The 55413-nt window shown below is 38.8% G+C and carries 74 protein-coding genes and 1 pseudogene (2 of these 75 cut by a window edge); 8 read left to right on the forward strand and 67 right to left on the reverse strand.

The window, feature by feature from the left end:
- From xseA to J2S78_RS09935, 16 genes are all read right to left on the reverse strand, one after another.
- Positions 1–270: the start of an exodeoxyribonuclease VII large subunit gene (xseA, locus tag J2S78_RS09860; protein WP_306898213.1), read on the reverse strand. 1122 nt of this gene lie to the left of the window's left edge; only the first 270 of its 1392 coding nucleotides appear in the window; its start codon is at positions 268–270; the stop codon falls past the left edge of the window.
- Positions 270–1130: a bifunctional methylenetetrahydrofolate dehydrogenase/methenyltetrahydrofolate cyclohydrolase FolD gene (gene folD, locus J2S78_RS09865; RefSeq protein WP_306898215.1), complete on the reverse strand. Its 861-nt coding sequence runs from the start codon at positions 1128–1130 to the stop codon at positions 270–272. Before folD ends, xseA begins: the two co-directional genes overlap by 1 nt.
- Positions 1131–1145: 15 nt before the next feature.
- A complete protein-coding gene (gene nusB, locus J2S78_RS09870; protein WP_306898217.1) occupies positions 1146–1541 on the reverse strand; it encodes a transcription antitermination factor NusB in 396 nt (131 codons plus the stop codon).
- 157 nt (positions 1542–1698) lie between these two features.
- Positions 1699–2100 (reverse strand): Asp23/Gls24 family envelope stress response protein, encoded by a 402-nt coding sequence (locus J2S78_RS09875; protein ID WP_306898219.1) that lies wholly within the window; start codon positions 2098–2100, stop codon positions 1699–1701.
- A 51-nt stretch (positions 2101–2151) separates the two neighbouring features.
- Complete coding sequence (locus J2S78_RS09880; RefSeq protein ID WP_306898221.1) at positions 2152–2526, reverse strand: hypothetical protein; 375 nt, start codon at positions 2524–2526, stop codon at positions 2152–2154.
- Between the two features lie 380 nt (positions 2527–2906).
- On the reverse strand, positions 2907–3554 hold the full coding sequence (locus tag J2S78_RS09885; protein WP_306898223.1) for a SpoIIIAH-like family protein: 648 nt from the start codon (positions 3552–3554) through the stop codon (positions 2907–2909).
- 2 nt (positions 3555–3556) lie between these two features.
- Positions 3557–4225: a stage III sporulation protein AG gene (gene spoIIIAG, locus J2S78_RS09890; protein ID WP_306898225.1), complete on the reverse strand. Its 669-nt coding sequence runs from the start codon at positions 4223–4225 to the stop codon at positions 3557–3559.
- Complete coding sequence (spoIIIAF, locus tag J2S78_RS09895; protein ID WP_306898227.1) at positions 4225–4869, reverse strand: stage III sporulation protein AF; 645 nt, start codon at positions 4867–4869, stop codon at positions 4225–4227. Before spoIIIAF ends, spoIIIAG begins: the two co-directional genes overlap by 1 nt.
- 6 nt (positions 4870–4875) lie before the next feature.
- Positions 4876–6072: a stage III sporulation protein AE gene (spoIIIAE, locus tag J2S78_RS09900; protein ID WP_306898229.1), complete on the reverse strand. Its 1197-nt coding sequence runs from the start codon at positions 6070–6072 to the stop codon at positions 4876–4878.
- A gap of 4 nt (positions 6073–6076) precedes the next feature.
- Positions 6077–6472: a stage III sporulation protein AD gene (gene spoIIIAD / locus J2S78_RS09905; RefSeq protein ID WP_125554910.1), complete on the reverse strand. Its 396-nt coding sequence runs from the start codon at positions 6470–6472 to the stop codon at positions 6077–6079.
- A gap of 12 nt (positions 6473–6484) precedes the next feature.
- Positions 6485–6691: a stage III sporulation protein AC gene (spoIIIAC, locus tag J2S78_RS09910; protein ID WP_026700262.1), complete on the reverse strand. Its 207-nt coding sequence runs from the start codon at positions 6689–6691 to the stop codon at positions 6485–6487.
- 51 nt (positions 6692–6742) lie between these two features.
- Positions 6743–7255, reverse strand: a complete 513-nt coding sequence (gene spoIIIAB, locus J2S78_RS09915; protein ID WP_306898236.1) for a stage III sporulation protein SpoIIIAB — start codon at positions 7253–7255, stop codon at positions 6743–6745.
- 11 nt (positions 7256–7266) lie between these two features.
- Positions 7267–8175 (reverse strand): stage III sporulation protein AA, encoded by a 909-nt coding sequence (gene spoIIIAA, locus J2S78_RS09920; protein WP_306898238.1) that lies wholly within the window; start codon positions 8173–8175, stop codon positions 7267–7269.
- 203 nt (positions 8176–8378) lie between these two features.
- Positions 8379–8936, reverse strand: coding sequence for an elongation factor P (efp, locus tag J2S78_RS09925; RefSeq protein ID WP_306898241.1), 558 nt, complete (start codon positions 8934–8936; stop codon positions 8379–8381).
- 59 nt (positions 8937–8995) lie between these two features.
- Complete coding sequence (locus tag J2S78_RS09930; RefSeq protein ID WP_306898242.1) at positions 8996–10063, reverse strand: M24 family metallopeptidase; 1068 nt, start codon at positions 10061–10063, stop codon at positions 8996–8998.
- Positions 10064–10131: 68 nt separating this feature from the next.
- The gene (locus J2S78_RS09935) at positions 10132–10590 is read right to left on the reverse strand and encodes a YqhR family membrane protein (RefSeq protein WP_306898243.1); all 459 of its coding nucleotides are present in this window, start codon (positions 10588–10590) and stop codon (positions 10132–10134) included.
- Positions 10591–10899: 309 nt separating this feature from the next.
- Here J2S78_RS09935 and J2S78_RS09940 point away from each other — a divergent pair, with 309 nt between their 5' ends.
- Together J2S78_RS09940 and J2S78_RS09945 are read left to right on the forward strand one after the other, a co-directional pair.
- On the forward strand, positions 10900–11292 hold the full coding sequence (locus tag J2S78_RS09940; RefSeq protein WP_306898245.1) for a hypothetical protein: 393 nt from the start codon (positions 10900–10902) through the stop codon (positions 11290–11292).
- A 66-nt stretch (positions 11293–11358) separates the two neighbouring features.
- The gene (locus J2S78_RS09945) at positions 11359–12123 is read left to right on the forward strand and encodes a phosphatase PAP2 family protein (protein ID WP_306898246.1); all 765 of its coding nucleotides are present in this window, start codon (positions 11359–11361) and stop codon (positions 12121–12123) included.
- Positions 12124–12127: 4 nt separating this feature from the next.
- Here the strand turns inward: J2S78_RS09945 and J2S78_RS09950 are convergent, their stop codons facing one another.
- The 3 genes from J2S78_RS09950 to J2S78_RS09960 form a co-directional block, all read right to left on the reverse strand.
- Positions 12128–13036 carry a patatin-like phospholipase family protein gene (locus J2S78_RS09950; RefSeq protein ID WP_306898248.1) on the reverse strand — a complete coding sequence of 303 codons (909 nt, stop codon included), beginning with the start codon at positions 13034–13036 and terminating at the stop codon, positions 12128–12130.
- 138 nt (positions 13037–13174) lie between these two features.
- Positions 13175–13591 carry a transcriptional regulator MntR gene (gene mntR / locus J2S78_RS09955; RefSeq protein WP_306898250.1) on the reverse strand — a complete coding sequence of 139 codons (417 nt, stop codon included), beginning with the start codon at positions 13589–13591 and terminating at the stop codon, positions 13175–13177.
- A 260-nt stretch (positions 13592–13851) separates the two neighbouring features.
- Entirely contained in the window at positions 13852–16413 is a 2562-nt protein-coding gene (locus tag J2S78_RS09960; RefSeq protein ID WP_306898251.1) for a vitamin B12-dependent ribonucleotide reductase, read from the reverse strand.
- 342 nt (positions 16414–16755) lie between these two features.
- Between J2S78_RS09960 and dat the strand changes: the two genes are divergently transcribed.
- Positions 16756–17592: a D-amino-acid transaminase gene (gene dat / locus J2S78_RS09965; RefSeq protein WP_306898252.1), complete on the forward strand. Its 837-nt coding sequence runs from the start codon at positions 16756–16758 to the stop codon at positions 17590–17592.
- Between the two features lie 199 nt (positions 17593–17791).
- On the opposite strand, the gene lipM is transcribed toward dat, so the two are convergent.
- The gene (lipM, locus tag J2S78_RS09970) at positions 17792–18628 is read right to left on the reverse strand and encodes an octanoyltransferase LipM (RefSeq protein WP_306898253.1); all 837 of its coding nucleotides are present in this window, start codon (positions 18626–18628) and stop codon (positions 17792–17794) included.
- Positions 18629–18922: 294 nt separating this feature from the next.
- On the opposite strand from lipM, the gene J2S78_RS09975 reads away from it, so the two are divergent.
- The gene (locus J2S78_RS09975) at positions 18923–19303 is read left to right on the forward strand and encodes a rhodanese-like domain-containing protein (RefSeq protein WP_306898255.1); all 381 of its coding nucleotides are present in this window, start codon (positions 18923–18925) and stop codon (positions 19301–19303) included.
- 101 nt (positions 19304–19404) lie between these two features.
- Here J2S78_RS09975 and gcvPB read toward each other — a convergent pair whose 3' ends face one another.
- Genes gcvPB through gcvT form a run of 3 tightly spaced genes read right to left on the reverse strand, consistent with a single transcriptional unit; the run spans position 19405 to position 23326 of the window.
- Positions 19405–20883 carry an aminomethyl-transferring glycine dehydrogenase subunit GcvPB gene (gcvPB, locus tag J2S78_RS09980; protein ID WP_306898767.1) on the reverse strand — a complete coding sequence of 493 codons (1479 nt, stop codon included), beginning with the start codon at positions 20881–20883 and terminating at the stop codon, positions 19405–19407.
- Positions 20859–22226 (reverse strand): aminomethyl-transferring glycine dehydrogenase subunit GcvPA, encoded by a 1368-nt coding sequence (gcvPA, locus tag J2S78_RS09985; RefSeq protein ID WP_306898256.1) that lies wholly within the window; start codon positions 22224–22226, stop codon positions 20859–20861. The genes gcvPB and gcvPA overlap by 25 nt, the downstream gene beginning before the upstream one ends.
- Positions 22223–23326, reverse strand: a complete 1104-nt coding sequence (gene gcvT / locus J2S78_RS09990; protein ID WP_306898257.1) for a glycine cleavage system aminomethyltransferase GcvT — start codon at positions 23324–23326, stop codon at positions 22223–22225. Before gcvT ends, gcvPA begins: the two co-directional genes overlap by 4 nt.
- Before the next feature lie 392 nt (positions 23327–23718).
- Between gcvT and J2S78_RS09995 the strand changes: the two genes are divergently transcribed.
- Both J2S78_RS09995 and J2S78_RS10000 read left to right on the forward strand, forming a co-directional pair.
- Positions 23719–25341 carry a DEAD/DEAH box helicase gene (locus J2S78_RS09995; RefSeq protein WP_306898259.1) on the forward strand — a complete coding sequence of 541 codons (1623 nt, stop codon included), beginning with the start codon at positions 23719–23721 and terminating at the stop codon, positions 25339–25341.
- Complete coding sequence (locus J2S78_RS10000; protein ID WP_306898261.1) at positions 25342–26130, forward strand: YqhG family protein; 789 nt, start codon at positions 25342–25344, stop codon at positions 26128–26130. It begins immediately after the preceding gene.
- 73 nt (positions 26131–26203) lie between these two features.
- Here the strand turns inward: J2S78_RS10000 and J2S78_RS10005 are convergent, their stop codons facing one another.
- On the reverse strand, positions 26204–26374 hold the full coding sequence (locus J2S78_RS10005; protein WP_125554771.1) for a DUF2759 domain-containing protein: 171 nt from the start codon (positions 26372–26374) through the stop codon (positions 26204–26206).
- A 174-nt stretch (positions 26375–26548) separates the two neighbouring features.
- On the opposite strand from J2S78_RS10005, the gene J2S78_RS10010 reads away from it, so the two are divergent.
- A complete protein-coding gene (locus J2S78_RS10010) occupies positions 26549–27187 on the forward strand; it encodes an MBL fold metallo-hydrolase (protein WP_306898263.1) in 639 nt (212 codons plus the stop codon).
- A gap of 118 nt (positions 27188–27305) precedes the next feature.
- On the opposite strand, the gene J2S78_RS10015 is transcribed toward J2S78_RS10010, so the two are convergent.
- The 11 genes from J2S78_RS10015 to J2S78_RS10065 form a co-directional block, all read right to left on the reverse strand.
- Positions 27306–27545: a DUF2626 domain-containing protein gene (locus J2S78_RS10015; RefSeq protein ID WP_125554770.1), complete on the reverse strand. Its 240-nt coding sequence runs from the start codon at positions 27543–27545 to the stop codon at positions 27306–27308.
- A 114-nt stretch (positions 27546–27659) separates the two neighbouring features.
- Positions 27660–27857 carry a YqzE family protein gene (locus J2S78_RS10020; RefSeq protein ID WP_306898266.1) on the reverse strand — a complete coding sequence of 66 codons (198 nt, stop codon included), beginning with the start codon at positions 27855–27857 and terminating at the stop codon, positions 27660–27662.
- A 53-nt stretch (positions 27858–27910) separates the two neighbouring features.
- Positions 27911–28264 (reverse strand): competence type IV pilus minor pilin ComGG, encoded by a 354-nt coding sequence (gene comGG / locus J2S78_RS10025; RefSeq protein WP_306898267.1) that lies wholly within the window; start codon positions 28262–28264, stop codon positions 27911–27913.
- Positions 28243–28710 (reverse strand): competence type IV pilus minor pilin ComGF, encoded by a 468-nt coding sequence (locus tag J2S78_RS10030; RefSeq protein WP_306898269.1) that lies wholly within the window; start codon positions 28708–28710, stop codon positions 28243–28245. Before J2S78_RS10030 ends, comGG begins: the two co-directional genes overlap by 22 nt.
- On the reverse strand, positions 28679–29005 hold the full coding sequence (locus tag J2S78_RS10035) for a prepilin-type N-terminal cleavage/methylation domain-containing protein (protein WP_306898270.1): 327 nt from the start codon (positions 29003–29005) through the stop codon (positions 28679–28681). The genes J2S78_RS10030 and J2S78_RS10035 overlap by 32 nt, the downstream gene beginning before the upstream one ends.
- Positions 28992–29438: a competence type IV pilus minor pilin ComGD gene (gene comGD / locus J2S78_RS10040; protein WP_306898274.1), complete on the reverse strand. Its 447-nt coding sequence runs from the start codon at positions 29436–29438 to the stop codon at positions 28992–28994. Before comGD ends, J2S78_RS10035 begins: the two co-directional genes overlap by 14 nt.
- A complete protein-coding gene (gene comGC, locus J2S78_RS10045; RefSeq protein ID WP_306898276.1) occupies positions 29438–29755 on the reverse strand; it encodes a competence type IV pilus major pilin ComGC in 318 nt (105 codons plus the stop codon). The genes comGD and comGC overlap by 1 nt, the downstream gene beginning before the upstream one ends.
- 67 nt (positions 29756–29822) lie before the next feature.
- Complete coding sequence (locus J2S78_RS10050) at positions 29823–30680, reverse strand: hypothetical protein (RefSeq protein ID WP_306898277.1); 858 nt, start codon at positions 30678–30680, stop codon at positions 29823–29825.
- 259 nt (positions 30681–30939) lie between these two features.
- Positions 30940–31953 carry a hypothetical protein gene (locus J2S78_RS10055; RefSeq protein WP_306898279.1) on the reverse strand — a complete coding sequence of 338 codons (1014 nt, stop codon included), beginning with the start codon at positions 31951–31953 and terminating at the stop codon, positions 30940–30942.
- Positions 31954–32253: 300 nt separating this feature from the next.
- Positions 32254–32499 carry a DUF3006 domain-containing protein gene (locus J2S78_RS10060; protein WP_306898281.1) on the reverse strand — a complete coding sequence of 82 codons (246 nt, stop codon included), beginning with the start codon at positions 32497–32499 and terminating at the stop codon, positions 32254–32256.
- Positions 32500–32510: 11 nt separating this feature from the next.
- Positions 32511–34211 (reverse strand): S-layer homology domain-containing protein, encoded by a 1701-nt coding sequence (locus tag J2S78_RS10065; protein ID WP_306898283.1) that lies wholly within the window; start codon positions 34209–34211, stop codon positions 32511–32513.
- Between the two features lie 138 nt (positions 34212–34349).
- On the opposite strand from J2S78_RS10065, the gene J2S78_RS10070 reads away from it, so the two are divergent.
- Positions 34350–34715 carry a YolD-like family protein gene (locus tag J2S78_RS10070; RefSeq protein ID WP_306898284.1) on the forward strand — a complete coding sequence of 122 codons (366 nt, stop codon included), beginning with the start codon at positions 34350–34352 and terminating at the stop codon, positions 34713–34715.
- A 117-nt stretch (positions 34716–34832) separates the two neighbouring features.
- Here the strand turns inward: J2S78_RS10070 and J2S78_RS10075 are convergent, their stop codons facing one another.
- The 32 genes and pseudogenes from J2S78_RS10075 to J2S78_RS10230 all read right to left on the reverse strand — a co-directional run.
- A complete protein-coding gene (locus J2S78_RS10075; RefSeq protein WP_306898768.1) occupies positions 34833–35168 on the reverse strand; it encodes a peptidoglycan-binding domain-containing protein in 336 nt (111 codons plus the stop codon).
- A gap of 72 nt (positions 35169–35240) precedes the next feature.
- Positions 35241–35747: pseudogene (locus J2S78_RS10080) on the reverse strand (peptidoglycan recognition protein family protein); the annotation flags it as partial.
- 15 nt (positions 35748–35762) lie between these two features.
- On the reverse strand, positions 35763–36071 hold the full coding sequence (locus tag J2S78_RS10085) for a hypothetical protein (protein WP_306898285.1): 309 nt from the start codon (positions 36069–36071) through the stop codon (positions 35763–35765).
- 34 nt (positions 36072–36105) lie between these two features.
- The gene (locus J2S78_RS10090; protein WP_306898288.1) at positions 36106–36360 is read right to left on the reverse strand and encodes a phage holin; all 255 of its coding nucleotides are present in this window, start codon (positions 36358–36360) and stop codon (positions 36106–36108) included.
- A 269-nt stretch (positions 36361–36629) separates the two neighbouring features.
- Positions 36630–37682, reverse strand: a complete 1053-nt coding sequence (locus J2S78_RS10095) for an acyltransferase family protein (protein WP_306898290.1) — start codon at positions 37680–37682, stop codon at positions 36630–36632.
- 122 nt (positions 37683–37804) lie between these two features.
- The gene (locus J2S78_RS10100; RefSeq protein ID WP_306898292.1) at positions 37805–37987 is read right to left on the reverse strand and encodes a hypothetical protein; all 183 of its coding nucleotides are present in this window, start codon (positions 37985–37987) and stop codon (positions 37805–37807) included.
- Complete coding sequence (locus J2S78_RS10105) at positions 37980–38315, reverse strand: hypothetical protein (RefSeq protein WP_306898294.1); 336 nt, start codon at positions 38313–38315, stop codon at positions 37980–37982. The genes J2S78_RS10100 and J2S78_RS10105 overlap by 8 nt, the downstream gene beginning before the upstream one ends.
- Position 38316: 1 nt before the next feature.
- Positions 38317–39255, reverse strand: a complete 939-nt coding sequence (locus J2S78_RS10110) for a hypothetical protein (protein ID WP_306898296.1) — start codon at positions 39253–39255, stop codon at positions 38317–38319.
- Between the two features lie 11 nt (positions 39256–39266).
- Entirely contained in the window at positions 39267–39650 is a 384-nt protein-coding gene (locus tag J2S78_RS10115; protein WP_306898297.1) for a hypothetical protein, read from the reverse strand.
- A gap of 57 nt (positions 39651–39707) precedes the next feature.
- Complete coding sequence (locus J2S78_RS10120) at positions 39708–40526, reverse strand: hypothetical protein (protein WP_306898299.1); 819 nt, start codon at positions 40524–40526, stop codon at positions 39708–39710.
- Entirely contained in the window at positions 40523–41659 is a 1137-nt protein-coding gene (locus tag J2S78_RS10125; RefSeq protein ID WP_306898300.1) for a baseplate J/gp47 family protein, read from the reverse strand. The genes J2S78_RS10120 and J2S78_RS10125 overlap by 4 nt, the downstream gene beginning before the upstream one ends.
- A complete protein-coding gene (locus tag J2S78_RS10130) occupies positions 41652–42014 on the reverse strand; it encodes a contractile injection system sheath initiator (protein WP_306898301.1) in 363 nt (120 codons plus the stop codon). Before J2S78_RS10130 ends, J2S78_RS10125 begins: the two co-directional genes overlap by 8 nt.
- Positions 42011–42448: a hypothetical protein gene (locus J2S78_RS10135; protein WP_306898304.1), complete on the reverse strand. Its 438-nt coding sequence runs from the start codon at positions 42446–42448 to the stop codon at positions 42011–42013. Before J2S78_RS10135 ends, J2S78_RS10130 begins: the two co-directional genes overlap by 4 nt.
- A complete protein-coding gene (locus tag J2S78_RS10140) occupies positions 42445–43245 on the reverse strand; it encodes a phage protein (RefSeq protein ID WP_306898306.1) in 801 nt (266 codons plus the stop codon). Before J2S78_RS10140 ends, J2S78_RS10135 begins: the two co-directional genes overlap by 4 nt.
- Positions 43238–43564, reverse strand: coding sequence for a phage baseplate plug family protein (locus J2S78_RS10145; protein WP_306898308.1), 327 nt, complete (start codon positions 43562–43564; stop codon positions 43238–43240). The genes J2S78_RS10140 and J2S78_RS10145 overlap by 8 nt, the downstream gene beginning before the upstream one ends.
- Positions 43561–43983 (reverse strand): phage baseplate protein, encoded by a 423-nt coding sequence (locus tag J2S78_RS10150; RefSeq protein ID WP_306898310.1) that lies wholly within the window; start codon positions 43981–43983, stop codon positions 43561–43563. The genes J2S78_RS10145 and J2S78_RS10150 overlap by 4 nt, the downstream gene beginning before the upstream one ends.
- A gap of 3 nt (positions 43984–43986) precedes the next feature.
- Positions 43987–46629, reverse strand: coding sequence for a phage tail tape measure protein (locus J2S78_RS10155; RefSeq protein WP_306898311.1), 2643 nt, complete (start codon positions 46627–46629; stop codon positions 43987–43989).
- 51 nt (positions 46630–46680) lie between these two features.
- Entirely contained in the window at positions 46681–47751 is a 1071-nt protein-coding gene (locus J2S78_RS10160; RefSeq protein WP_306898313.1) for a hypothetical protein, read from the reverse strand.
- A gap of 234 nt (positions 47752–47985) precedes the next feature.
- Positions 47986–48240 (reverse strand): hypothetical protein, encoded by a 255-nt coding sequence (locus J2S78_RS10165; RefSeq protein WP_306898315.1) that lies wholly within the window; start codon positions 48238–48240, stop codon positions 47986–47988.
- A 45-nt stretch (positions 48241–48285) separates the two neighbouring features.
- The gene (locus tag J2S78_RS10170) at positions 48286–48684 is read right to left on the reverse strand and encodes a phage structural protein (RefSeq protein WP_306898316.1); all 399 of its coding nucleotides are present in this window, start codon (positions 48682–48684) and stop codon (positions 48286–48288) included.
- A gap of 18 nt (positions 48685–48702) precedes the next feature.
- Positions 48703–49728, reverse strand: a complete 1026-nt coding sequence (locus J2S78_RS10175; RefSeq protein WP_306898317.1) for a DUF3383 family protein — start codon at positions 49726–49728, stop codon at positions 48703–48705.
- Positions 49729–50223, reverse strand: a complete 495-nt coding sequence (locus J2S78_RS10180; RefSeq protein WP_306898319.1) for a phage neck terminator protein — start codon at positions 50221–50223, stop codon at positions 49729–49731.
- Complete coding sequence (locus tag J2S78_RS10185; protein WP_306898321.1) at positions 50216–50551, reverse strand: hypothetical protein; 336 nt, start codon at positions 50549–50551, stop codon at positions 50216–50218. Before J2S78_RS10185 ends, J2S78_RS10180 begins: the two co-directional genes overlap by 8 nt.
- Positions 50551–51063 (reverse strand): hypothetical protein, encoded by a 513-nt coding sequence (locus J2S78_RS10190; protein ID WP_306898323.1) that lies wholly within the window; start codon positions 51061–51063, stop codon positions 50551–50553. Before J2S78_RS10190 ends, J2S78_RS10185 begins: the two co-directional genes overlap by 1 nt.
- Positions 51064–51402, reverse strand: a complete 339-nt coding sequence (locus J2S78_RS10195; RefSeq protein ID WP_306898324.1) for a DUF4054 domain-containing protein — start codon at positions 51400–51402, stop codon at positions 51064–51066.
- The gene (locus tag J2S78_RS10200; protein ID WP_306898326.1) at positions 51402–51770 is read right to left on the reverse strand and encodes a hypothetical protein; all 369 of its coding nucleotides are present in this window, start codon (positions 51768–51770) and stop codon (positions 51402–51404) included. The genes J2S78_RS10195 and J2S78_RS10200 overlap by 1 nt, the downstream gene beginning before the upstream one ends.
- Positions 51770–52666 (reverse strand): DUF2184 domain-containing protein, encoded by an 897-nt coding sequence (locus J2S78_RS10205; protein ID WP_306898329.1) that lies wholly within the window; start codon positions 52664–52666, stop codon positions 51770–51772. The genes J2S78_RS10200 and J2S78_RS10205 overlap by 1 nt, the downstream gene beginning before the upstream one ends.
- A 23-nt stretch (positions 52667–52689) precedes the next feature.
- Complete coding sequence (locus J2S78_RS10210; protein ID WP_306898330.1) at positions 52690–53163, reverse strand: structural cement protein Gp24; 474 nt, start codon at positions 53161–53163, stop codon at positions 52690–52692.
- 20 nt (positions 53164–53183) lie between these two features.
- The gene (locus tag J2S78_RS10215; protein ID WP_306898331.1) at positions 53184–54281 is read right to left on the reverse strand and encodes a DUF2213 domain-containing protein; all 1098 of its coding nucleotides are present in this window, start codon (positions 54279–54281) and stop codon (positions 53184–53186) included.
- A complete protein-coding gene (locus tag J2S78_RS10220) occupies positions 54281–54430 on the reverse strand; it encodes a hypothetical protein (RefSeq protein WP_306898332.1) in 150 nt (49 codons plus the stop codon). Before J2S78_RS10220 ends, J2S78_RS10215 begins: the two co-directional genes overlap by 1 nt.
- Positions 54431–54446: 16 nt before the next feature.
- Positions 54447–55232, reverse strand: a complete 786-nt coding sequence (locus tag J2S78_RS10225; protein ID WP_306898333.1) for a phage head morphogenesis protein — start codon at positions 55230–55232, stop codon at positions 54447–54449.
- Positions 55219–55413 carry the 3' portion of a DUF1073 domain-containing protein gene (locus J2S78_RS10230; RefSeq protein WP_306898334.1) on the reverse strand. The gene runs 1140 nt beyond the window's last position, so 195 of the gene's 1335 nt are visible here — the last part of the coding sequence; its start codon lies off the right edge, out of view — the gene reads right to left on this strand; it ends in the stop codon at positions 55219–55221. Before J2S78_RS10230 ends, J2S78_RS10225 begins: the two co-directional genes overlap by 14 nt.

A 55413-nucleotide genomic window follows, 5' to 3' on the forward strand; every position in this document is an offset into this window, starting at 1 on the left:
GTAAACGGAAATATGTCCCTTTATTAGCACTTTCATACCATTCTCTGGTTCAAATGTTAAACGGCGATTGTTCCCGGCAAACATTACGGCCGATATTTTTGATTTATCATCTTTTAAAGTAAAGTACATATGTCCGCGGCTATGCTTTTTAAAATTAGATATCTCGGCTCTCAGCCAAACTTGCTGTAACTCATCATCAAGTTCAATTGTCTTCTTAATTTGTGTAGTTAACTGAGAGACACTAAGCCAACTGCCTTGATACTGTTTCATTATCGCTTGTCCTTATTCACAAATTTCTTCGCCGATTGTAACGTGTTATATAGTAACATTGTAATTGTCATTGGACCGACTCCTCCTGGAACTGGAGTGAGATAAGATGCTTTTTCTTTTACTTCTTCAAAGGCGACATCTCCACATAGTTTTCCGTCTTCCTTACGATTCATTCCCACATCTATGACAACAGCTCCATCTTTCACATGTTCCTTTGTAATAAACTCTGCTATTCCAGTGGCAGCAATGACAATGTCAGCTTGTCCCGTGTAAGATGGAAGATCCGCAGTTCTTGAGTGACAATATGTAACTGTAGCATTTTCATTTAACAACAGTTGCCCAACAGGTTTACCTACAATATTACTTCTTCCAATAACTACAGCATGTTTCCCTTCTATCTCAATATCTTTGTATTTAAGCATTTTTAAAATTCCAAACGGAGTACAAGGCAAAAACGTATCTTGACCAGTCATCATCCTTCCTATAGTTATAGGATGAAAGCCATCAACATCTTTTTCTGGCGAAATGCTTTCAATAACTTTTTTCTCCGAAATATGATCAGGTAACGGCAACTGTACTAAAATTCCATGTATAGCTGGGTTTTGATTATATTCTTCCACTTTATCTAACAAATTCTTTTCCGAAATATCTTCCGGCATTTCCGTTAATTCAGAATAAATGCCAACTTCACTAGATGCCTTTTCTTTTCCTTTTACATAAGATCTTGAAGCAGGATTATCGCCAACCAAAATAACCGCTAAACCAGGAGTAACATTATCTTTCCATTCCTGGACTTCTAGTTTTATTTCATTTCTTAAGCTAGCAGCTACTTCTTTACCACTAATAATGGACGCTGTCATTTTCATTTCTCTCCTTTATCTTTCATGTTCTTTTAAAATACTTGATAAAACACCATTAACAAATTTACCAGACTCTTCACCACCAAAAGCCTTAGCAATTTCAATCGCTTCATTTACACTCACATGCAAAGGTATGTCATCCATATATAACATTTCATGGACAGCTTCACGAAGTATAGCTCGGTCCACGTTTCCTACCCTTTCCAGTGTCCAATGCTGTAAATGTTTTTTTATGATGGGGTTAATTATTTCTGCATAATCTAAAGTTCCTCGAACTGCTTCTTCTAAAAACTCATCTGCTGTTTCATCATCTTCTAATGTGTTCGTAAGAGCTTCGTTCCAAGTCGCCTCTGTTAAGTCGATTTGATATAATGCTTGTACCGCTCTTAGTCTTGCTATACGTCGATTCATACCTTTTTCTCCTTCTTTTTTAACCATCATAATGCATACTGACTACCATACAAAAAAAAGCTGCCTTAAAAATACGGAAGACACTAAAAACCATTTCCTATCATATTAGAAAAACTCGGCTTTTTGCCGAGTTATTTGGCTAAAGCCGACGCCCGATTCATTTGTATGCTTCATTTGCTTCTTCCTGCACATCCAAGTGAATACTAAGAACATGTACATTGATGGAATCTAACGTGATGGAAGTCATTGTTTGAAGTGCTTGTTGAATATTGGTCTGAACTTCCCTCGCCACTTCTGGTACAGATACGCCGTAGTTTAAAACAAGAGAAATATCAATTTTGACCCCGTCCTCGCGTAATTCTACTTTGACACCTTTTCCGTGATTTTTTTTTCCTAAACGTTCAACGACACCGGCAGCAAAATTTCCCCGCATAGAAAAAACACCTTCGACCTCAGAAGCAGCGAGTCCCGTTATCACTTCTATCACTTCAGGAGAAATCTCAATTTTCCCTAATTCATTTTTTTCTTCTTCTAGATCAATCATTCGATATTCACTCAAGCTTTTCACCTCCAAGGTTATTATCCTTTACGTTTGTTCTTAGTGAAAAAGTCAGTCTTCTTGCTCTGCTGTCTCTTCAGCTGACTCCGTTTCTCTATTCTTTTTTAAATAATCGAATTTATATTGTCGAAATACAGGAAACTCCGAGAGATTATCAGGAATTTTCCCGTTTTCTAATAAGATAATTTTTACTATGTTTTTGTTACGAGCCATATGGTACTTATCCCCATATTCATTTTCTTTCGTGAAACGTTTTAAATTTTCATAATCATTCTCTTGAATAGAAACAATATAGGAGTTGTCTCCTTCTCCATATTCTTGTTCAAATCCTATTTCAAATTCAACGATTTGTATTTGATCATTTTTCATATTTCTTGTTTGTTCTAAAACAGCTTTTGAGCCTTCTGTTAAATCGGTCCACTCCATCAAAAATCTCTCCTCATTTTATATCTTGCCGCAAAATAATTTCCATGTGTTAAATTATATCATGCTCCGTTGTATTTTTCATTATGTCCCTTGACTTTGAAGACTATGTGACGTTGCTTTTTAGATAGAATAAGTATATTTATACCTAAATAAACCACCCACAAATGTAAGGTTAAAACCTTTCTCCAAAAAAATAAAAACAGCCGTGATGATGGGAGCTACACCAACATCACAGCTGTTTGATAACAAATATTGTTAAAAAAGGAAAAACATCTGGCTTAAATTTTTACGGTTAGTCTCTATTTGCTACGAATACCGTTACCATAAAGATTTCTTTCTACTCTTAGTAAGTTTAGGACACTCTTCGTCTCATAATAAGATTATTTTGATGCTGTTGGCTGATGACCAATAACGATTTCTTCCTCTCCTAACTGGTCAGCAGCTATTCTGTTTAACGCTACTGCATCTTCTGTTGTTAAATCCTCAGCCTGCACAATTATCCGGGTATTATCCTCATTGGAAAGTACAACAGCTTCTTCATAACCTTCCGATTGGATAAGACTTTCTAATGTACTTTCTAGTTGTTGTCGTTCTTGTAAAGTTTCCCGCTTTTCGTATGCCTCACTTTTTTCTGCTGCTGAGAAGTCTTCTGAAGCAAGTGTCTCCGTGTACTCTTCTCTTAAACGGCTTCGGGATTCTTCTCGTTCTAGACGAAGTTCACTAAATAAGTTGCTATCCGTTTCTGTTTCTCCCTCCATTACTGCTTCTTCGTCAGTGCCTTCATCTTCTTCAATGGCACCTTCTTCAGAGGACGGCTCTGTTTCGTCAATAGTGGTCTCCATTTCCTCGTCCGATAACCATTCCACTAACTCTTCATCTTCTGTCATGGCTGTCACTTCATCAGAATCCTCCAGGGCTTCAGGATCTTCTTCAGCTACGTCATCTGGAGACGTAATATAATAAACTGCAAGTACAATTGTCAAACTCAGCATTGTCATTAACCAAACCGTTTGTTTTTTTAACACCATTTTCATTCTCCTTCCTGTTGATTCCTTGGTAATACTGATACTTTATGCGGGGCAATATCCAGCACTCTTGTGACCGCTTCTACAACCCATTCTTCAACTTTTATATCTTCAACTCCTCTTGCAACAACGAGTACCCCCTTTGCCTCTGGTTTTTTTGTATGAAGAAGAAGCGGCTCTTCTTGTTCCCCCTGTCGTACAATTACTATTTGCTCCTCTGTTGAACCATCTTCAAGTTCTCTTGTTCCACCTTCTTGATCTTCTTCAGTAGTTGTCTGCTGCCTCAATGTCTTATCTTTCTCGTACACTTTTTTTTCAGATCCTTCTAGATTAATCATGACCGTTACATCCGACACGTTTGATATATTATCCAGCATATCTTTTAATCTTGATTGCATTGCTTTTTCCAACTGATTTATCGTTGATTCAGATTCTGTGTCCGAACCTGTTTGAAGTGTTTCTATTTCTGTAGATGAATCTTGAAGCCAGTCTTGTTCACTGGAGTCTTCTTCGTCATTGCCCATCGTTCCAACAATCATTAGCACAATACCAAAAACGAGAATAACAACTAAATACAGGGAGAGGGTTTTCTTTTTTTGCGGCTTTTTATTCTCTCCTTTGTTGAACCATTGCTTAAACCATTGTTTTAAAGAATCATCTTTTTCTTCCGCCATTATCCTCCCTCCTCCAGCATAGAAATGCTAATTTGTTCCTCCGAGATTTCCCATGTTTCAGCTAAATACGTTTTAATATCTGCTCGTGCAGGCTGTTGTGATTCATTGGTTTCTTCAGTATTTTCTATTTCGTCAGATTGTTGCTCCACATCAATTCGGACGGTCTCTATATCTGACGAGGAGTTGTCTTCTTCCTTGTGTGAAGTAAGAGAAACGTGAACGGATGCTTTATCCATATCAGTTTCATTCTCCTCACCCGGCTCAAACGAAATGTTTTCTACCTCCCATCCCCATTGTTCTTTTAAGTGGTCACTCACTTGATCTTTGAGCTGGATTGATACTTGTTTAGAAATATATGCATCTTGTCCTGCTTCTATTTCGTTTTTTTGATTATTTACTTGCAATTCAACAGATTGATTTTCAAAATTACTGTCACTCAACGTATCTATTCGTTCTTTTAATTTTTCTTCCGAGGCACTATTCGTTAACGATAGAATTGGCTCAATGATTAAAAGCATTAATATAAAGGAGAGAACAAGTCTTGCATATTTTTGAAATGACGATGACGGAAGTAATAACTCTAATAGAAACGCAGCAAGTAAAAAAATTATTAAATTACTCATCCACTGACTTAACCACTCCACCCTTTCTCACCTCACCATTAAAGAAATGTTGCCGGAAGCAATAATTAACGTTAATGCTAAAAAGAACATAAAAGAAACAGCAGCAAGAGCTGCAAACATGGACAAAACAGTTTTCCCAAGCATGGATAAGGCATCCAGAAGCGGACCTTCTCCTAAAGGTTGAATGAGAGCAGCCGTAAAATGAAAGATAAATCCGATAACCAATATTTTTATTGCTGGAAAAGCGCATATAAGAAATAATACTGCAAGACCAGCTATTCCAACGGTGTTTTTAAGAAGAACAGACGCTCCGAGTGCAGTATCAGCAGCATCTGTAAACATTCTTCCGATAACTGGTACAAAATTCCCTGCAATAAATTTTGTTGTACGCACGGCAATCCCATCAGTTACTGCTGCCGTTGCTCCTTGAACGGAAATAACACCTAAGAAAATAGTAAAAAAAATAGCTAATACTCCCATCGCTACATTACGTAATAATTCTGCCAGTTTTGTTATTTTAATATGATCGTTCAAACTACTGACAATGCTTATAATGGCCGAAAAAAACAGTAACGGTAATATAAAGTAGTCAATCAACAGACCACTCGTTTGAACAAGTAAAATGACAAGCGGATGGAATAACCCTGCAGAAGCAAGGGAACCGCTTGATGCTAAAAGTGCCAGCATCAAAGGTAATAAAGCGATCATAAAATGAACCATGTTAGCCACAGTGTCCTGTACGTAATTCATAGCAATGTAAAAACTATTTAATGCGATTACCATCAACACAATAAAAACTACAGCATACGCCGCCTTACTTATCATTTTTGTTTCAAAAGCATTTTGTAAAGCTTTTAATATAGCGCTAAATACCGCCAAAACTAATAAAGTACCCATTAATTTCCCATTTGCCGTAACTTCATGGAAAACATATTTTAAAAATGCTATGCCCCATTCCTTCGGAGAAAACGTTTTTTCCCCATCAATAAAATCTTTTATAGAACCTTTTTGAGATTCTGGTAAAAACACACCATATTCTGTACGAATATTTTCCCAATAACGTGTGATTTCGGACATGTTAATATTTTCAAGCTGCTCGTCTTTAAAATTTTCAAGTGCAGATTGGTTTTCTTGTTCGTCATCAGAAGCTGCATAACTATCTGCTGAGAAGTGCCATATGAAGACAATGAGTAGAATCATCAAATACTTTTTCAATCTTTTCACTTCCTTATGCTCCTCCTGGTAACAGAGCCATTACAGTTTCGATAAGCACTTCAAAAATAGGAATTGCGAGCATAATAATTAACATTTTTCCAGCTAGTTCAATTTTTGCGGCGATGGATTCTTGATCGGCGTCTCTTGCTATGTGAGCTCCAAACTCTGACAAGTAGGCTATGCCTATAATCTTTAAAAGGGTTTGGATGTACATGTTGTTAATGCCGGCTTGTCCAGACAAAGTAATAATTAATTCTATGGCCGACTGCAAAGGAGCCATGATAAATAAAAAAATCATACTTCCGGCAACTAATGCGATGGCTAAAGCAATAACCGGCTTATTTTCTTTCACAACAAGGACTAAAAAAGTGGCGATGAGACCGAAACCGACTACTTGAACGATTTCAATAACCATCGCCTCCTATCCCTGAAATAAAAAAACACTTTTTATCTTTTGAAAAAGTTCATCAATGATGGATGCAACCATATACAAGACAACGACAAATCCTATCAAGGTGACCCAATGTGCCCAATCTTCTTTTCCCATTTGTTTCAGAACAGTATGAATCATAGCTACAATGATCCCTATGCCGGCGATTTGAAATATCGTATTTACATCATAGGCCACGTTGTTACCTCCTTTAACTCCTGTTCAACAATAGGACAGGAGGGTTTGCCATTATATAAAAATTACAATGAGCAGTAACCCTGCCAGAAATCCAAGTGATTTTGCCATTTTTTCGTAACGAAGTTCTGTTTCTTTTGCTTCCTTTTCTTCTTTTTCAAGATGAATCATGGCTAGCCTGATATGTTTTTGCTGCTGTACTTTTTCATGTTGCCCAAGAGTTGTTCCAAACTGATACATAACCTCTTTTTCTTCTAGTTGCAGTGCTGTATAAGGCCAGGTTTCTTCTAAACTTTTACTCCAAGCGTTTGGTACTGTACTCTCCCCTTTTCTTAAATACTCAGCAAAAAAATGAAATAAATAAGAAAGAGGGGCAGGTATTTGTTTACTTATTTTTCTGCTGGCTTCTGGCAGCGGGCTCATTCCATACATAATTTCCGCTTCAAAACTTTGCAGTGCGATTTTTAATTGACGTAATTGCTTCGGGCGTTCCGTCAGTTTTTTAGCTATTTCAAAACCAGCCCATGTACATGCTGTTATGATACATATCGCCCCGAGCCAGCTCATTTTCTCCCCCCTTAGGAAACAGAACGAATATTTTCTAGTTTCACATTTATATAGTCATGTTGACGTTCTAGCAAAATTATATTTTTAAATATCGGGTATCTTAACAGTTCACCAATCATCGGTCGCTTCATTACATCTTCATACGAAACACCATGAACAGTACAAAATATAGTTACACCCGCATGAACAGCTTCCATTATTGCCTCTACATCTTCTTTTCTACCTACTTCATCAGCAACAATAACTTCTGGACTCATCGAACGGATCATCATCATCATTCCTTCTGCTTTTGGACAAGCATCCAACACATCCGTTCTTGTCCCTACTTCAAACGACGGTATTCCTTGGTAACACGCTGCTAGTTCAGAACGTTCATCGACGATACCCACTTTTCTAGAAGGAATGTTTAATGCAGCTACCCCTTCACTAGCGGATCGGGCAAGATCACGAAGAAATGTTGTTTTACCGGACTGTGGCGAACCAATGATGAGAGTATGCCCGTAACGTGTGTCTAGAAGCTTGTCTAAATACGGAGCAGCCGTTCCCTGAAAATCATTTGCAATTCTGATGTTAAAGAAACGGATATGCTTAATGCTCACCACTTTTCCTTGCTCATGTACAACTTGTCCTCCAATACCTACACGATGACCGCCTCTTGTTGTTATATAACCTTGTTTCATCTCTTCCTGAAAAGCATAGATGGAAAATTCACTCAGCTGGTTTAATATATATTCCATATCTTCTTCGGTCATGACATACGATTGTTCATCCTGCCCTTCTAGAAAAAAGAAATGATTTGCGGTTACCACTTCTATTGGCTTATAAATTCGTAGTCTGATTTCTTCTATTCTATATTTTTTAGGTAATGCAAGAAAAAGTGCTTGAATCTTTTTTGGAAGAAGTGCCAGAACATTGTCCATTTTTCCCCTCCACAATCTGTTTATAAATCATATTCATTTAAGTTCTACCTAGAACTCGAAGCAACTGAAAAAATACTCAATTGGCACAGTAAACATATTAAATCTACAGAAGGGGGCTTTTACCGTATATTCAAAGACAAAAAAAAGACTGTCCTCAAAAGTCGTTTTCATTCAACAACTTTTGGGACAGTCTTTTTTAGCTATTAAGCTCTGGAAACATATTCGCCTTTTCTTGTATCAACAACGAGTACATCTCCTTCATTCACAAAGAATGGAACCTGTACTTTATAGCCTGTTTCAAGTATTGCGGGTTTTGTTCCACCAGAAGCAGTATCCCCTTTGATTCCTGGTTCTGTTTCAGATACTTCCAATTCGACGTTATTCGGTAATTCTAATCCTAATGTTTCCGACCCATAGGACATAATTTTAATTTCCATGTTTTCTTTCAGAAAGTTTAATTCATATTCAATTTGATCGCTTGTTAATTCCAGCTGATCAAAAGTTTCGTTATCCATGAATGTATGAGTTTCCCCACTAGAATATAAATATTGCATCTTTCGGTTCTCGATGTGGGCACGATTAATTTTCTCACCAGCACGAAAGGTTTTTTCCTGAATTGCGCCTGTACGTAAACTCCGAAGTTTTGTACGGACGAATGCCGCTCCTTTGCCCGGTTTCACATGTTGAAAATCAACTACTGACCAAATACCATCTTCAACCTCAACCGTTAATCCTGTTTTTAAATCGTTTACTGAAATCATTGCATTTCCTCCATCTCTACCAAATCATTATTCCATTCTACTATAACATACGTATATTTTTATTTTCCGATAATCATTAATTCTTTTGGAGATTGAGATAATCTTTCGTTCCCCTTATCTGTTATTACAATATCATCTTCAATCCGGGTTCCTCCTACACCAGGAACATAAATACCGGGTTCAACTGTTACAACCATCCCTGGTTCTAACGTATGTTCTCCTTTTGGAGATAAACGCGGTCCTTCATGAACTTCCATCCCCAAACCATGACCAAGACCATGGCCGAATGAACGGCCAAACCCTGCTTTTGTAATATGCTCTCTTGCTATCGCATCAGCTTCTACACCTGTCATTCCAGGTTTTATTTCTTCTACTGCCTTCCACTGTGCTTCATAAACAGTTTGATATATTCGCTTTAACTCATTAGATGGTTCTCCAACAGCAACCGTTCTTGTAATATCAGAACAATATCCTTGAAAATACGCTCCAAAATCCAGTGTCACAAGATCTCCACTTTCTATTTCTTTTTCAGTGGCTACTCCATGAGGCAGTGCACTTCTCGTACCAGAAGCGACTATAATGTCAAAAGAAGAGGATACCGCACCTTGTTCACGCATGAAAAATTCAAGTTCATTACTAACTTCGATTTCTTTTCGCCCTGGTTCTATATAGGTTGTAATATGTTCAAAAGCACGATCTGCAATATCAACCGCTTGTTGTATGACCGCTAATTCATCCTTATTTTTATATAATCGAATCTCCTCAACTAAACCTTCTACAGGTAAAAGTTCTGCTTCTGTATGAGCTCGTAGTTGTTCAAATGAAGCATAAGTTAAATGGTTTTTTTCAAAAGCCAATCTATTCCATTTTAACTCTTCGCTTTTTTTCTGCAAACTTTTCAAAACAGACGATGTCTGTTCAATTATTTCAAAACCTTCACATTGTGATTTCGCTTGTTCTATGTAACGGAAATCCGTGATGAAAAAAGCTTGCTCCTGTGTAATTAAAACAGCCCCTGCTGTTCCTGTAAATCCTGTAAGATATTGACGGTTAGCGGGGCTGTTAATAAATATCGCGTCTGCATTTTTTTCTTTCAGCATACTGCGCAATTGTTCCAGTTTTTTCATGCTTCTATTCCTCCCCGATTTCTCCTCTTCTTTTTAAAATATATCATAAGGGAATCTCTTTGAATAGTTTACGCTTCATTACGCTGCATTTCACTATATTCGTATGCAATCGAATAACCGATAAAAACCCCGTATATAACAAATAAACAAATTGTTGTGCTTAAATTAGAAAAATTCATGGACGTAATCGGTTCTTTTCCTGGAAACAACGGGTGTAATAAATAATATACAACAAACCATAAAAAAACTCCAAACCCAATACCAATCCATATGGATTCCCATTTTTGCAATAGTAACCGGTAGATAAACGCTACAACAACAGACAAAAGGGACAAAAAGAAAATGCCAACCAAATGGCCGAGGTAGGTCTCTTTCCATTGCGGAAGCGCCCAAGGTAACATAGCCATAGCCGGCCCCATTTTCGTGAAATTTAAAGAAAATGCCGCATAACCTACACAGCTCCAAATCAAACCTCCGAAAAAACCAATGATAGCTACTTTTTGATTATACACCGATACTTTATTCATTTTGACACCTCCGTAATTCTTATTATGAATAAATGATCTCATCTTCATACGTAAGATCTACTGAAGTGTAATTTCTTTAAAATAGGGAATGGATAGGTATGTATAAGTCTTTCTGTATTTCATTTATCATCATCTATAGAGAAAAACCCCGCAATCATGTAAAATAAAAATAATAGTTATTTACAATCAATAGTTTCTAATTACAACTACCATTAATAATAAGGATAAGGCAGTGGAAATTAAGTTTATTGAGCATTGTGATTTATCATACTGTTTTATGAACAGCTATCTACTTCGGAGGTGATTCTATTGTCCCGCTTTCCCGTTAACCCTTTCATGATCATCATAGTTGGTCTGGCTATATTAGGTTTAGGATTTCAAATTTTAACAAATCCACTTGGACTGCTCACATATCTATTTGTCGGAACGGCAGTCGCTGTTGGTGTTTATTTTTTATTTACCCGAGTTATATTAAAGCGTTTATCAATGAATCAATTTCAAGGCTCTGCAGGCCCAAGACCTACTAACTCAAAGGCTGACTCCCCTCAAAAAAAATACCAAAGAGCCGCCAAACAACAGCAGTCTAAAAATAAGACACAAAAAAAACGCCCTGCTAAAGTAGCAAGTAAGCGTCGAAAAGACCATAATCTGACCGTAATAGAAGGAAAAAAGAATCGAAAGAAAAATCGGGCTCTATTCTAACCTGAGCCTGTTTTTCTTGTGTTGAAACAAGCATGCATCCAATTTACTCCAAAGGAGAGGATGGATATGGATTGGGCCTCTGGCACCGTTTTAGATTGGTTTTTTTTAACTGTTATTGCGCTTATTTACTGGAACGTCGATAAACATATTGGTGTAAAGTTATTCATTGTGGTCACCTTGACTGTTTATATTCATGGTCTAATTAAAAATACTTTTTCACCAATTCCAGCAGAGTCATCTTTTACATTTTCATTCCCTGCTCGTGAGGTACAGGCAGCAACTTCGTTTTTTGGTTATTTAATTCCCGAAATATCAAAAAGGGGGTTCACTGTTTTATCAAGTCTGTTTCTCCTGGTTATTTCAATAATCACTCTATTATATGGGGACCGTTCCTTGCAGGATGTCATAATGGGCATTTTAATTGGTATATTTATCGTTTACGCTGTATACCGTTCCATGGAATGGATGGGAAGTGTTCCTGAGCCGATTATTTTATCCATTTCACTCGTTCTACCCTCATCGCTGTTACTACTCTTTCCTGAGGGTGCTCCATACGCAGGATTTCTATTAGGAAGCGGTATCGGATTCAGTTTTGAAAAAATGAAAGGCCGCATCGTTCCTCCTCATCACACACAAAACAAAATCATCATGGCGATTCTTGGTCTTTTTGGCCTTGTCATTATTGCGTATGCACGAACATGGATGCCTTCCACAACGTTAATCGAGTTTTTACATGCTGCTTTGATTGGTTGTTGGATTACTTACATCAATCCATTGCTTTCCATTAAATTAAGATTAACTCACCGAGAAGGCAATTTGCCTGTAAAATAATTGTTTATTGACCTGCTTTACCAATTCCAAAAGAACTTTTGAGAAATGATTCTGTTTCGTGGTGCCCCATTTTAATCAATTCTTCCTTTTGTTCAACATTTAAATCAAACTGGGTACTTTTTATTTTCTCGACTGGTATAAATACGATATTCTTGGCTTCGTTTTTAGAAACATATCGGAGGTCATGAGCTCTTCGCATTGTATCAAACAAAGATTGGTACAATTTAACGGCATTCTTTATTTTTGGTGGTGGGCTGTCTTGTAGTGCCGGGGACAACTGAAATCCAATAACCGGTCTTCTACACATCCCCGTTTCCGCATCCCTAAACAACCATAAGGGAAAATTGCTTAAAATCCCTCCGTCTACAATAAGACTATACTTTTTATTCACTGTCCTCCACTTCACTGGTTGAAAAATATATGGCAGCGTACAACTCATTTTTACAGCCAATGCTACCGGAAACCTATCAGGGTCTACACCATATTTCGGTAAATCATCCGGTAAAATTAATAATCGACCTGCCGTCAAATCTGACGCAATGATTTTCAAAGAACCTTTAGGTAGGTCTCGAAACGTATAAATGTTTTTATCAGCCAATAAATGGTGTATCCATTTTTCAAGCTTATCTCCCTTGTACAATCCCAATCTCCAATAAACTGATATCCAAGAGAGCCAAGGAAAACGTTCGGTAAACCACGTTTCATCCAAAACATCATCACCGGTTAACGGCATAAATATTGATTTCAATTCTTCCGACTTATAACCTGCTTGTATAAGAGCAGCCATTAGGGCACCTGCACTTGTGCCTGCGGTTCTCTCAAAATCATAACCTTTTTTTTCAACAGCATCTAACGCCCCAATAAATGAAAATGCTTTGACTCCACCGCCTGCAAAAACACCATCTATCTTCATAGATACTCCACCCTTGTTCCTGTTATTTCTTTCCCATCATATGGGCAAATAGCAAGAATGTGAGGAACAGAACTATTTGTGAAGGTTTCTGCTTTGTAAAAAAACTCGGTTTTCACCGAGTTCAGGAATTCAAATCACTTACTCATTATTTTTTTGAATTTCTTTTAAAGTATCCACTCTATCCCGATTTTCTTGAAAGTATTGGACGACATCACCAATACGATCAATGGCATCCCAGCTTAAATGATGTTCGATTCCTTCTACATCATTATAAATATAAGTATGATCGACCCCAATTAAATCCAGAAAGTCTTCTAACAGTTCATGCCGGTACACGAGACGTTTTCCTACTTTTTTTCCTTTCGTCGTTAAGACGAGTCCTCTATATTTTTCATATACTAGATATTCTTTTTTATCCAGCTTTTGGACCATCTTAGTGACAGACGATGGATGAACTTCTAATGCTTCTGCAATATCTGAAACCCTAGCATATCCTTTTTCTTCTATTAGTTTATATATTCTTTCTAAATAATCTTCCATACTAGGAGTAGGCATGAGTGTTCCTCCAATACAATCCAACGTAAAATATTTAGTGCAAAAAAATTGACTTTGATATATTATACAATAATTCAAACAAGACCACAAACACACATTCATTGTAGCTATCCGCTTTATCAGAATTGCACAGATGAAACATTTTTAATGAAGTGTAACATACCGTCTTTCACCAGACATTGCAGCTTACTAAGAAAAGCGGAGAGATTATTAAAAAGAGAGAACATTTCTGTTCTCTCTTTAACATTTGACCTGTTATTTTATAAGCCACATTTAAGTTGTGCACCGCAATTTGTGCACGAATTGCATCCACCTATATCTTCTATCGTACCTTCACGACAAACCGGACATGTATCTCCAATTTCATTTCCAAAGTTAACAGTTGTAGAACGAACATCTTTAATTGTATCGGTCCATACTACTTTTTTGTCTTGGTGATTGTCATTATCGGTTTCTAACGCATCCGGAGTGTCATTTTCCTCCGCTTTTAGTGTTAAAACTTGAGCTTCACGACTTCCATCTACATAAACAGTTCCGCCTTTTGCTCCTCCGTTATACAAGCGTTCATACACTTTTTGAACTTGTTCTACGGTATAACCACGTGGTGCGTTAACTGTTTTAGACAAGGAGCTATCCACCCATTTTTGAATGACGCATTGAACATCAGCATGCGCTTCTGGAGATAGATCCATAGAAGAAACAAAGAAATTAGGTAAGTTGTCGGATTCCGCTTGTGGATGACGATCTAAATATTCTTGAACAATATCCGCATTTACTTCAATAAATTTACCGAGTCGTCCACTGCGATAGTACTTAAAGGAGAAATAAGGTTCTAATCCGGTACTTACTCCCACCATCGTTCCGGTACTTCCAGTCGGTGCCACTGTTAATAAATGTGAATTACGGATACCATATTCTAGTACACCTTCACGAATATCCTCCGGCATCTTTTTCATATAACCGGTACTTATAAACGCTTCTCGTAATTGTCTAGTTTCTTCATTAGTATTTCCAATTAAAAATGGAAAACTTCCTTTTTCTTTCGCTAATTGAATGCTTGTCCTATACGCTGTTGTGGCAATGGTTTTAAAAATATCATCAATGAGCTGATTACCTTCTGCCGATCCATATTCCGTTTCTGCATAGATTAACAAGTCATGAAGCCCCATAACTCCAAGTCCTATGCGGCGCTCTCCTTTAGCTTGTTTTGTATTTTCTTCAAGAAAATACGGTGTCGCATCTATAACATTATCCTGCATTCGCACTCCGGTCTCTACCGTTTGCTGCAATTTCTCAAAGTCGACTTTATTCTCATCTTTATTAGCCATTTCAGCAAGGTTTACTGCTGCCAAATTACAGACTGAATAAGGAGCAAGTGGTTGTTCCCCACACGGATTAGTTGCTACTACTTTTTGTCCGTAACTTTGCGCATTTGTCAATTCATTCGCATTGTCTATAAAGAAAATGCCTGGTTCCGCAGAATAAGTAGCGCAAATATTAATCAACTTCCACAGTTCTTTCGCTTTGATCGTGCGATAGGTTTTGGCAGCAAATCCTCTAGCTTCCCACTCACGAACATCGCCGCAGTCCTGCCATTCTTCATTATATTGCTTCATTTCTTCTGGTGAGTAATTCTCCACGTCTGGAAAACGCAATTCATACTCTTCGTCATTTTCAACTGCTTTCATGAAGTCATTCGTTAAACAAACTGAAATGTTAGCACCAGTCAAAAATTCAGGAGAATGAACAGAATACGTTCCACCAGTATTTAATTTCTCTTCGGCATCCTGCATCACTTTTGAATCGAACCCGCCTTGTCCTGGAATTTCTTTATAATTAAGAACTCCTTGGTACAATGCTTCCTCTGTAGGTGAAAGCGGGGTAAATTTAAGTTTTTCTCCAACGAGCATTTGTATTTGTTCATCTTCTGAATTCTCCAGTAAATAGCGGAGAATTCTAGGATTTTGCATTTTAGAAATAATAAATTCCAAAATATCTGGGTGCCAATCAGAAAGCATAATCATTTGTGCTCCCCGGCGTGAACCGCCTTGTTCAACAAGGTGAGTAAGTTTAGCTATATCATCAAGCCAGGAAACAGAACCAGATGATTTTCCATTAACACCTCTAGCCAATGTGTTACGCGGTCGAAGTGTTGAACCGTTTGTTCCAACTCCACCACCGCGGCTCATAATTTCCATCACCTGCTTGCGATGCTCGGATATACCTTCTCTTGAATCTTCAATAAAAGGCATAACATAGCAATTAAAATACGTAACGTCTGTTTTTGCACCAGCCCCATATAAAACACGACCAGCAGGTACAAAATTCATATGAACTAACTCATTATAAAATGATTGAAATGTTTTATCCTGATTTTCTTTTGTTGTCTCTACCTCTGCTAAACCAGAAGCATTACGTTTGGCGATTTGCTCATAGTATATTTCTAAAGGTTTTTCGATAACATCCAATGTACGGGTTACAATTCCGGTCTCTCCTTCTTCAGAATCAAGGACCTGCCGAAAACTTTCATCTACTACGACATCTGCTTTTCCTGCATTCCAGTCCAATTCTTTAACAAATCCAAATCCACGAGCCGGGAATTTAGGGTCTGGCTTGACCGTTAATACGACAAAATCTCCTATATCTAGCGTTCTTTTTTCCGTGTCTTTAAATGTATATCTGTCCAGCATAACTAAACGAGACACACCATCTTTTGTTATGTGCATATCATCTGTTACTGGATATACTTGAGGAAATTGCTCAATATCCTGATTTAACTTTTTCTTATTAATTGTAAGTGACTCTTGCATAGCGGTGCTCATTTTTCGTCCTCCCCATTTATAATATGGTACGTATTAGCTTATCATATCCATTATCTCAAATTCAATATATAGTACTTCTATGTATAGATTCTATACTATATATATGATTTGAACCAGAAAACCTTCTTCTTTGTCAACTGAGAAATATAAAGAATATAAAAGGATGAAGAAGTAAATATAATATAAATCAACCTGATTTTCAATAATAATAGAATTTCCTGCTTGCCATTCAAGTAAATCAAAAGTCCGGTACATCAGATTTTTTCAAGACAATTCTTTTCTTTTTTTCATCCTATGTTAAAGTTTTAATAAGAAATGAACGACATAAGGAGGTTTTCTATTTTGGAATACGTTTTAATAAAGAATCAAATTATACATCGTGAAGAAGCTTACATATCCTTTCATGACCGTGGTTACCATTTTGGTGACGGTATTTATGAGGTTATCCGAATTTACAACGGAACACCTTTTTTATGGGAGGAACATTTCAATCGTTTCCTACGAAGTGCAAAAGAACTTGATATTGATTTGCCTCAATCATTGGGTGAAATCAAAGACAACATACTGACGTTACTTAGTAAGAATGATGTTAGAAATGGTACAGTTTACCTGCAAATGACAAGAGGAGAGCAAGAACGCAATCACTTATACAGGCGCAATCTCACCCCTATTCTTACAGCTTTCACAAAAGAAGGAAATGTACCAATCTCACAGCAGGAAAACGGAATTGGATTGTGGGCGCTTGAAGACATTCGTTGGTTGCGCTGTGATATCAAGACGATTAATTTGCTCGGAAACGTTATGTCTAAACGAAAAGCAGAAGACCAAGGATATCAAGAAGCTCTCTTGCATAGAGGCCATATCGTAACAGAAGGTTCTTCCACAAATGTTTTTATGGTGAAAAACGGTGTTCTTTACACACACCCAGCTAATCACTACATTTTAAACGGCATTACAAGACTTTTTGTTGAACAATTAGCCGATAAAGAACAATTTTCACTTCAAAAAGAGGCGTTTACGTTAGAAGATGTCAAACAGGCTGATGAAATGTTTGTAACAAGTACAACCCTTGAAATCGTTCCCGTCACAAAAATACAAGGCTCTATCGAAACAGATTTTTCAATAGGCCCTGTTACTCGCCAGTTACAACAAGCATTCAAGCAGACAAAGGAAGTTTAATCCATGAAAAAAGGGTCTCACAAATGTAGTTATCAGTTGAAATACACTTCGCTTTTCACCGGGAATGATAATGAATCAGCTTCCTCGTGAGCAAAGATCATTCAATGAAGGTTCTTCAGCTATTCCTGTTCCCATACCGTTCTAATAAAACAGAGTTGTCCCAACTTATCGGACAACTCTGTTTTTTATCACAAGTCTCTTATCGACGATAGTTCCATTCATCAGACTCATATTTTTGCTGAGCTAATTGTCTAACCAGTTGATCTTCTTCCTCTGTTAATGTATATGGTTGCCAATCTACATCTAGTCCATCTGCAAATCCTTTATGAAAGGCATCCGACACTTCTCTCATCGATACAGGAGAACTAGTTAACTCATTGATAGCTACTGCTTTATTTTTAAAACCTTTTTGCATGCGTTCCCTTACTCTTTCACTCGGATATTGAAAAAGATCGAATAGCTTATCTTCTTCCATGTCCAAAATGATAGAACCGTGCTGCAAAATCACACCTTTTTGTCTCGTTTGTGCACTTCCTGCAATCTTTCTGCCTTCAACAACAAGCTCGTACCAAGAAGGGGCATCAAAACAGACAGCGGAGCGAGGTTTTTTTAATTCGTTTTCTTCATCTTTTGTCCGTGGTACCGAAAAATCAGCATTTAACCCCAGATGACGAAAACCTTGCAAAATGCCTTCGGATATAACTCGGTAAGCTTCTGTTACAGTAGCCGGCATTTGCGGATGATCTTCAGACACTATAACACTGTACGTTAGCTCTTTGTCGTGGAGAACACCGCGACCGCCTGTTGGCCTTCTCACAAATCCTAAATGATGACTTTCAACTGCTGTCAGATCTATTTCTTTATGTACCTTTTGAAAATATCCTATCGATAAGGTAGCTGGATTCCAACCATAAAAGCGGACGACAGGTGGAATTTGATGATCACTATGCCATTGCAGCAACATCTCATCCATTGCCATATTGTAAGCTGGAGAACAATTACCTGAATCGATGAAATACCACGTTTCTTTATTCATTTTATTCACCCGCTCTTCTTATCTAGTTAGCAAAAACAGTTTATCAGACCTATAAAAAAAACAAAAGCTTCTTGCTTTATCAACCTTCTTACTATATTGAAAGGTTATTGTACAGAGTTACACAGAAAGGAGTTCATTTAAATGTGACTTTTTTGAACCTGTTTGATGTTATTCTTACCTATGTTTTGAATTCCAAAAAAGGACAAAACAAAAATAAAAACTTTGCTTCAAACGGCAATCCTTATTATAATACACTTTGTAGCCTTTTTCATATGTAAAGGAGTGAGAAACGAAATGACATTGACTTGGATTTTATGGGGCGTTTTACTTGTCGTTCTTATTGTGTTACTTTTTCGTCGTCTTAAAAAACCTGGTTTTTTAACAGAATTAACACAAGAAGAATTTATTAAGGGGTATCGAAAAGCACAGTTAATCGATGTGCGCGAGCCTCGAGAATACAATGGCGGACACATTTTAGGTGCTAGAAACCTTCCCTTATCCCAATTAAAACAACGTATTAATGAAATTAGGGATGATCAGCCGATTTATTTGTATTGTCAGTCCGGAGCGCGCAGCAAACAAGCCGCAAGAATGATTAAAAAAAAGGTTGGCACAAATGATATCTATCAGCTGAAAAAAGGATTTAAAAAGTGGACAGGTAAGGTTAAGAAATAATATTATTTTCGTACAAAAACACTCAAAGCCAAATGCTGTGAGTGTTTTTATACTATTCTCTTTCCTAGTTGCCTCACGTTTTCGATTTAAAATATTTATTCTCACTCACTATGCTCTTGTTTTTCCACATTGTGTTTTAATATTGGATTTCTTGCAGCCAACGTTTCATCAAGCCTCTTTAAAACAGTAGTATAAGGAGCCCCTTGGACCAAATCAGGATTCTCTTTTGCTTCATGGGCTATGTGAATCATTGCTTCGGCAAATTCATCGAGTGTTTCTTTATCTTCCGTTTCTGTCGGTTCAATCATCAAACATTCCTCCACATTTGTCGGAAAGTAAATCGTTGGAGGATGATAATTAAAATCGAGCAGTCTCTTTGCGATATCTATTGTTTTCACACCAACTAATTTCTGACGTTTTCCCGATAATACGAATTCATGCTTACAATGTCTATCATATGGGACATCAAAGTAAGCTTCGAGTCTGCGCATCAAATAATTGGCATTTAACACAGCATCTTCTGAAACTTTCTTTAATCCAGTTGCCCCCATTGTCCGAATGTAAGCATAGGCACGTACAATAATACTAAAGTTTCCATAATACGGTTTCACTTTGCCTATGGAATCAGTATGGTCTTGATTCCATATAAACGTACTTCCTTTTTTAACAACCAGCGGTGTTGGAAGAAACCGCCAAAGATCTTGTTTAACACCTACCGGACCACTTCCCGGACCTCCACCGCCGTGAGGACCAGTAAATGTTTTGTGTAAGTTTAAATGAACAACATCAAACCCCATATCACCAGGTCTAGACACACCAAGGATGGCATTCGAATTTGCTCCGTCATAATATAATTTTCCACCAGCGCGGTGGACAATATCCGCTATTTCTATAATATTTTCTTCAAACAATCCAAGTGTATTCGGGTTAGTAAGCATAAGAGCTGCCGTGTCGCTTCCTGTCACTTCCTTTAAATGCTCGATATCAACCAAACCTTCGTCATTGGTTCGTACCGTAACTGCTTCAAAGCCTACTACACTAGCAGAAGCTGGATTAGTTCCATGAGCAGAATCAGGTATAATGACTTTGGTGCGAGATAGGTCACCATTAGCCTCATGATATGCTCGAATCATCATGAGACCCGTCCATTCTCCTTGTGCCCCTGCAGCCGGCTGCAAGGTTACCTCGTCCATTCCAGTTATTTCACACAGATATTGTTGCATGTCATACATAAGTTCCAATGAACCTTGTATCTGTTCTTCCTTTTGATAAGGATGAATATAAGTAAATCCTGGCATTCTCGCAATATCTTCATGAACTTTTGGGTTATATTTCATCGTGCATGACCCTAATGGGTAAAATCCTGTATCTACTCCGAAATTGCGAAGTGATAATGCTGTAAAATGTCGAATCAACTGCAGTTCCGACACTTCTGGAAGGTTAGGATGCTTTGTTCTTATATAATTAGAAGGCAGTACATCCTCTATATTAATATCAGGGACATCGTCTTTTGGAAGAGAATAACTGGTTCTGCCAGGTTTGCTTAATTCAAAAATTAAAGGCTGTTCTTTCGACACAATAAGACCTCCAATTCCTTTACAAAACGATCCATTTCAGAACGTGTTATTAGCTCTGTCACACAAATAAGCATTTGGCCATAAAAACGATCATGTATATTCGAAAGATCGTACCCTCCAATAATCCCCTTTTTATACAAGTTACAATTTATTTTATCTATCGATTGGTTTAATTGTATTACAAATTCATTGAATATTGGAGTAGTATTAACAATTTCGATACCTTTTTTCTCCAGTTTATTTTTCAAATAATTAGCTCTTTTTACATTTTGGAACGCCATTTCACGAATGCCTTGTTTACCTAAAGCACTCATAGTGACAGTTGCAGCTAAAGCATTCAATGCTTGATTGGAACAAATATTAGATGTCGCTTTCGCTCGGCGTATATGCTGTTCTCTCGTCTGCAGGGTAAGAACAAATCCTCGTCTTCCATCAGCGTCTTTTGTTTGACCAACTAGTCTACCTGGTACTTTTCTCATTAGTTGTTTTGTCGTCGCAAAATAGCCGCAATGAGGTCCTCCAAATTGCATAGGAATTCCTAAAGACTGAACGTCACCAACTACTACATCAGCTCCACATTCACCAGGAGGAGTCAGTATTCCAAGTGATAATGGATTGCTGGACACTATAAACAGTGCATTTTGTTGATGAATCATCTTTTTGATATCATGCAAGTATTCTATAGACCCGTAAAAATTCGGATATTGAACAATCACTCCAGCGGTATTTTCATCGATTTCATCTGCTAACCTTCTAAGACCGGTTGTACCATGAAGAAGTGGAACGCTCCTAACAGTTAGATTCAGTCCTTTCGCATACGTATTCAGGACAGCCATTGATTCTGGATGAACACCTTCAGATACAACAATTTTCATTCTTTTCATTTTGCTTTGATTAACAGCCATGATCGCTGCTTCAGAAAGTGCAGTATGTCCGTCATACATCGATGAATTAGCTACCTCCATGCCCGTTAATTCACATATCATTGTTTGAAATTCAAAAATAGCTTGTAATTCACCTTGAGAAATTTCTGGTTGGTACGGTGTATATGCCGTATAAAATTCCGAACGTCTAATTACGTGATCAACAACGGAAGGAATATAGTGATTATATACACCAGCTCCTAGAAAAGATATATTTTTTTTCAAGTGAATATTGCGTTCACTCCATCGCTGTAGTTCATCTACAAGTTTAGGCTCTGACAACGGTTCAGGAAGTTTTAAATCTTCATTAAATCGAATCGATTCGGGGATATCTTCAAATAAATCTTTTATATCGTCCACTCCGATTGTTTTGAGCATTGCGTCCTTGTCCTCGTCTGTTACAGGTAGATAACGAAAGTTCAACTGATTGTCCTCCTTTTATAAAACGGAAGAGGCTTATCCTTTGCTTCTAACGTCTTTTTTCTCACCTGAACATAAAACGTCGTCGTTGCTTTCGTGTTTGATTTTTCCACTAACGCCATTCCCACGTTCAAACCAAGTGTTGGAGAATGTGTGCCGCTCGTTATTTTTCCAATTAAATATCCTGATTCATCCAATACATTATAGCCAGACCTCGGAACTCCCTTTACTGTCAATTCTATCCCAATTAATTGACGCCCTATACCTGCTTGTTTTTCTTGTAACAAAGCATTCTTTCCAATAAAGTTTGGATGCTTTTGAAGCTTGACTGCAAACTTAAACCCAGCTTCTAAAGGGCTAATTGTTTCACTAATTTCATGCCCATACAACGGGAGTCCTGCTTCAAATCGTAGTGTATCTCGAGCACCAAGTCCACATGGCAGCAAACCTTCATTCTCTCCCTCTGTCATTATAGACTGCCAAAGAGAAGGGGCCTCGCCTGGTTTACAATAGATTTCGAATCCATCTTCTCCCGTGTATCCTGTCCTTGACACTATACAATTCACATAATTAAAAAAAATACCCTTTTTGAAACGAAAAGGTTGAATCTTCGATAAATCTTCATCCGTAAGGCATTGCAATATTTTTTCTGCTTTAGGCCCTTGTATGGCTAGGAGCGAATAGTAGTCTGACATATCTGTAATTTCCACATTTTCATAAGAATGTTTTATTAGCCAGTTTAGATCTTTTTTAATGTTAACGGCATTTAATACGAGCATATAACAGTTCTCGTCCAGTTGATAAATTAAAAGATCATCCACTACTCCTCCGTTTTCATTACACAAGAAAGTATACATTACCCTCCCAGGCTCTAATCTTTCTAGGTCGTTTGTGATCACATACTGCAAAAATGTATAGGATTCACTGCCCTTTACAATCGCCTCCCCCATGTGGGACACATCAAACAGACCAGCTTGTTGTCGAACGGCATGATGCTCCTTTTTAATACCGGAAAAGTAAACAGGCATTTCCCAACCACTAAACGCAACTTTTTTAGCACCGTACTCTTTATACAGAGGATATAAAGAAGTTCTTTTTAACACGGAGATAAAAAAACGCCTCCTTATTCAAAAAAATCTGTATTTTTGTCGTTTGATGGTGAAAATCTCACTAACTATATCAGTTTTACAAGGGAAATAATGAAGTTTTTTGCTGTAATAATGCTATTGTGTTTGGGGATTTTCAGCTGACTCTTTTCATAGACGGGTTCTGCACAATCTCATGCATAAATGAAGTACGTTTCGAAGCATACTAGTATTAGTTTTCTATTTAAGTTTACCACGTGGCATCCGTTAAAAACAAGGTACAGACAATTTGATTCAAAACGTACACAGTCAAATTCCAAGTGTCTGTGTAGGTTTTATAAAGAGATTCAATCGTATTATTTTTTCGTTAAATAGAGAAACAAATGGGTTTTGATTAAGGGGGCATACAAATGAAAGTTGATATTACATTTCAACCAGAATGGGAAACTTCACTTGACCCTATCCAAGGTTCGTCGGTCGCTACATGGGAACAATTTAAGCTAGCTTATGAATCGGAGCAATGGACATCAAGCTTTTCCTTTAATGGTCTATTGTCGTATAAACACCTTCATCATCTTGAACTATTTCCTCATCAAGAAAAAACAGCCAAACGGGTGATGGAAGAAATGGATGGAAAAGCAATTCTCGCCGATGAAGTTGGTTTAGGAAAAACCATTGAAGCCGGTTTAATTTTAAAAGAGTATATGATTCGTGGATTAGTAAAAAAAGCATTAATATTAGTTCCTGCTTCTCTTACCGGACAGTGGGCAAAAGAAATGTATGACAAATTTTTCATTCCTGCTGTTGCTCAACGCAAAACGTATGTGTGGAAAGAAGCTGACATTGTAGTAGCTTCGATCGACACTGCCAAACGCCCACCCCATCGAGAAATCGTGCTAGACCAAGAGTATGACATGATTATTTTTGATGAAGCACATAAGTTAAAAAATCCTAAAACGAAAAACTACGAGTTTGCCCGGTTATTAAATAAAAAATTCTGTCTTATGTTAACGGCTACTCCGGTTCAAAACAAACCAGATGAGCTCTATCACTTAATTAATTTATTAAAACCTGGGTTGCTAGGAAGTCAAAAAGAATTTAGCCGCCTTTTTAAAGAAGAGGGTGAAGAAGCTGTCAAGCATATCGTTCAACGAGTAATGGTTAGAAACCGAAGAGAACATACTGGCATTCAATGGACGAAACGAAAAGTACATTCCATTTATATACCTTTTACAACAGAAGAAAGAAATTTTTATCAAAAAATCTATCAATTAAAAGAAGCGCCAGCATCATCTCTTCATGGTTTCACCGCAACAACATTATTAAGAGAAGTATGCAGCAGTAAAGAAGCGGCTTATATGACATTGAAAAGCTTACACGACCGCAGCGAACTGACCGATGACATGCTGACGTCTCTCATACAGCACATACAAGATATTTCTACAAACAGCAAAGCAGAAAAAGCTCTCTCCATTATTCAGAATACAGAAGATAAAGTAGTTATATTTACCGAATATCGAGCCACACAACTTTACTTACAATGGTTTTTTCAACAACATGGCATCATTTCCGTTCCTTTTCGCGGCGGGTTTAAACGCAGCAAAAAAGAATGGATGCAACAACTTTTTAAAGATCGTGCCAAAGTATTGATCGCAACAGAAGCTGGCGGCGAAGGAATAAATCTCCAATTCAGCAGCACCATCATTAATTACGATTTACCTTGGAATCCAATGCGGTTAGAACAGAGAATTGGCAGACTTCATCGACTTGGACAAAAAAGCGATGTTCAAATTTATAACTTTGCCGTTAAAGAAACGATAGAAGAACATATTTTATCATTGTTGTACGACAAAATTGAGTTATTTAAAAACGTGATCGGTTCTCTAGATACAATATTAGAATCAACGGACACTGTGGAACAATATATTACAGAAACACTTCACACGTCAGAGTCACAAAAAGAAATAGAAGTGAAACTGAATCACCTTTCCGCAATAATCGATCAACCAATGGAGAAAGAAGGCTCAAACTAAATGGAAAATAACAGTTTACTACGGTATCTTTATAGATATTTCACAGCCAACCATGCAGCCATTACCTATGAAGATAACAGAAAATTGGAAGTTCAATTAACCGAAGAACTAGATCAAGAACTTATCAATCGCCCGTTTTATTGGCAGTATATTAAAAAAACAGGCGGAATCCCCCAACCGATGACTCTTCATTTTATTATAGATGGAAAACGTAAGGAACAAGAAAAAGGGGAACTGCTGCATTTTGGATCTCCTCGTCTTCATCAAATCTTTCGTTCTGCTCAACAAAGAGGCAGATGGACGCTTTTATATGAAAACAGTCGTCAAACTAGTACAGCTTCCCCTCTTTTTCCTTGGTTAATGGTAAACGTGAAAATTTCTTATGTGTCTCATCAACGAAAAGACCATATTATATCTTATGGTCTTCAACTCATTCATGGGCAGTTAGTAGAAAATATGATGAACCGCTTGAATCAAAAAACGATGAACACTGTAATACCAAACCATTCCTTTCCTATGGCTTCTTTGATTCAAGCAAACAGTGGATTGCGTCGGGTGCAACATAAGATTGAGCAATCTTTACAAGAAGAAACACACGAGTGGGCCGCTCAAGCCGTCAAACGTATGAATGGTGAAATAGATATTCTTGATCGATACTATCACTCTTCTTCTCAATCCCCGGAAGAATATGAATTAGAAAAAAAAGCAATCATCCATAGATACCACCCTCAAATTGAAGTAAAAATAATTAATAGCGGATTAATTTATTTAACCGAGTCTGCTATGTAAGAGGGGGACCGTACCTATATCTACACAAAAAACGAGGCTTCTTCCTCATGAAGAAACCTCGTTTTAAAACGTTTTAAATATCAGGGGCTCCGCTTACAAAAATCGTCATAATGGAGAACCAACCAAAGATAAGGAAAGAAATGCCGGCAAATCCAACAGCGAAAAAGTTTCTTCTTTTCACTTCCCGAATGGTGGCAATTCCACATAGAATAGCGACAAAGAGCAACGTAATACCAAGAGCCATAAAAATTCCCTCCTTTTATGTAGCATATCCATTTTTATGTACATCATAACTATTTAATTATTTCTTTTACATTATACCTTTTTTTTTTCTTATGTGCATCCATTATTTTAGCATAAATCCCTTCTGTTTATGTTAAAATGGCAACATAATGCAGTAAAAATGGAGGATGTAAAAATGAAATGGGAATCCATTCCGCTAGGCCCGCTTCAAACAAACTGTTATGTTTTATACAATAACGAAAAACAGGCTGTCATTTTTGATCCCGGCGGAGACGCAAAATATTTAAATGAATGGCTCGAGAACCGGCATTTAAATCCTGTAGGTGTATTACTTACACACGCTCATTTTGATCATATTGGGGCCGTCGAACATATTCGGCAAACGTATAAAATTGAAGTTTTTCTTCATGAAAAAGAAAGGGATTGGCTAGTTGATCCTGAAAAAAATGGCGCTGCGCTTTTTTTAGGTGATTCAACAATCTCGGCTAAGAAAGAAGCTGATCATCACATTGATCAAGAAGGAGAAATTCGAGTCGGTCCTTTTACATTCCACGTCTATGAAACACCCGGTCATTCCCCGGGTAGTGTGTCCTTTTTTCATGCCGAAAGCGGGACAGTCTTCTCAGGTGATGTCCTCTTTGCTGGTGGTATCGGCCGAACCGACCTCCCTGGAGGAAACCAAGATCAGTTATTAAACGTCATTCACGATAAACTTCTTGAGCTTCCTGAGAATACGTATGTCGCATGCGGTCACGGTCCGTATACAACAATAGAAAACGAAATGGACACGAACCCCTTTCTTAATGGATTTTAAGATATAAGATGCAGGACACAAGCATTCGACCATACAAAAAGAGGCTGATCTCAAATTTTCCATATTTGAGACAGCCTCTTTTTATGAGATAAGTTGTATGTATCTTTTGTCTACACTTTTAATGCCAACCTGGTTCCATAATAAACGTTGTATAAAATGTGAAACCTACGAAGAATACTGTCAAATATGCTCCAAACACATAAATATACATACGTTCTGTTAACTTCATATATCCTAGCGTCAAAAAACCAGCGGTCTGCGCAAAGAATAAAATGGCCATACTGAACATATCTCCTACGAAAAACAAAACAGCGAATATAGCTGTCCAAAATCCCATCATTCGAAACATGCGATCCATTTAAACTTCCCCCCTGTCCCTATACAAAATCATATAATCGATTAAAAGAGCTACATTTATTATATATGAGGTAGTCAACCATTGTAAATGTTTTAATAAGACATACTTTTATTATTATCTAAACTTTTTCCTTTTTTCCCAAGCTATTTTTAAAGATGAAGGAAGCATACCGAACCACCGAAATCCAAATTGATTTAAATGTATTTTTCTAAATGAAAGAGATTTTTTGGTTTTAGGCCTATGCTGTACTCGTTCATCCAATGCTTCAACTATCTCTTTTGTTACATATTTAACAAATGGATTTGGTTTCACAGCGCTTCCTCCTTTTTTTAATCTTCTTTTATCATAACCATTATTTCTTCGCATTATTCTTTTGTATCATTGTTCACTTCCATATCCAAATAATCATGTCTCTTTTTACCATTATTATCCTTTGCGATAATTTTCACACTAACATGGTTATTATTACTTGATAATAGTTCAAACCGAACGGTTCCGTTTGGAAGGGTAATCGTTGTTTCATCAATGCCTGTTACTTCTATTTGCTTTACCCATTCCTGCTCGGCATTTCGCAGTAACCATTCTAAAGTTAATACTTGTTCCTCTTTTGTTACGTTGTGCTTTTCATTTATATATACGGTTATTTGAAAAAGAAGTAACGCCGAAAACAGAAAACATACCATTAACATTACGGGCATTATTGCTCCTTTTTCTCCCACTGAACATTTCCTCCCTCAAATATAGGTCTAACACCCAGAACACCTGACCATTTCACATTCCTATTGTCTGTTATGTGTATATCTGCACCATATATCATGGGTTGGACAGTAAAGCTATCTATATTTTGCAGTACTATTTCATGACCTCTCCCATTCTTTTTTCTAACAATGTTATTCCCAGACTTAACGTATTGTATATAATCGTTTGTTTCGTTGATTATTATTTCGTTTTTACTTTCTTCGATTGTATAAGCTTGATCCATATCATCTTTTATTTGCTGAAAAAATAATTGAATTTCCTGCCGCGATGTGACCGTATCGTTCCTGAGAAAAGGTATATATAACGTGATTATCGATGCACAAATCACTAATATGCTTAAAGATATAAGCGTTTCAATCAGTGTCATCCCTTTTTTATTTTGGCAACACGAACAAACACTTTTCATATGGTCTATTATTATCTCCTTTCCAGTTTAAACAAAGGTCGACACCATTTTTATTATTACTGATTGTCCAGGTATATTTCCCCTCCGTTTGGCCGGTTTCGATACTAGAAACATGTTGTTGTAACAACAATGCCTCTTTTTCAAGTAGATACATGGCTCTCCTTTCTTGAAAAATTGATTTTTGTTCATTTATAACGACTGAGTACATCGGAATGAACAAAACACAAAGTAAAGAAAGTAAACTTAACGCCACAACCGCTTCGATTAATGTCATTCCTTTTTCAAAATTTTTCAATATATACTCTCCCTTTGCCTACCAATACCACTAGCTTATAGTCGGCTATTGGGGTACTAATATATACCGTTCCTGCCTTTATGGCGTTACCGTTATTTTTAAACATAATCTCATTAAAAGCCAACGTAGCTTTTTGAATAGAAACCCCCTCTGGAATGGTTCTTTGTTTCAACGAATCATTCGGTCTAATTGATGTTTTAATATAATATTGATTTTTCACCGCTCTAAAATATATTAATTCTTCATTCGCGTATGCTAGCTGTTGAGCATATCGCAAATCTTCCTCTAAAACGTTAATAAAATAATCAATGGATTTCTTTTCCTGAAGTGATTGGAAGGAGAGAATAGGAATGGATATGGTAACGGTGATAATAAGTAGTATAATCACCATTTCAATAAGAGTGTGACCGCTTTCTTTGTTCATATACTTCATCACTCGCTCGTATTCACTACTTTACCATCGTCTCCTATGGTTAGTTGTGAATTATCAGGGCACACGATTCTGTCCACATATCCTTGCTCTTTTAGATCTTCAAGTGACCCTGGTTTTTCAAGATGTTCTACTTCATATGCCCCAATCTGAGATTCTAAAAGTTTCACTGTTGCTTCACATCCTTTGGATTGGGCTACCTCATTATTTTTCATTAAATTTGGCACTGCTATTAATAGTAATACTGTAATGATAAGTAATACAATCATCATTTCAATAAACAGGGGCGAACACATATTAAAAATAGCCAGAGTATTCATCTAACCCTGGCATTAGTTTCTTCATTATAGTATTATTCCTATTTGGCATTGTATACTATCGCTTACTTTATTCCATTTCAGTAATTTTATTCACTTGCGTTAATTCTTTATTGTGTAGTGCTGACTTTTCAATTACTTTAAACTTTTTCGACCGTATAGATTTAGGTTTATCACCTAAAATTATTTCAGTTTTATTTAACGGATGTAAAACGTACCATGCATCTTTTTTTTCTTTATGTTCACCTAAATCCACTTTTAATACTGAACTATCTATGTAAGCATTGTTTGGTAGTATAGGAAATAATAATATACAAAATGCAATTCCAATAAATAAGAATATAATAAGATGATTAAAAGCAAAGTTTATAAATTCATTTATTGAATTAATATTAACATCTGAATACATACCATTTTGATATGAAAGAAAAAATGGAAGCATTAAAACAATAAAAGCAAATACTACTATGACATAAATTAATTTAAAAAAACCATTATTACTAATTCTCCATATGATTTCTAGGATATTGTGGTACAATTTAACATATTTAAATTTTTTCTTTCTTCGCAATGACATAAGCTTTTTAGAGTTAGAGACAGTAAAAATCACCCTTATTAAACTTATGAGTGCTGTGATAAACATCGACAAAATTATGATATGTAAACTGTTTAATACCATAGGGTAAACCTTAAGTTCTTTTAAATTGGATTCTTTTAGAAATGGAACCGTAACAACTAACATATAAGAGCTGAAACCAATTAATATTAAAAGTAATAAAAAATTAAATACTTTAATTATTAATCTCCATTCTTTTGACATTAGATTTTGCTCGGCTAATGATGAAGTGAATTTTGTATAAATTTTCATTCCAAGAAAACCTGTAATAATAAGACTAGTTAGTGTTCCGATAATCCATTGCAAGTCCATCTTCTTAACTTCACCTTTCTTCAATTTTTTCTAAGCAGTGACTTTGCTTTTTATTGAACATAAATTTCGAATTGATCCTTTTACTGAAAAATTCATTTTTAGCACATCTCTAATAGCTACCTGAGTTTCTTGTAAGTGATATTACCGGAGCACCGCAAACAATGTGTAAAATGACAATAGTTATTTAATTTTCAAACCTCAACACACACGCATAGCCCATTCTGAGTATAAAAAACAAGTATTATTGCATATCCTAATTTTACATTTTTGTATGTATTTTATTTAACTCATTTTTTGTTTCTTTCTTCGATTTTTCACTTTGCTCCATCTTCATTTTTTCTTCTAGGATCAGTAATATAGCTTTTCTAAGCGTATCATAATGCAATTTACATTCTTTTTCACTTAACTCATGAACACCTTTACTTAAAATATCGTAAACAAAAGAGTTTATTTCAGCCAGGTAATTAGGGACATAACCCTTTTCATGTAATATTTTCACTTTATCTTTAGTATCAGCTTCATTGAATTTGTGTTCATCTACATTATTTTCAAGTTTGGCTTGTTCAAACTTTTCAAAAATCAATTTCTCGAAAATTCTACGCAAATAAAGAAAAGCTCCCACACCCATATTATGTGTTTTTAAAATTTCTGCATTGGTTAATTCTTTAGTTACATCCATGTCTTTCAGAACTTTTCTATATTCTTTTAAAGAATTATCAAAATCTAGAATTGACGGATATTGTCCCGTCTTCATTAAATAATTATCGTCAGTTAACTGGAAAATTACATAAAATTTGTGTTTATCTTTTGAAGTACATTCTAAATTCATTTGCAGAACTCTATTTTCGTCAAATATTTTCTCTATAAGTCCTTCGTATCTCTTAGCAGAATCATTTATGGCATATTCATGATATTCCTCAAAATCTTCTGACATGCCGAACATATGTGAATAGGTTGTGAGTGTTGAATCTGAAGGTTCATTATCTAATTCACAACCCTTATAGGTGATTGGAAGTTCTCTTTTACAAAAGGGACAATAATGAAAGAAATTCTTTTCCTCTTGGACTAACGTTTTTAGATATCTAACGTCCTTGTTTTCTAAAAGATGTATGTGGTGAAGAATATTAGGTATATCATCTTCGTTGTAGTCTAGAATTTCTGTGTCCTCAGTTGTATCAACATTTGTATCGATTTTTATTTTTGTATACAAAGGAAAGCTAAATAAAAGATAAAAACCTTTTCCGGAAAAATCACTTAACCGTTCATGTTGCATATAAACACCGCCCAATTTTTATTAAATAAGTATTATATACATTCTATCATGTCCTCAGAAGTATGCTCCCAAATAAAAACATATATATAGAAAATGATTATATTTCTGAAACAAAAAACTATCTTTTTAACTTAGGTACAATCCCTCACAATCTCGCTTATATTTAATATGAATATCCAGTTTTCTTTAAAGGTGTTCCTCCATTAAATGGCCCTTTTCTTGAATAAGCTTTTAAGGAAAATCATTATGTACATAAAATTCGATCAACCTTTAAATAGAAAACAGCAAAGTTACCTGCTCTTATTTTTTGTTCTTCAGTTTTTCAAGAAGTAACTTAGCTATTTCTTTCTTTGATTCAGTTTCTATTTCTTTCACTACAGCTTTTTCAACCTTATTATCTTCTTTAAATTGAATTTCCAATACGTCGCCTTCCTTCAAGCCACCCGGCAACTGATCTCTTGGAACATCTTTCTGAATAGTTTCATCATCAGAAAGAAGGAGAACAGCAAGTTCCCCTTCAAACCGATCAACAGTGTATTTTTTCAAGCTATCACTCCCTAACCAAGTGTGATGTCCGGACGCATTTCTTCTATTGTTGCTGGACCGATATAACTAACATTGTCGAGTTCTTCAATGCTTTCAAATGACCCGTTTGCTTCACGATAGTCAATTATGTTTTCGGCTATAGTCGGACCAACACCAGTGATTTCTTGGAGGGTCTCATAATCTGCTGTATTAACATTAATCGGGTAACTTACTTCTTCAGATTCATCATCTTCAGAAGAACCATCCGATTCATCGGAACCATTGTCATCTGTGTCGCCTTCTCCATCCCCAATCCATGGTTCTGCTGCTGGTACATTGGGACCTTGATGACTTAACGAAACTTCAATGTTTCCTGATTGATATGTGCTGTATAGATCAACACCCGCATTTCTGAGTGTCTCCACAACATCTGCATCTGGATGGCCATAGCTATTATCTCCATAAGAAAGGATAGCCATTTCCGGATCTACAGCTTCCACAAATTCAGCACTTGTTGACGTATCGGCCCCATGGTGACCGACTTTCAAAACATCAGCTTCCACATCGTATTCTTCCATCACTTCTGCTTCATTTTCTACAGTTGCGTCCCCCGTAAATAACGCTGTGGTTTCGCCATAAGTGAAATGCAGGACAATGGAAGATTCATTTAGATCGCTGCTTTCATTATAACCGTTCAAAATTTGTACTTCCGCAGCTTTTGTCTCTAAATATTCGCCTTCTTCTGCTTCTACAAAGTTAATGTCTTTTTCATCAATGACTTCCAGGTAATCCTGATAAGTTTCTGTCGTATGCTCTTTTCCACTATCTAAGACATTTTCCACTTCCACTTCTTCCAATACCTCAATCAATCCGCCGATATGATCTGCATCCGGATGTGTAGCAACCACCCATTCTAAGCTGTCTATGTTTTCTTCCTCTAAGTAGTCAACGATTTCTTCTCCGGATCCTTGTCTTCCTCCATCAATGAGAATGTTTCCACCACCTCCATTTGGTTCAGCCAAGATGCTATCCCCTTGGCCAACATCTAAGAAATGGAGATCCAGGTTAACAGCTGGATACGCTACATCATCGTCTCCCTCTTCCGTCTCTTCATCGTCGTTAACAAAAGTTCCTGGATCTAACGCCCTGGCCAGAAATACAGAAAACTGAGCGCGTGTTGTTTCATCATTAGGTCCAAACGTTCCATCCGAATATCCGGTTGTAATATCACTCGTTGCAATGGCTTGAACGTCACCGTAAAATGAATCTCCCTGCGACATGTCTCCAAAAGAGATGTGCTCCCCGTCATTTGTAATGTCACTGGAAGCGCGGTTTAATACTGCAGCCATTTGTCCTCTAGTGAGTGCATCATTAGGCATGAACCGCCCATCGTTTCCTCCAATGATATTCTCATCTTGTACAGTTGCTGCAACATCATAAGCAAAGTAATCTTGGTCAATGTCCGTAAAATCAGCAGCAGGTCGATCTTCAGTTTGCAAATCGAATGCTTCGACAATCATGGAAGCTGCTTGACTGCGTTTTACCGGTTCATTTGGCTTAAATGTTCCGTCATCGTAACCTGAAATAATTCCTTCTTCTGCAAGATATTCAATTTCTCCCCCAGCCCAAAAGTCATCAGAAACATCGTTAAAATCATGAGAATCAGCAAACGTAACAGGCGCTGTTAATGAAAAAGCAAGCACCGAAGAAAGTATGTACTTTCCTATTTTCATAGAATCCCTCCGTTTACAAATTATGCTACTATTCTATCACATCTTTAGTTTTAGTTGACGTTTCGGAAGTAATTTCCTGTATCTTTTTGTTATCTATTGTTTATAATAGAACATACGTTCTTTTAAGGAGGTTATTTTATGGCTAATAAACTGACACCAGGATCAAACATGCGTTGGGAGTCGATGCGAATGATACTACCGGAGCATCGCGAACAATGGTTAAAACATCAGGAGAAAGCTAAGAAGTCTAAAAAGCCTGTACTGGATGAACAGCAGTGGGAAGAGTTTGAGTGGTTACTTAGTGAAGCTATACAGGAGAAAGAGGAGCTTAAATTTACGTACTGGGAAGATGGATATTTTTATGATGTGATAGGCTATTGCCATTACATTAATACAAAACAAAAGCAGTTCCATATCAAAAACGATGAAGATGAAGTTAATTTTATATCGTTTGACCAGATAATAGACATAAAAAGAGCAGGTTCTAATATACCTGGAAAATAACGCTTGCTTATTTATGTACATCGGATATAATAAAAGTGTAAGCACAGGGGATTAATATAGAGCAGGCCGCCGTTTGGCGGTCTGCTTTTATGTATGCAACAAGGGCAAAAGCCCCTGCTATTTTTTCAACTCATCGTATAGTCGCTTCATAACAGTCGACATCTGTTCCCGCGTAATCGGCTTACGCGGGTCTTTTCCATTGAGCAACCCTTTCTCTTGTGCCCATTCCCATGCTTCTTTGTGACTTTCATTTGGCTGTTGTTGTGCCATATCCTTGATAACCTCCTTAAGTTTTTCGAGTGTATTCGGGCCTGCAATGCCATCTACCGTCAAATCGTGACGGGATTGAAATGCTTTGAGTCCGTCTTCAGTCTCTTTTCCGAAATCGCCATCCGATTCGTATCGGGGTAACTTCTCTCCAGCTTCCATCAAATCTTCTTGCAGCTGCTTCACCTTGTCGCCTTTATCTCCTTTTTCTAACAGTCCATCGTCAGTAGATGAAGCTATCCCTTTTCCTTTTAACTCGCGTTTTACATCATTGATAAATTGGTTAAAGGATACTCCATTTTGATTCAGCGCGTTTTCTGGATCTGTCTTACGTGCTGGGTCAAGGATAAAGTGGCCTGTTATTTTTTCGCCCGGGTCCAGCCCGTACTTGTCACAGAGATAAGCAAAATACCATACATATCGCGAATACGCTTGATCAAAATCAATACTTCCTCCATAGCACAGCTCAACACCTATGGCTGCATCGTTTGCATCGTCACCATACATTTGATTGTCCTTTGGTTTCTCGCGTTGAACATGCCAGGCCTTTTCGTCTAAAGGGATAATTTCAAGGATATACTTATCATCAATAAACGTGTGTGCTGATGCAGACGGTTGTTGAGAGTTGAAATAATTACGGTTTCCATGCGCCGTTGAACCTGGGTTGCCAGTATCGTGCGCCGTAATAAATAACGGCCCAACCATTTTTTGGCCAGACCGCGCGTTTCCGTGTTGGATATAGTTTTTTGTTATATCATATCCCATGTATTCCACCTACCCTTACATTATTAATTTTAAATAGCCTGCTACCATAGTAAGTATTGCTACAATCCAGCCGCCCCAGCTTTTAATTCCATTCCATGCAGCTGACCGTCCCTTTGCTCTCTCCTGTAGTTTATTGACTTGCCCTTTTACAGCATCAATTTCTTCTCTCGCTTTCCCCACTTCTTCATAGAGGCCATTATATTTATTGATCGTTGACCGGGTCTGCTCCATCTCAACTCTCAAATCCCTAAAATTATCCTTGAATTGATCTAATTGCTCGAACAGCTGCTTGTTTGAATACCATTCTTTTTCCTCATCGCCCATACTTGGCCCCCTTCTCTCTATTTTTAGGCATCAGTTATTTGTTAGACTTAATGGATTCCAAGTAGTTTTGAGCGTGTTTAGCTGCTTGGGAAAAGTTGTTATTCTTCCACCAGGCAATAACAGCTGTAATGGCTGAGAAAATAAAGGAAACGAACAACTCTACATTCTCCTCATCGATCGGAAGTGGAGAGTAACCAAAAATAGCTAGTCCCTGATTGATAAAAGCTGTCACCATAAAGATTGTCCGTGTTACTGCACCAGCGTCTAGTCCTTTTAAAAATTGAATCATGTAAATCACTCCTTTTTATAATTAAAAAAGAGCCTCCAAAATTGGAGACTCCTTCATTTATTGCACCAAGCGTCTTTTTTAGTGCTATTTTATCTTGTCTTTTGAGTAAACTACATGCCTTAGGTTCGTTTCCTACGGAATGTGTTGCCTCATGGGTTTCGCATAATATATATAAAGTACTGCTAATTCCATACTTTATACAACTGCCATATGCAAAAAAGCCTCATTCTCGATGAGGCAGTCCTGATATTTATACTTTTTAATATAGATTAATTTGCTTTTCTTATTTTTGAATCTTCATATACGATTCCCTTATTCTTAATTAGAGTTAGCTTAGATAAAGGTTTTTCAATATAACGATACATCAAATATGACAATGTCAGTGTTCCAATAATATAAATGAATACACCATTAGAAAAATCTATTGTAGTTTCTCTAAAGAACCAATGAATTAGATACCCTGAAAAACTAATATGACCTAAAAAAATAAAAACTTTTGACTCAAAGAATTTTCTAACTATGCCATACCCGTTTAGCATTAATAAGATAAACACTGACCATATTAACCCGAAATGAATAAACCAATTAATAAGATATCCAGATGTCGGAATTCCAAAAACATATTCTCTAACGCCTGGTATTAGCAATACAATGCCAATAATCAATAAGATACATAAAATATCAAATAAAATTTTTACATTTCGAGATATATCCACTTTCTTTAATAATATGTGGAAAGCAGCAGTAAAACAACCACAAACAAAAACAGGTAAATACTGAAACACATTTATTGAACTATAAACCGCATCTGTGTAAGGAAATATCATCTGATGAACAACGATGATAAGAGATAAAGTTAGGAGGATATATATAGGCTTCAGTTTCAATAAACCAATGAGTATCAATGTAACCAATGGTAAAAGGGCATAAAAACCCATTTCGACAGGCATCGTCCAAAAATGAGCTTCTCCACCCTGTAAAATTAAGTGCTTTAGATAAACTTCTGTATCAGTGATGCGGATTTTAAACAAGAAATATATTGTTACTACAATAAAATATAAAATCATAATTCTCATAAATCTTCTAAAAAAATAATTTACCCACTCTTTTAAAATTCTAGCCCTTTCTGGTTTGCTCAAAAAATAATAAGTTAGTAAGAATGAGCTTAACACAAAAAATAACCATACACCTGTTTTAGGAACACCTGTAATATTGTGGTTTGACAGCCCAGGGAAATATATTGACATATGCCCCAAAAATACTATTAAAAAAGCTAACCCCCGAATACCATTAAGAGATGGTATTATGTCTTTTCTATTCATAACCGTACTCCCATCAACCGTCCAATTCTTCTAATTGTAATATTACATAAAATAACTGTCAATTTTTGTTCTCACCCCCTTTTTCACCATTAATAATTAATAATTTCGTCCTCAAAAATTTATTAATCTTCATTAATATATCTTAAATCTGTTGCTATTTGTTCAAGCAGTTCATCCTTTTCCTTCGATGATAACGACTTAAAGTCTTTCTCTTTAAATCGTTGTTTTTGTTGACGTTTTTTTTCTCGCTCTTGTCTTTCTGCATCAATGTCCTTTTTACCTTTCCATCTTTTCATATTAGCCATCAGAAAGCACCTGCCAATCTAAAGTAAATGGATATTCCGTTTTACCTCTCATTTTTTCATGTAGCTTTATAACTGCCACTAACAACTCTCCGTCGTTTTTTTCTGCATAGCAAATCGGTTGGATTGGTAAATCGGTGTCAATCGCAGAATCACCGTTTTCATCATATATTTCAAGGATGCCATCTTCTAAATCGGTAAAATCAAATGTATCTGTGATTTTACCGCCTTCATCTTTATAAGTTACTTCAACCGTGTCTTTTGTAAATTCATACGTCAATTCTTCCCCTTTATAGTGAGGCTGAGGCTTTGGGATATACTTATATTTCATGCTACCACTCTCCTACTGCAAACAAGGTAATAGTCGAACCCTCTGGGTCGTTGGTTGTGTTAGTATTACTTCTAAACTGCCAATTATCACCTCTTACGTAAATAAAACCATCTGCAAAAGTATCAATATGTTCACTTGTAGCCAAGGATCCTTTTATCCCCCAAGACGACCCATTAGGCAAACCTGAAAAGTTAGACGGATAAGGAAACGCAGATGTGTTTTCACTAAGATTAGGAACTGCTTCTCTAAAACATATTTGCAGTCCATTTTCCCATCGAATATAGTAGCCATACGGAGGGGCCGACACATCTAAGTTGTGGTCGACAACACGCTCGTTATATAACTCTAATAGACCGTGTACATCATCTGAAGCATTGTCGGAAATATGCGCATTAGTTTTTTCTTCTAAATCAGCCAAATTCCCTTTCATTTTACGGCTATCTGTGATGTCTCCTTGCTCGATTTCTGTATCTTCCGCAGCTACGTAAATTTCAGCCAACTCCACCGCACCGCTTGGCAAATCTGGTTTTTCCGGATCAGAACTCAATTCCCCGTATTCGTACTCAATGTCCCTGGCTTCTGAGACATAAATAATGTCTATCCGGTCGTTGGTATAGTCTGCGTCGTTGACAGTGATGGTTTCCGTGGATTCGAATTGATACCGTGTGCCGTCCGGCATATACACCACGCCACTCTGCACGTGGACATCCATATCCGGTGTCTCGGATTCGAGTACGTCTAGCCCGCCGTGTACGCCGTATCCTATATTTTCAGTATGGCGTTCCGGTATCTCATCCACCTTTTCCTTCAGATATGCGTCATTGTTGATGAGCTTTTCGTGTATAGGGTTCGTGGTGTCTGGGTGTACCGGGTCGCTTGTTTCAATTTCTCGTAGTTCGTCGTCAAATTCCCTCGGACTTTTGATTTCATGGTCTGCCATCGTATCCCTCCTTAATGTTCTTCAATTAAATCAATTTCGATGATCGTGTCTTGATCCTTACCCTTCGGCGAAAAATTCACAAATACAACAGGATCCGCATCTTCGTCGTAAAGAGCAAGGGAAGATATATTCTTGCCGATTCCTTCATCTGCAGATAGCACCACTTCAATGACTGCATTCGTTCCATCAACGCTCGCATTCTCAATATCTTTGACAAGGAATTCACCTGCTGCCTGTGTTGCATCTGGATCCGGATTATTTACATCTCCCGTGCTTGTATCGTGGCCACCATCTCCCCATCCGACTTGAGCAATAGCAGTCAACGTATCTATGCCGACCGAGGCTTCAGCGCTTTTCGTTCTTCGAGTTGTTGCTACGGCTTTCTTTACCGCCATGCTACTTCACCTTCCTTTCTTTGATCTCGACATTGTAGGTTGGCTTGGATACCACTCTCATGCTTCAACCTCCTCTCCATTAATCTTCATCTGGATTCCATACTCTGTAGGATCACGCTCGCCATCAAACTTGTGCACGCCATTAAAAGAAGCGCTACCATCGAATTTGAGCGCTTTTGTAACTTGCGTATCCCTTTGCACTTGAAAACCAGCATCATAATTAATCGGCAGCGTATATGTCTTGGATATTCTCGGAACGATTAGGGAGTTGTAAGCGATAATGTCCTGGTATGCTGCCTCTATTGGTATGCCGAAATAAATCCGGATCCCATCCTGTACGATGCGCCGGATTGATGTTCGTACATTATCTATAGCAGCTGTCGCAAACTCTCCTTCTTTGTTTCCGGAAAACAGGTACGTTCCATCGAACTTGTCGGTACCATCGAATGTTATTTGTGGTGAGAAGATATCGGTCTCGTACAACAAAACAAGGGAGGCCGGTTCATTGTCGTATTTCTCGTACCGCCAGCATTCAGCTAATCCGTGATAGGCGTCACCGAGCAGATTATCCATGATCTCGTTAATCGTCTCAATATCGCCGTTGCTAAAATTGGCGCTATCTTTTGTCTTGATCATGTACCGATAGGATTGATCATCCATGCCGTTCCGTTGCTGCCCTACATCTTGACCATATCGGTTCAGCACCTTACCCTCTGCATTATCAATGTCCTGATAGTAGACAATGGCGTCTCGAGTATCAAAAAGCGTCTCTTGTATTTCTTCTCCCACTACCGCCATCAGCTTGGCGATGTTGGAATCCCGTCGCTTACTGTACCGGTCCGTGATCCATGACAACATTTTTTCAGCTAGTGTCATTGAAACACCACCTTGTCCGCGTCCGTGCGCGCGTACTCGCGCTGGTTGATTTCAATGTTTTCATAAGAAAATGATTCGTCATCGGTCGAAAGTTCAATACTGATATCATCAGCACCACTGTCTTCGCCGGCTGCCATGAGGGCCTGAAAGGCAATTACATCTTCTTTGATGCCAAGGCCGTCATATTCCGTGCCGCCTTCGTCCTGCCCGCCGATATACTCGATGATATTAGTCCGGATGGCGTCCTCGTCTGCACTTCCGCTTAACGTGACATTTACATAGACATCAACGACGTTCGGTCTTGAGTAACCAATCTCTTGGTCGCGGCCTTTGCTGTCCTGCACAGTCACTTGGGTGTCACCAAACGACTGAATGCCGCCCGACTTGTATCTCATGATCGTCTCGACGATATCCTCTTCATCACCGCCCCAGACGACCGGTTCTATGCTTTTTGGGGGAATTCCATCAACCTCGGTATTCTCTTCATTTGAATCGAGATACACGTCCCGGACGCCCTCCACATCAAGCAGATTGAACACAAGGCGGTTTTCTTCCGATTGGGTTCGGTCCAAACGTTCCCGGAGTTCCTCATCACTCTCCCGATCGCGCCCGCCGGACGTGGCTTCCGGGTTGGTTACACTATCAATGCCAGGGGATGGATTGACAATCTCTGTGATATCGTCAGCATTTACGTTGCCCTGCTGCCCTCGTTCGACAGCTTCGATATCTGCTTTCACAGTGCCATCCGAGGGAACGGTTACGCTCTCGGTCGTCCGGAACCGCACACTTTGGTTTGTTTCAACCACAAATCCCGAGTCTATCGACGTGTCTTCTTCCCCTGTTATTTCAATGGCTCCTGTTGACCGAAGGGGACGCATTCTTCGGGCACTCTGCCTTCGTGCGTTACGGTCCAGAGCGACACCAGAAGATGTTTCGAAAAATGCAGCGTTGTAGGTATCTTCGAGATCTTGAGTAAAAATCGAAAGAACTCTGGCTATCACGCGGATGAGAATACCTAAAAATTGGCTGGGGGATAGATTAACCGTTTCACCAAATGCCTCCCTGGCTCTATCTTCTAAAGATGCTACAATATCTGCGTATCTTTTGCGTTTGAATCCGTTGCCATCAAGCATTTTCTATCACCTCCTCAACCTGAACCTCTTCCCCATTAACCAAAATATAAAAAAAGACCGATAATTCTCGGTCGCTGTAATCCATATTAATCGTTATATCTCTTATACCTTCTACTCTATCGACCTGTTCCATCGCTTCTTCAAGCGCTTGACTCACATTATCTTCTGTCACATTTTTACCCACCATGACGTTGTGGTCTGTACCAAAAACAGGATCTAAAAACCATTCTCCAATATTTGTTTTCACTACACTCCGTACTTCTTGTACCAATTCTTCATTATTTTCAACCCAACCAGGCACACCGTTTTCCATTTCAATGTCGCCGGTATCTTTGTTTATTTTTAAGGCCTTCATCCTTCATCACCTACCAATCCTGTAATGATGGCGGACATGGAATCATGAGGCTCTCTGCTGTCACCGTTACCTTTGCGCCCCTTGATCGCATCGGCAAAGTCGCGTTCAGTAATACATGCCATGACGATATCTCCCTTTTTATATGACGGAATTAACAACACATCCTGCGTATCCCCGTCTGGATCATAGGAGACTGTCTCACTACCGCTATCAATGGTGTGTGAGGTGCCACCATCCGGTATCGGCGAGTGTTCAACATTCCCGCTTTCGAGTGTCCGTTCTTTCGGTAACTTCAATCGTTGCCGCTGAGCACGCGCATTTACAATCATCGGCAGTTGTTCTCCATCTTCGTCTGTAAACAAAGGTACTATATCACCAATGCCAGTTTCTGTATCATAGCGCTCCACCTTACAAATCATATTGGTGTGTATCATTCTACCACTTCCATTTTTGTTATGGCTTCCTCTTGATTCCACGTGTGCGTACCTTTGCGCACGCGATAGCGCCCGTTTACGTTCTTGGACTTAATCTCAATAATGCTATCCGCTTGTATGCGGTGATTCAAGAGCGCCTTGACGTTGTAACCCTTTATTTCGTTTCCGTCGTCATCTTCCTCAACAAACGGTTCCGGGCTACCAATCAAACCACGTTCCGGACTAAAAATAAAACGTACATCGTCTCCCTCGCCAGGGGGCCGAAAGTACGCCAACCCTTTATTGATATGAAATTTAGCCCCACAATCTTTAGCAAGCAAGCTTAACCTATACAATATCGTTCCTGCCTCGTTCTTACCTTGACGATATTGTTTGTCTTCGGGAAGCTTCAACGCTCCGATACTCAATCCGACAATAGAGCATAGGTCTGTGATGATTTGGGATGCTCGTGTGCCTTCTTTATACGTCTTGTTGACCCTTAGCTTGTCTCGTTGGTCTGTTCCATCCACAGCTTTCACGGTCGTCTCTCTATCGACGCCGTTTTTTTCTGAATTACTTTCATAGACTACCCCGACAAAGACCGTACCGACATCTTCTTCATATCCTGCATTGGTAATGAGAGGATTACCCCGAGAAATTCGGTTAATGCGGTCATGAGATAAGTTATAAAAGGTGACTTCTGCGTGATTCTTTTCCGGATTATCATCAAACTCCACTTCAAATTCATAGTCATACAATTCAGAGGATAACGATGCACGCCCCATGATGATATTGCCTTTACGCATGAAACTATTCATCGATATCGCCTTCTTCTTCCGCGCCAATGTAAAGCAAGACACTTTCTGCAAAGTTATCGTATGTCACACTGTTTTCCTCCTCTGAAGGATCTAAAGGAGTTATTTGGTCGGAAGGGAGCCTTGTGTCCGTTACACCTTCAAACAATGGCTGCCCATATACGAGCTTTGCGCCATAAATAATGACCTCCCCATTATGGTGAAGGTCTACAGTAAAGAAGTCGTTCTCTCCGTTGTAATGAATCTCGAATGTGTACAAGGTATCGTTAAGGCGAATTTCAAACTCATATGGGATGCGTTCCTTTTCGATTGGTAAAATCATTGAGGTTGCACCCTTCCTGCGTTTCCTACTTCACTGGTGTCAGCCTTTAAGTCAGCAGGGAGTAGTCCAACCGTAGATGGACGGGCAACTCGTATACCTTTAATTGTCATATTAAAGTTAAAGCCATTACTAATATTGACGTCAGTGTCTGTTGTTAAATTTTCAATAACAGCGTTTTTCATTGTTGCACGCCCATCGTATGACACCGGATCGCCATGATAGCGAATACTTATTAAATCGCGGTGGGCCTGAGCAGCACCAGGATTGACGACTATTCCTTCTATTGTATACGTTGTTGGTTTGTTATTTACGTGGTCATTTATAGCCCCCTCGTCTTCGACGGGATGATCGGTAATTTCATTAACGAAATTTCTTTCTTCACTAATTGCGTTAAATTCAACGTTTCCTATCCTGGCCATCACCTAGACCTCCCTTGCCGTAATTTCTCTATGAAACTCCTCATGCCATTTTTTCATTTTTCGCTTCCAGTTTCTTTCAACGTCACGTTCTTGATTTTCTGACATATTGCCCGTTACGGTGATGTTTATTACAGGGGAGAAATTATAATTGCTACTACTTTTTGTAGCAGGAGTCGAGGATGACTGACTAGTTGACCCTTGACCAACACCTAAAAGACGTCCTGTTTCTTGCCAAATACCTAGTGCTCTTTCCCTGTTCTCATCAATAGGAATAGCAGCTTCCCGTCCGTTTTCTGCAAAGGATGCTATATGTGGTTGGTCAAAAATACCACCTTCAGCATGCCCTGGCATTTCAAACGTTTCATTAAAACCACCCGTAAAATCCTCAGCTCTATTTTGAACAAAATCGACTCCACCAGAAACACGATCAACAATCCAATTTCCTGCTTTTCCTAATCCTTCCTTAGCTGAATTGAATCCGGATACGATTCCATCAATGGCAGAAGAACCAAGATTAGAAAATGATGACTTTATAGCACCTATTCCTTCAGAAACGCGACTAGGTATATTGGCCACAAAATTACCTATATCTTCCGGCAAACCTTTCATCCAATCAATAGCATTATCGTAAGCCGACTCAAACCAATCACCAAATTCACCAGGAAATGCAACAAGTTCAGAAGCAACACTCCCTGCTATTTTACCTGCTTCCGTTGCGGCATCACTCGGTAAATCAGATAAGAAATCAACGGCTTGGTCCTTAGCTTCTCCCACTTTATCTGGTATTGCAGAGAAATCAACTTTGTCGGTAATAAATTCACCTAGCTTACTGCCTCCAAAATAACCGCCGATACCTCCGACAGCTCCACCAATAGCAGAACCTACACCTGGAACAACGGAACCGAGAGCCGCTCCGCCAGTTGCACCAGCTGCAGCACCACTCCATCCGCCGGCTGCCGAACCAACGGCTTCTTCGCGGTCCTCTCCAGGGGAGGATGTGGCTATATCATACACATCCATTCCTATACCTACGGGGGCTAACGCACGACCGCCCCACTTTGCGGCACCTCGAACACCGTTCATGATGCCTTTTCCAAGTCCACCACCTTTACCAGTTTTCCCAGGTTGGCCAGAACTTCCCCCTTTGCCGCCTCTTCCAAATCCTCCGGTAGACCGTTTTCCAAGACTATATCCACCAATGGCACCAAGGGTTGGCAACGTATTTCCGATAACTTCCGCAAAAGGGCCAAACGTACCCTCTGTTGCTTCGTCCAAAGTGGTACGGGCTTCTCTGGTCTTCTCTATGAAGCTATTCCACATGCCTTCGTTCTTTTGCTCTACATCTTCAATTGTAGAAGACATATCTTGATATGAAGTATCGATTGCTTCTACTATGGGTAAAATGCTACTTTCTTGTTCTTCAGACATTTCACCATATATGCTCCCGAATATGCTCGATTTTTTTTGCGTATCCTCAATCTCAGAAATAGCTTCATTAATATCTGCAAAGGCGCTGCTTCCTTTCTCGCCACCTTCACGGATATTGTTTGCCCATTGCTCCGCTTGTTTCCTTGAACCTCCAAGTTCAGAAAGAGATTCCATGACGTCGTCCTCGCCAGATCTAATAGATGGCAAAAACTCACTATTGATTGAGTCACTAAACCTATCCATAACTCTGTGATCAATTTCTCCAGCTTGTATCATTGGGGCAATAGCCTGATCTGCATCTAGTCCTATTTCTGCCATGCCTCCAGAGAATTCACTAAACTGATCTGTTAATTCTTCGAAAGCATTATCACTTAATTTCGTTGCGGCTTCTGAAAACAGATCTAAGGACTCTTCTGGCGATACATCAAAACGGTCTGTCATAAGAGATGTTGCTTTACCTACTTCATCTACATCCGCATTTCTCACATCTGCCAAATTAGCAATATCACCGCCATACTGACCCGAACCAAATCTGCGATACGACTGTTCAACAGCATTTTGCGCTTCTTCTCGGTGGATATTCGGTATGCTTTCCCACACATCTTTTGTTTCTTCGGTGAGCCTATTTGCCACTTCATCATCAAGGTTAAGGGAAGCCATAAAATCACGTGGCATTTGTTGAAAGGAGGCAATGTCACCACCAACCACAGAGCCTGCTCCAAAACCGCCAATACCAGACAAAACATCTTTGAGATTTAAAGCTTCTTTCTCTACATCTTCCAATTCTTTCTTTGCCTGTGAACCATTGATTTCAGGATCTGGCATACCTCTTATAGTAGATTGCGTACCCTCGGCTGTATCGTTTATATCCTGTAGCTGTCGTACAGGCTGACCAGCGTTAATATTCGGATCAGGAATGCTTAATATATTCCCTCGAACATCGACGATAGAACTGCTCACTCGGTCCATCGCGTTCCGGGCGCCAGTGCTCGCACTATCTATTCTCTCACCAAATCGATCTACTGCAGATCCAGATTGATTAAGAGTTCGGTCCATATCTGAACCAGTACGGTCAAATTGGCGGCCCATATTCTGGATATCACGTTCAATATTACTGACTTTATCTACAAACCGATCTGTCTGATCGTTAGCATCCCTCATGGCCCTGTCATTAATATCCCATGTTATCCCAATAGATAGGTCCCTGATTCTAGGCAATGGTCTCCCTCCTTCCTTAAAAAAAAGACGCCCAGTACGGACGTCTTTCATTTATTCTACAATATCTGCTACAACAGCAGGGATAGACATATCCCATCCTGCTTGAGAAGTGTAATCAAATGTGCCGTAAACATTCCCGTAAATTGTGACCTCATCTTCTTCAACAAATTCAGTATAGTCATCGTATTCTACATAAATTACATCATCATAATTGTAACCATAATCGTTTTTTGTCACTGCCAACCTCATATAGGTCATATTGTCACTTTCTTGTATTTCAATAATTTGACCAGTATAGGTTACATAAGTGCCAGCATGCTTATCTGGATTTTTTTGCAACCTAGCAAAGTCTAATTGTTCAGCACTTTGTTTTTTATCTTCTAACTTCAAGTTTTCAATTTCTTCTGCAGTATAAGCATTTTCAATCGTCAAGTCGCCTAAATCTATCGATTCTACCAGGAATCCGCTATCGGTTTCCTCAACATTCGCGTCATTTTGCATGGTATAATTCGCATTAAAGTTTTCATAACTTTCATATTCTGATGATAATGCCTCATCATGTTGAGTACCAAAACTTGCTACCACTGGATATTCTCCGTTTTCCACGTACTCCTGTCCACTATTATCCTCAAAATTTCCTAATGTAACTTCAAACTCACCGTTTTCAACAGTTGTCGATTCAGGCACCAATGCATAATTCTCATCGCCATTTCCCAATAAAGCGAATGTTATTTCAGCACCATCGACTACATTTGTTTCTCCTGCTATAGTTACAGCATCGCTTTCTTCGTCATATTCCAATGTTTCAGTTGATAAATGCAATTCTTCTTTTGGTTCTTCTGTTTTTTTCTCTTCTGATTCATTCTCATTTGACTTATTATCTTCAGAAGATTCTGTTGCTTGTACTTCTTCTGATTGTTCTTCTTCTGGTTCAGAATCCGAACTTGTTTGTTCAGTACCTGGATCGAAAATCATGGCAATAATAAATACTGCCAAGGATACCCCTGCATAAGACATAAATTGTTTAGCGGGCTTCTTTTGAAATTTCCTGACTAATGCCCAAATCAAGAAGACAGGGACTCCTAAAAATCCGATAATTCCAATTAAAGCAAATATAAACATAATAACCCCACCTTTTGTATTATGACTATAATTTTACATCTTTACATGCATTTCTACAATTGGTGAGGTTATCTTTACATATTATTTTCGCCAGAATACGCATCTAACGCGGCATTAACTTCAAATAATTCATTCATATCCATGCTTTCAGCTCGTTCTAGTGAGACAATTCCAGCGGCAATCGGGCGCCAAAATACCCAGTCCTTTTTAACCTTTTCTGCAATATATTCGTAACTATCCGGCGTTAAGAAAGGATTCGCATTCGCTGATCAACTCGCCTAAGTCCTTCGTGTTATCGTCAAAATCATCGATTTTAACAACTGGATCAGCAACTACATTTTCTAGCATTTCATCGTAATATTTTTCGTTCATTTTCAATCCAGTCCGTGGATCTCTGATTCGGTCCTGCAGTGATACATACCACCTAGCGCCTGGGTGCTGCAGTGTATATTCTGTGTTACCGATAGTTACCTGTGTTTGTTTTGCCATTTATATTTCCTCCTTGATTAAAATAGGGGCGGTAAGGCCCCTTAATTAGTTAATCTCTTGATCATAATCTGCAACCCGTATATTCCATTGCTGTTCTTGTTCTTCGTTTCCACGTTCAATCGATGCAGGCTTCTCAATCCAGCATTCATTGCCACCTGCATTGACTTTATTAGTGTTTCGATCAATCACTTCAGCCTGAAAAAGATCAGTCGATTTCGCCAATCCATTCAAGAAACCAACGTCAGGGCTTGTTTGTTTTATAGTTACGGAGATAGTTCCTCTTGGGTCGGCACTACGGGTACGAGAAACTACCCCCTGAGCCCCGACGTGTGAAGAATAATTATTGCTCTCTTTTTCTGAAGTAACAAACGTATTACTGGCAAATCCGGTTAAAATTCGACCGGCCACCACCAACTTCACTTGTCTTGGATCATACGTTTCCATTGTTTATCTACCTCCAATTTAGTAGCTCAAAACGCCTCGGATTTCCACGTTGTGGACAGCGCCGGCGATAGTGGCTTCCCATTCTATGTCTGGCAGAAGACGATCTTCAAGATCGCTTTCGTTGATATCGCTTCTGTTAGGTGCCGAAAGCGTGAATAATCCATTACCGTCGTTGTCACGAGCGATAATGCGATAATCGTCCGACACAGCCTGTTTTAAGATACTTCTTACTGTGGACTCAATAAGAGAAATACCATCGTTATCAAAAGCTACCTTATCGTTGCTTACAAGCACTTCTTGAACGGCCTCTCCCATACGAGCTTTCAGCCAGTGAATGGCCCGTTTAATGTCAATATAAGAACCATCAGCTGTTTGTCCATTACTAGTTTGATTATTGCCTTTCACCCGAAGATACGTATTAGCATAATTATCATGCAAATCTCTGATCTCCGTGAGCGACAAGTCAACGGGCTCAATGCCATTTAAGTTTTTGAACTTCCATGTTTGAGAACCAGGGTTTCTTCCCGCACACTCTCCAATCCATGCTGCATCGGGATACGTACTTGGTTCGCTATGATAGAAGACAATAGCATTTTCATTTTCAATTTCCGTGGGAAGTTCTTGGCTGTCTGTGACAGCAAAATAGAGTTTATCATGGTTATCAATCCAGCTTGAGAGCTCTTTTATCTCCTCATCGCCCTGTTCGACACTTAAAAGAAAATACCAATCATCATCACGCTCTATCAGTTCATTTAGTGCAGATGTAAGTTCGGTAGGTTCATCTGGTTCTGTATCTGCATCAGGGTTATATTCGATGCCATATATAGCTATGCGCTCTGGCGGCTCGTCTTGGTAAAAGTAGGCTTCTGCCTGCTTATACGTTTCGCTGCTGGTATCAAAGTCACTTTCTACTTCGCTAATCTCACTGTATTCTGTATATTCGTGATCGCCGGCCGTAGATAAGATTAGTGGCATACCAAAACCTTGTTCGGACACCGAGGACGATTCTTCAGTTATTTGTACATCAACGTCACTATATGCCATTTATTCTTCACTCCTTCCAATTTGCACGGTTTCAATAGCAGGTAGCATCATACTCAATTGCTCTGTCGTTCTAAGTTGCACATCAAATCCATTCCGTCTTTCGTAGTCATCAGCAATTAACGTGTCACGATTCTCAATACTTCCTGTTTCGGTCACAACCAGGCCATTTCTCTTCAAATAGTCATAGCCTTGAAAAGAAAACCAAGCATGAGCTTTTTTAGCCAATGTAAAGCTTTCGTTCGGATCCATGTCATAAGCAGTCATAGACAAAGTAAGCCTTGGGAATGTTGTTCGTGTAACTTCTACATCATCCCCAGATGTCTCTTTCGTATAAATCCCGTATCCATCACCCTCAATATAAGGAGAGGTAAATTGGTAGCCCAAAAACGGATACTCTTTCTTCGAAGCCTTCTGGTTATTCATTTCGACTCTTGTATTAACGTGAGAGCTTAATTCTGATACGACAGCTTTTCGAATTTCTAATAAATCAAGCACTGCTTTCACCCACTCGCTTGGCAAAATAAATATACACGTCCGCTAGGTCGCCGTAGTCTTTTTCGGCGCGGATCGTGTATCGGTCATCCTTATATTTGATTTGTTGGCCAACTTTGAGAGGGAAAGAAACGTAAACTTTGCGATCCTGAACCGTGTAGGTTCCCACCTCTCCATATTTCATTTCATCGTTATTCAGGGGGAGAATGATACCTTGCACCGGTTCTTCTACCGGATCGGAGGATTCATACAAACCGGTTTCTTGATTAAAAACTTGTTCGCCCTCCTGAAGAACCGTAAAATCCACCAAATAGCGCATCGGTAGTTGCATTATACAACCCTCCACGTGATGGACTGATAAAGCCGGCCGCTGCTGATAAGAGGATTATCCTTCATCGGATCGTCCCTCTCTAAAGTCATTTGAGACTTTGGAGGATCATCTATCTCTTCGATTGTGCGTTGGATGCGGCTTGCCATCCATTCCCCGATTCTTTCAAAACAAGCTTGTGGGCTTATCTTTAAATTTAAGGCTTGATAGAGCAGGTTCTCTACATTTCGCTCCAGCTTTGTTACTTCCTGGTCAAACGTGCTTCGAACAAAGGAACGTTCCGGGATATTGATCTCTGTTGTCTCTTCCTTCAGAGGATAACCTTGATAGGCGAACCACCCTCGCATTTTATCTGTCACTTCAATATCCGTTCCGTACTCATGCACGCGTGCAATCATAAGCAGGTGAGAATCATCATCACCAAACACGCCAACTTCTACCCGCTTAGACGACAATTCCTTAATAACACGCAGAATTTGAGGGATATCGTTATTGTCCTTAATCGATACTCCCATTTATAACACCGCCAGACGAAAACCTTTGGATTTTTGTAAGATTCGTTTAAATTCCTGCCCGTACTCTGTTATACCCAGTCCTGCACCTGATGATTGCTCACGTGGCGCTTTATACGACGTAGACAAGTCTCCAATCGTCTCTGTTTCAGGACGCCTGTAATCAATCGTGGCAAAGTGCGCCGCTAAATAGCGCTCTAGTTTTTCCACATGCTTTTTAGAAACCGAATATGCTTCCACTTCCAGGGCAGCGTCCTCGATATACATTTCAATCGTTTCGAATTCTAATGATTTAAGGTGCTGCGCAATAGCTTTCACTCTTTCAACACTAGTTTCAGCCATTATGCCTCACCGTCCGTGTTTTCGTCTTCCTTTCCTTCAAGTTCGGCCAATTGCTTGTCGATAGCTTCAAGGACTGTCTTACGATCCTCTTTTTCTTCCCAGTCTTCAAGCATAGACACGGTGAATGTGTCTTCGACCAAATCAATAGCTCCTTCAGCATTTAAATCCTTTGTACTTTGGACCGTAGTGTCCTCACCATCGGTTTCTTCTTTTTCGAAGGTTTTAATTTCACCCTTTTCGATCCACTTCTTTGCAATGGGATGGGAGGAAAACCTTTTATAGTCTGATTCTTTAACATCATTAACACCAGGCAACAGGGTAGCCCCTGCTGCATGACGAACATATTTGCCTTTATTGTGTACTAACATTAAACACCATCTCCTCTCACGATAGCCATAGGATAGCGAATGACAACACCGCCGCAACGTTCTTCAACAGGGACCTTGTAATTTGGATATTTATATTCTTGTTCGTGTCTAGTAAGATCCATCGGAACAAGCAATTGGACTACTTCTGTAGAGCTGTCAAAAACAAGAAAGCAATCCTCGTCACTGTCGCCTTGTTCTTCTAAGTCAGATGTACTCTGAATAGTTGAGAACCAGCCCTGATTTTGAATGTACTGACGAACGGTTTGACCGGTGTATTGGTTGTACTCTTTTTCCAGTTCTTCAAGTGCATCTGGAGTTACAACTAGTGTATCTGCATTATGTCCTGGTAGTCGATTTACTTTGGATCGAGCTTGTCGCAGATCTGCAACAATTTCCTTACCGCTTTTATCAGCCCATTGTGTTGAATCACCTGCTTCATTCTGATCTAGTGCTGATGTTTGAATCCCTTCTGCATTCGTAAAACCAAGAATGTTATAGGTTTCATCCCCGGACCATGCCAAACGATTTTCTTTTTCTGCCACAGCACGGCGAGCCGTTGCCGCTTTTGTAGCTTCAATAGGTTGATTGGCCATACGTGCTTGACGTAATTCTTGCATGGATACACGAAAAGCAGCTGCAATCGAATAAATGTGTACAGTGTGGCGACGCATATCAGCATCTACCAATGGAACGTCATCTGCACCAGAAGCAAGAATCTTAGCAACACCAGTACGAGTCATTACGTCATAGCTATAGGTCTCTGCTCCGTCTGGGACATCACTTTTTACATTAACAAGCGTTCGGGCAATCAGTTCCTCACGTTTCGGTTCATAAATGGTGTTGTCTACAGCTTCCAGGTCTTCTGGACGCATCATAGCATCATATTTCATCGTCATTTCTCATCCACTCCTTCTTTTAATTATGCCGGCAAGTTCATTTCTAGTTTGACGAGTTCCCCGCTGTTTGCAGAGGACTTAAAGGCTGCACCGTTTAGACGGGTGCCTACGGTAGAACTGTCCTCTTGCTCAGAAGCACGGAAGTTACCTGTGTCGTTATCCACATACACCGAGTCGCCAGCAACTACATCTTCAACAACCTCTACCCAAACCGTACCTTGCCGGATTACTGCTGTCGGTTCGTTTTCTTCATATTTTTTATCATCCGAATTGTCTTCTGTGTAGTCAGAATACTCGCGCGCCAGCGTAACCCCGAAAGGAGTACCGCCTGCAAAGGTAGTAACCCTTGTCCCTTCTGCCCCCGTCAGTTCAACTGCCATTCCATAATCAATATTCGCATCAGCCGCCTTAGTGTCAGCGCGGTAATCTTGATATTCAGCTAGCTTACCTTTAGACGCTGCTGGTTCCATGTACTTGTTATATTCTGTAATTGCCATGTTTCATCATCCTCCTTCTATTACTTAGAATCTCGTAGGTTCAACCGTTGTTGGCGCTTCTCATCAAGCTTGTCATTTGTACTGGTTTTAGTGAACTTCATGTTATTTTGACCAGTAGCCGGTTGTGCTGTGTCTTTGAGAAACGTCATTGTTGCATCATACCGAGCATTAACGTACTCCTCTGATTTCTCTTTGGCATCAAACCTCTCATCTTGTCCTTGAATGACAGCTACCTTGATATCAGTATCGGTTTTGCCTTTATATTCGAAATCATCAGCCAGAAAATTCCGGGCTTCGTCAATTAAAGAAAGACGGGCTTCCACAGCGCTATCAATCGCGTCCTGTTTCGGCTCCGCCTTCTTAGCGTCTTCCAACTCTTTTTTCTTTTTATCCAATTCTGTTTTCTGAGCGTCGTAATTCGCTACTGTTGTGTCATGATCTTTCTTAAGCTGGTCGTAGCTGTCAGCTTTCGCTTGTAAACCGTCCACCTTTGATTTCACTTCACTTGGCACTTCAAATTCTTTTTCGTCAATTTTAAGTTTAGGCATTGTCCCGCCACCTCCATTGTTATTTTTATTGCTATCGACTTGCCAGGCATCCGAGTCGCCCCTTATTGCTGCTTCTGGTCCAACTCTCCCCTTATCAACGATAGCAATATGATTCACGTCAACCTGTGTTTGCCTGTACTGGTACCGTTCCCCGTTGTAGTCCCCGTCTTCTGCTACAAGTTCTGTTTCAAAACCAAGACTTATTTCACGTTTTCCTTCTTCTCTGATCTTTCTTATAAGATCTTCATCAAAGACCGTAAATGCGACTTTGACACCACCATTACCTACGGCAGCATCATTGTGCGAGAATCCTTTCCCGTAAGCCTTTACGTTCTGTACTGTAACGGGTTCACGTGGGTGGTCATCAGTGACCGGCTTTGCATTACAACTCATTATCGTCTGGTCAGAAAATATATCCTCTGGATGTTTCAATTCGTACTGAACGGATCCATCCGAACGTTGGTATGGGTATACACCTGGTTTTGTTACGACCGCACGAACGGTTAAATATCCTTCAGTTGATTCTTCATAATCTAAGACAAACGATCGATCATAGCGTAGGTGTCTCACTAATCACCACCCCCTTTCGTATCCACTTTCTTACCAGCAGCAGGGGATTGAAAACTTTCGCCTTCTTCTGTCGGTCGCAAGTGCTTTTCTATTTTCTTGAGCGATTCCCCTATTTGCTTTAAATGCTTGTTCGTTTCTCGTTCTGCCACAGTCATCACCACCTTTCTAATCAAAGTCAAAGAGCTCTTCTTCCAACGGTTCTGCTACACATCTGCAATTAAAATCGGTGCCGGGATAAAGACCATCAGCGCCTTTCTTCCAAGTGAACACTTTATCGTGTAGTTTTTCATGGGAGTCACGTACACGCTTATCATTTGCTGTTCGCCATCTAAAACGTTTCAATCCCATTTCTTCCTGTCGTTTCTTAGTCAAGTCGCCATAAATTGAACCTACTTGATCCCTAGCAATGAATTTAGCACGGCTCTTACTTACCCCAGACGTTCTTTTAATTTCAGAAACCATATCGTTCATTGATTTACCTCGACGAACCCCTTGAATGATAATCGTTTCAATTCGGTTATGGTACTCACGGTCAATAGACCGGATATAACTGACATTCTCTTTAACAGCAGTGTTCATGAATGATTCAAGCCAACTGTTGTTTTCAATAGGATCCACGCCAATCACAGCTTGAAACTGTTCACGAAATCTCTCTTTCTGTCTACGGTTAAGAGCTCCCACAAACTCTTCTGCTAACTTTTCAATGATTGCAGCACCAAATATCTCAGCGGCTGAATCCTCTATTTCTTCCAGTATGGCTTCAATCTCGGAAAGCTCGTCCTCATCCAACGTTAAGGAGTCATTGCGTTCCCGATAGGTATGGATTAATGGCTTAATTTCATTCTTCCATTTCTCCCAGGTGAGCTTTCTGTTTTCATCAACCAACTTTTGGAGACGACGTGCATACTGAACAGCAACAGCGGTCGGGAATTGAGAATTAGGAACCGGCATCGCCATTCGCTCCTTGTGCTTGCTGTATCATTTCGTTCACCTCTGCTGCTTCTTCCTCTGAATAGCCAAGCTCTCCCATCATCCCGTCCATGTTATAACGTTTTTCCCTAACTTCATCTGGCGTAATGACCATATTCTTGAGATAGATAGCATCTGTTTCAGCGGTCTTTTTGCGGATATC

The organism is Salibacterium salarium, from assembly GCF_030813635.1.
Lineage (GTDB): Bacteria > Bacillota > Bacilli > Bacillales > Marinococcaceae > Salibacterium > Salibacterium salarium.

What these genes read in the sequence shown, in the direction of transcription:
- J2S78_RS10130 (WP_306898301.1), bottom strand. Translation starts at nt 42,014, where the DNA reads ATGAAGGCCTTAAAAATAAACAAAGATACCGGCGACATTGAAATGGAA.
- J2S78_RS10200 (WP_306898326.1), bottom strand. Translation starts at nt 51,770, where the DNA reads ATGTTAGTACACAATAAAGGCAAATATGTTCGTCATGCAGCAGGGGCT.
- J2S78_RS10110 (WP_306898296.1), bottom strand. Translation starts at nt 39,255, where the DNA reads ATGGCAGACCATGAAATCAAAAGTCCGAGGGAATTTGACGACGAACTA.
- J2S78_RS10120 (WP_306898299.1), bottom strand. Translation starts at nt 40,526, where the DNA reads ATGACACTAGCTGAAAAAATGTTGTCATGGATCACGGACCGGTACAGT.
- folD (WP_306898215.1), bottom strand. Translation starts at nt 1,130, where the DNA reads ATGACAGCGTCCATTATTAGTGGTAAAGAAGTAGCTGCTAGCTTAAGA.
- J2S78_RS10170 (WP_306898316.1), bottom strand. Translation starts at nt 48,684, where the DNA reads ATGGAAACGTATGATCCAAGACAAGTGAAGTTGGTGGTGGCCGGTCGA.
- J2S78_RS10070 (WP_306898284.1), top strand. Translation starts at nt 34,350, where the DNA reads ATGGCTAATAAACTGACACCAGGATCAAACATGCGTTGGGAGTCGATG.
- J2S78_RS10065 (WP_306898283.1), bottom strand. Translation starts at nt 34,211, where the DNA reads ATGAAAATAGGAAAGTACATACTTTCTTCGGTGCTTGCTTTTTCATTA.
- J2S78_RS09880 (WP_306898221.1), bottom strand. Translation starts at nt 2,526, where the DNA reads ATGGAGTGGACCGATTTAACAGAAGGCTCAAAAGCTGTTTTAGAACAA.
- J2S78_RS09930 (WP_306898242.1), bottom strand. Translation starts at nt 10,063, where the DNA reads ATGAAAAAACTGGAACAATTGCGCAGTATGCTGAAAGAAAAAAATGCA.
- J2S78_RS10195 (WP_306898324.1), bottom strand. Translation starts at nt 51,402, where the DNA reads ATGGCTGAAACTAGTGTTGAAAGAGTGAAAGCTATTGCGCAGCACCTT.
- J2S78_RS10050 (WP_306898277.1), bottom strand. Translation starts at nt 30,680, where the DNA reads ATGGACTTGCAATGGATTATCGGAACACTAACTAGTCTTATTATTACA.
- J2S78_RS09995 (WP_306898259.1), top strand. Translation starts at nt 23,719, where the DNA reads ATGAAAGTTGATATTACATTTCAACCAGAATGGGAAACTTCACTTGAC.
- mntR (WP_306898250.1), bottom strand. Translation starts at nt 13,591, where the DNA reads ATGCCTACTCCTAGTATGGAAGATTATTTAGAAAGAATATATAAACTA.
- J2S78_RS10085 (WP_306898285.1), bottom strand. Translation starts at nt 36,071, where the DNA reads ATGGGCGATGAGGAAAAAGAATGGTATTCAAACAAGCAGCTGTTCGAG.
- nusB (WP_306898217.1), bottom strand. Translation starts at nt 1,541, where the DNA reads ATGAATCGACGTATAGCAAGACTAAGAGCGGTACAAGCATTATATCAA.
- J2S78_RS10165 (WP_306898315.1), bottom strand. Translation starts at nt 48,240, where the DNA reads ATGGCAAAACAAACACAGGTAACTATCGGTAACACAGAATATACACTG.
- J2S78_RS10055 (WP_306898279.1), bottom strand. Translation starts at nt 31,953, where the DNA reads ATGCAACATGAACGGTTAAGTGATTTTTCCGGAAAAGGTTTTTATCTT.
- J2S78_RS09960 (WP_306898251.1), bottom strand. Translation starts at nt 16,413, where the DNA reads ATGAGCACCGCTATGCAAGAGTCACTTACAATTAATAAGAAAAAGTTA.
- spoIIIAB (WP_306898236.1), bottom strand. Translation starts at nt 7,255, where the DNA reads ATGAGCTGGCTCGGGGCGATATGTATCATAACAGCATGTACATGGGCT.
- J2S78_RS10005 (WP_125554771.1), bottom strand. Translation starts at nt 26,374, where the DNA reads ATGGCTCTTGGTATTACGTTGCTCTTTGTCGCTATTCTATGTGGAATT.
- J2S78_RS10185 (WP_306898321.1), bottom strand. Translation starts at nt 50,551, where the DNA reads ATGCAACTACCGATGCGCTATTTGGTGGATTTTACGGTTCTTCAGGAG.
- J2S78_RS10150 (WP_306898310.1), bottom strand. Translation starts at nt 43,983, where the DNA reads ATGGCCAGGATAGGAAACGTTGAATTTAACGCAATTAGTGAAGAAAGA.
- J2S78_RS09885 (WP_306898223.1), bottom strand. Translation starts at nt 3,554, where the DNA reads ATGGTGTTAAAAAAACAAACGGTTTGGTTAATGACAATGCTGAGTTTG.
- J2S78_RS10000 (WP_306898261.1), top strand. Translation starts at nt 25,342, where the DNA reads ATGGAAAATAACAGTTTACTACGGTATCTTTATAGATATTTCACAGCC.
- comGD (WP_306898274.1), bottom strand. Translation starts at nt 29,438, where the DNA reads ATGAAGTATATGAACAAAGAAAGCGGTCACACTCTTATTGAAATGGTG.
- J2S78_RS10125 (WP_306898300.1), bottom strand. Translation starts at nt 41,659, where the DNA reads ATGCTTGATGGCAACGGATTCAAACGCAAAAGATACGCAGATATTGTA.
- J2S78_RS09935 (WP_306898243.1), bottom strand. Translation starts at nt 10,590, where the DNA reads ATGAATAAAGTATCGGTGTATAATCAAAAAGTAGCTATCATTGGTTTT.
- J2S78_RS10210 (WP_306898330.1), bottom strand. Translation starts at nt 53,163, where the DNA reads ATGGCAATTACAGAATATAACAAGTACATGGAACCAGCAGCGTCTAAA.
- lipM (WP_306898253.1), bottom strand. Translation starts at nt 18,628, where the DNA reads ATGAATAAAGAAACGTGGTATTTCATCGATTCAGGTAATTGTTCTCCA.
- efp (WP_306898241.1), bottom strand. Translation starts at nt 8,936, where the DNA reads ATGATTTCAGTAAACGATTTAAAAACAGGATTAACGGTTGAGGTTGAA.
- J2S78_RS10030 (WP_306898269.1), bottom strand. Translation starts at nt 28,710, where the DNA reads ATGAAAAGTGTTTGTTCGTGTTGCCAAAATAAAAAAGGGATGACACTG.
- J2S78_RS10095 (WP_306898290.1), bottom strand. Translation starts at nt 37,682, where the DNA reads ATGAATAGAAAAGACATAATACCATCTCTTAATGGTATTCGGGGGTTA.
- J2S78_RS09950 (WP_306898248.1), bottom strand. Translation starts at nt 13,036, where the DNA reads ATGAAGATAGATGGTGTTTTTGCAGGCGGTGGAGTCAAAGCATTTTCA.
- J2S78_RS10145 (WP_306898308.1), bottom strand. Translation starts at nt 43,564, where the DNA reads ATGATTTTACCAATCGAAAAGGAACGCATCCCATATGAGTTTGAAATT.
- J2S78_RS10015 (WP_125554770.1), bottom strand. Translation starts at nt 27,545, where the DNA reads ATGGATCGCATGTTTCGAATGATGGGATTTTGGACAGCTATATTCGCT.
- J2S78_RS10105 (WP_306898294.1), bottom strand. Translation starts at nt 38,315, where the DNA reads ATGAAATATAAGTATATCCCAAAGCCTCAGCCTCACTATAAAGGGGAA.
- J2S78_RS09945 (WP_306898246.1), top strand. Translation starts at nt 11,359, where the DNA reads ATGGATTGGGCCTCTGGCACCGTTTTAGATTGGTTTTTTTTAACTGTT.
- J2S78_RS10115 (WP_306898297.1), bottom strand. Translation starts at nt 39,650, where the DNA reads ATGGCGGTAAAGAAAGCCGTAGCAACAACTCGAAGAACGAAAAGCGCT.
- J2S78_RS10160 (WP_306898313.1), bottom strand. Translation starts at nt 47,751, where the DNA reads ATGTTTATATTTGCTTTAATTGGAATTATCGGATTTTTAGGAGTCCCT.
- J2S78_RS10225 (WP_306898333.1), bottom strand. Translation starts at nt 55,232, where the DNA reads ATGCCGGTTCCTAATTCTCAATTCCCGACCGCTGTTGCTGTTCAGTAT.
- J2S78_RS10010 (WP_306898263.1), top strand. Translation starts at nt 26,549, where the DNA reads ATGAAATGGGAATCCATTCCGCTAGGCCCGCTTCAAACAAACTGTTAT.
- J2S78_RS10100 (WP_306898292.1), bottom strand. Translation starts at nt 37,987, where the DNA reads ATGGCTAATATGAAAAGATGGAAAGGTAAAAAGGACATTGATGCAGAA.
- J2S78_RS09975 (WP_306898255.1), top strand. Translation starts at nt 18,923, where the DNA reads ATGACATTGACTTGGATTTTATGGGGCGTTTTACTTGTCGTTCTTATT.
- spoIIIAG (WP_306898225.1), bottom strand. Translation starts at nt 4,225, where the DNA reads ATGGCGGAAGAAAAAGATGATTCTTTAAAACAATGGTTTAAGCAATGG.
- J2S78_RS10190 (WP_306898323.1), bottom strand. Translation starts at nt 51,063, where the DNA reads ATGGGAGTATCGATTAAGGACAATAACGATATCCCTCAAATTCTGCGT.
- spoIIIAA (WP_306898238.1), bottom strand. Translation starts at nt 8,175, where the DNA reads ATGGACAATGTTCTGGCACTTCTTCCAAAAAAGATTCAAGCACTTTTT.
- J2S78_RS10140 (WP_306898306.1), bottom strand. Translation starts at nt 43,245, where the DNA reads ATGAATAGTTTCATGCGTAAAGGCAATATCATCATGGGGCGTGCATCG.
- J2S78_RS10090 (WP_306898288.1), bottom strand. Translation starts at nt 36,360, where the DNA reads ATGATTCAATTTTTAAAAGGACTAGACGCTGGTGCAGTAACACGGACA.
- J2S78_RS10205 (WP_306898329.1), bottom strand. Translation starts at nt 52,666, where the DNA reads ATGACGATGAAATATGATGCTATGATGCGTCCAGAAGACCTGGAAGCT.
- J2S78_RS10135 (WP_306898304.1), bottom strand. Translation starts at nt 42,448, where the DNA reads ATGATACACACCAATATGATTTGTAAGGTGGAGCGCTATGATACAGAA.
- comGC (WP_306898276.1), bottom strand. Translation starts at nt 29,755, where the DNA reads ATGAATACTCTGGCTATTTTTAATATGTGTTCGCCCCTGTTTATTGAA.
- J2S78_RS10175 (WP_306898317.1), bottom strand. Translation starts at nt 49,728, where the DNA reads ATGGCATATAGTGACGTTGATGTACAAATAACTGAAGAATCGTCCTCG.